The organism is Aromatoleum sp., from assembly GCF_036675785.1.
Classification (GTDB): Bacteria; Pseudomonadota; Gammaproteobacteria; order Burkholderiales; family Rhodocyclaceae; genus Aromatoleum.
Map to the genome: position 1 here is coordinate 1 of NZ_JAKFEF010000074.1, position 56,373 is coordinate 56,373.

General features: G+C 66.8%; 55 protein-coding genes (1 of these 55 only partly in view). 38 read left to right on the top strand and 17 right to left on the bottom strand.

The features are described from left to right. Window positions 1–196, bottom strand: a 196-nt coding sequence (locus V6M37_RS15610; protein ID WP_332674853.1) for a hypothetical protein, incomplete at its 3' end; no start/stop codon positions are given. Between the two features lie 432 nt (window positions 197–628). Between V6M37_RS15610 and V6M37_RS15615 the strand changes: the two genes are divergently transcribed. The 15 genes from V6M37_RS15615 (at window position 629) to V6M37_RS15685 (ending at window position 15,598) form a co-directional block, all read left to right on the top strand. Continuing rightward, complete coding sequence (locus V6M37_RS15615; RefSeq protein ID WP_332674855.1) at window positions 629–1,615, top strand: thiamine pyrophosphate-dependent dehydrogenase E1 component subunit alpha; 987 nt, start codon at window positions 629–631, stop codon at window positions 1,613–1,615. Further along, complete coding sequence (locus V6M37_RS15620; RefSeq protein ID WP_332674856.1) at window positions 1,612–2,607, top strand: alpha-ketoacid dehydrogenase subunit beta; 996 nt, start codon at window positions 1,612–1,614, stop codon at window positions 2,605–2,607. The genes V6M37_RS15615 and V6M37_RS15620 overlap by 4 nt, the downstream gene beginning before the upstream one ends. Window positions 2,608–2,638: 31 nt before the next feature. Then, window positions 2,639–2,869 carry a lipoyl domain-containing protein gene (locus V6M37_RS15625; protein ID WP_312659565.1) on the top strand — a complete coding sequence of 77 codons (231 nt, stop codon included), beginning with the start codon at window positions 2,639–2,641 and terminating at the stop codon, window positions 2,867–2,869. Further along, on the top strand, window positions 2,869–3,633 hold the full coding sequence (locus tag V6M37_RS15630; protein WP_332674859.1) for a 2-oxo acid dehydrogenase subunit E2: 765 nt from the start codon (window positions 2,869–2,871) through the stop codon (window positions 3,631–3,633). The genes V6M37_RS15625 and V6M37_RS15630 overlap by 1 nt, the downstream gene beginning before the upstream one ends. A gap of 18 nt (window positions 3,634–3,651) precedes the next feature. Beyond that, window positions 3,652–4,446 carry an SDR family NAD(P)-dependent oxidoreductase gene (locus V6M37_RS15635; protein WP_332674861.1) on the top strand — a complete coding sequence of 265 codons (795 nt, stop codon included), beginning with the start codon at window positions 3,652–3,654 and terminating at the stop codon, window positions 4,444–4,446. Between the two features lie 170 nt (window positions 4,447–4,616). Continuing rightward, window positions 4,617–5,426 carry a TetR/AcrR family transcriptional regulator gene (locus V6M37_RS15640; protein ID WP_332674862.1) on the top strand — a complete coding sequence of 270 codons (810 nt, stop codon included), beginning with the start codon at window positions 4,617–4,619 and terminating at the stop codon, window positions 5,424–5,426. A gap of 187 nt (window positions 5,427–5,613) precedes the next feature. Continuing rightward, window positions 5,614–6,075, top strand: a complete 462-nt coding sequence (locus V6M37_RS15645; RefSeq protein WP_332674864.1) for a Zn-ribbon domain-containing OB-fold protein — start codon at window positions 5,614–5,616, stop codon at window positions 6,073–6,075. Window positions 6,076–6,088: 13 nt separating this feature from the next. After that, window positions 6,089–7,240, top strand: coding sequence for a thiolase family protein (locus V6M37_RS15650; protein ID WP_332674866.1), 1,152 nt, complete (start codon window positions 6,089–6,091; stop codon window positions 7,238–7,240). 46 nt (window positions 7,241–7,286) lie between these two features. After that, complete coding sequence (locus tag V6M37_RS15655; RefSeq protein WP_332674867.1) at window positions 7,287–8,684, top strand: aromatic ring-hydroxylating oxygenase subunit alpha; 1,398 nt, start codon at window positions 7,287–7,289, stop codon at window positions 8,682–8,684. A 55-nt stretch (window positions 8,685–8,739) separates the two neighbouring features. Then, entirely contained in the window at window positions 8,740–9,948 is a 1,209-nt protein-coding gene (locus tag V6M37_RS15660; RefSeq protein ID WP_332674868.1) for an acyl-CoA dehydrogenase family protein, read from the top strand. Beyond that, window positions 9,945–11,036 carry an acyl-CoA dehydrogenase family protein gene (locus tag V6M37_RS15665; RefSeq protein ID WP_332674870.1) on the top strand — a complete coding sequence of 364 codons (1,092 nt, stop codon included), beginning with the start codon at window positions 9,945–9,947 and terminating at the stop codon, window positions 11,034–11,036. The genes V6M37_RS15660 and V6M37_RS15665 overlap by 4 nt, the downstream gene beginning before the upstream one ends. A gap of 32 nt (window positions 11,037–11,068) precedes the next feature. Further along, a complete protein-coding gene (locus V6M37_RS15670) occupies window positions 11,069–12,730 on the top strand; it encodes an AMP-binding protein (RefSeq protein WP_332674872.1) in 1,662 nt (553 codons plus the stop codon). Window positions 12,731–12,749: 19 nt separating this feature from the next. Beyond that, window positions 12,750–13,709 carry a PDR/VanB family oxidoreductase gene (locus V6M37_RS15675; RefSeq protein ID WP_332674874.1) on the top strand — a complete coding sequence of 320 codons (960 nt, stop codon included), beginning with the start codon at window positions 12,750–12,752 and terminating at the stop codon, window positions 13,707–13,709. A gap of 2 nt (window positions 13,710–13,711) precedes the next feature. Further along, window positions 13,712–14,728: a DMT family transporter gene (locus V6M37_RS15680; protein ID WP_332674876.1), complete on the top strand. Its 1,017-nt coding sequence runs from the start codon at window positions 13,712–13,714 to the stop codon at window positions 14,726–14,728. A 66-nt stretch (window positions 14,729–14,794) separates the two neighbouring features. After that, on the top strand, window positions 14,795–15,598 hold the full coding sequence (locus V6M37_RS15685; protein ID WP_332674878.1) for a S1 family peptidase: 804 nt from the start codon (window positions 14,795–14,797) through the stop codon (window positions 15,596–15,598). Between the two features lie 174 nt (window positions 15,599–15,772). Here the strand turns inward: V6M37_RS15685 and V6M37_RS15690 are convergent, their stop codons facing one another. Both V6M37_RS15690 and V6M37_RS15695 read right to left on the bottom strand, forming a co-directional pair. Further along, the gene (locus V6M37_RS15690; RefSeq protein ID WP_332674880.1) at window positions 15,773–16,693 is read right to left on the bottom strand and encodes a DNA-3-methyladenine glycosylase family protein; all 921 of its coding nucleotides are present in this window, start codon (window positions 16,691–16,693) and stop codon (window positions 15,773–15,775) included. Window positions 16,694–16,804: 111 nt separating this feature from the next. Further along, a complete protein-coding gene (locus tag V6M37_RS15695; protein WP_332674882.1) occupies window positions 16,805–17,503 on the bottom strand; it encodes a methylated-DNA--[protein]-cysteine S-methyltransferase in 699 nt (232 codons plus the stop codon). A gap of 200 nt (window positions 17,504–17,703) precedes the next feature. Here V6M37_RS15695 and V6M37_RS15700 point away from each other — a divergent pair, with 200 nt between their 5' ends. Together V6M37_RS15700 and V6M37_RS15705 are read left to right on the top strand one after the other, a co-directional pair. Then, complete coding sequence (locus V6M37_RS15700) at window positions 17,704–18,183, top strand: YbhB/YbcL family Raf kinase inhibitor-like protein (protein ID WP_332674884.1); 480 nt, start codon at window positions 17,704–17,706, stop codon at window positions 18,181–18,183. Between the two features lie 12 nt (window positions 18,184–18,195). After that, window positions 18,196–18,630: a carboxypeptidase regulatory-like domain-containing protein gene (locus V6M37_RS15705; RefSeq protein ID WP_332674887.1), complete on the top strand. Its 435-nt coding sequence runs from the start codon at window positions 18,196–18,198 to the stop codon at window positions 18,628–18,630. Window positions 18,631–18,753: 123 nt separating this feature from the next. On the opposite strand, the gene V6M37_RS15710 is transcribed toward V6M37_RS15705, so the two are convergent. Further along, the gene (locus tag V6M37_RS15710) at window positions 18,754–19,491 is read right to left on the bottom strand and encodes an S-methyl-5'-thioinosine phosphorylase (protein ID WP_332674888.1); all 738 of its coding nucleotides are present in this window, start codon (window positions 19,489–19,491) and stop codon (window positions 18,754–18,756) included. Window positions 19,492–19,669: 178 nt separating this feature from the next. Between V6M37_RS15710 and typA the strand changes: the two genes are divergently transcribed. Beyond that, on the top strand, window positions 19,670–21,487 hold the full coding sequence (gene typA / locus V6M37_RS15715) for a translational GTPase TypA (RefSeq protein ID WP_332674890.1): 1,818 nt from the start codon (window positions 19,670–19,672) through the stop codon (window positions 21,485–21,487). Window positions 21,488–21,586: 99 nt separating this feature from the next. Here typA and V6M37_RS15720 read toward each other — a convergent pair whose 3' ends face one another. Beyond that, entirely contained in the window at window positions 21,587–22,942 is a 1,356-nt protein-coding gene (locus tag V6M37_RS15720; protein WP_332674892.1) for an undecaprenyl-phosphate glucose phosphotransferase, read from the bottom strand. Window positions 22,943–23,210: 268 nt separating this feature from the next. On the opposite strand from V6M37_RS15720, the gene epsL reads away from it, so the two are divergent. The 14 genes from epsL (at window position 23,211) to V6M37_RS15790 (ending at window position 38,060) form a co-directional block, all read left to right on the top strand. Then, a complete protein-coding gene (epsL, locus tag V6M37_RS15725) occupies window positions 23,211–24,389 on the top strand; it encodes an XrtB/PEP-CTERM-associated polysaccharide biosynthesis outer membrane protein EpsL (RefSeq protein WP_332674894.1) in 1,179 nt (392 codons plus the stop codon). A 543-nt stretch (window positions 24,390–24,932) separates the two neighbouring features. Continuing rightward, entirely contained in the window at window positions 24,933–25,316 is a 384-nt protein-coding gene (locus V6M37_RS15730) for a hypothetical protein (RefSeq protein ID WP_332674895.1), read from the top strand. Between the two features lie 52 nt (window positions 25,317–25,368). Next, a complete protein-coding gene (locus V6M37_RS15735; protein WP_332674897.1) occupies window positions 25,369–26,289 on the top strand; it encodes an EpsD family peptidyl-prolyl cis-trans isomerase in 921 nt (306 codons plus the stop codon). A 29-nt stretch (window positions 26,290–26,318) separates the two neighbouring features. Next, on the top strand, window positions 26,319–27,113 hold the full coding sequence (epsE, locus tag V6M37_RS15740) for a polysaccharide export protein EpsE (RefSeq protein WP_332674899.1): 795 nt from the start codon (window positions 26,319–26,321) through the stop codon (window positions 27,111–27,113). 10 nt (window positions 27,114–27,123) lie between these two features. After that, window positions 27,124–28,485 (top strand): chain length determinant protein EpsF, encoded by a 1,362-nt coding sequence (gene epsF / locus V6M37_RS15745; RefSeq protein ID WP_332674901.1) that lies wholly within the window; start codon window positions 27,124–27,126, stop codon window positions 28,483–28,485. A 39-nt stretch (window positions 28,486–28,524) separates the two neighbouring features. After that, window positions 28,525–29,403: a polysaccharide biosynthesis tyrosine autokinase gene (locus V6M37_RS15750; RefSeq protein ID WP_332674903.1), complete on the top strand. Its 879-nt coding sequence runs from the start codon at window positions 28,525–28,527 to the stop codon at window positions 29,401–29,403. Between the two features lie 54 nt (window positions 29,404–29,457). Then, a complete protein-coding gene (locus V6M37_RS15755) occupies window positions 29,458–30,714 on the top strand; it encodes a hypothetical protein (RefSeq protein ID WP_332674905.1) in 1,257 nt (418 codons plus the stop codon). 61 nt (window positions 30,715–30,775) lie between these two features. Then, window positions 30,776–31,894 carry a glycosyltransferase family 4 protein gene (locus V6M37_RS15760; RefSeq protein WP_332674907.1) on the top strand — a complete coding sequence of 373 codons (1,119 nt, stop codon included), beginning with the start codon at window positions 30,776–30,778 and terminating at the stop codon, window positions 31,892–31,894. Beyond that, window positions 31,891–32,904, top strand: a complete 1,014-nt coding sequence (locus V6M37_RS15765; RefSeq protein ID WP_332674909.1) for a glycoside hydrolase family 5 protein — start codon at window positions 31,891–31,893, stop codon at window positions 32,902–32,904. Before V6M37_RS15760 ends, V6M37_RS15765 begins: the two co-directional genes overlap by 4 nt. Then, window positions 32,901–34,004: a hypothetical protein gene (locus V6M37_RS15770; RefSeq protein ID WP_332674910.1), complete on the top strand. Its 1,104-nt coding sequence runs from the start codon at window positions 32,901–32,903 to the stop codon at window positions 34,002–34,004. The genes V6M37_RS15765 and V6M37_RS15770 overlap by 4 nt, the downstream gene beginning before the upstream one ends. Continuing rightward, complete coding sequence (locus tag V6M37_RS15775; RefSeq protein ID WP_332674912.1) at window positions 34,001–35,302, top strand: flippase; 1,302 nt, start codon at window positions 34,001–34,003, stop codon at window positions 35,300–35,302. The genes V6M37_RS15770 and V6M37_RS15775 overlap by 4 nt, the downstream gene beginning before the upstream one ends. Next, window positions 35,289–36,140 (top strand): polysaccharide pyruvyl transferase family protein, encoded by an 852-nt coding sequence (locus V6M37_RS15780; protein WP_332674913.1) that lies wholly within the window; start codon window positions 35,289–35,291, stop codon window positions 36,138–36,140. Before V6M37_RS15775 ends, V6M37_RS15780 begins: the two co-directional genes overlap by 14 nt. A 10-nt stretch (window positions 36,141–36,150) precedes the next feature. Next, on the top strand, window positions 36,151–37,296 hold the full coding sequence (locus V6M37_RS15785; protein ID WP_332674915.1) for a GumK N-terminal domain-containing glycosyltransferase: 1,146 nt from the start codon (window positions 36,151–36,153) through the stop codon (window positions 37,294–37,296). 2 nt (window positions 37,297–37,298) lie between these two features. Further along, a complete protein-coding gene (locus V6M37_RS15790; protein WP_332674916.1) occupies window positions 37,299–38,060 on the top strand; it encodes a WecB/TagA/CpsF family glycosyltransferase in 762 nt (253 codons plus the stop codon). A gap of 118 nt (window positions 38,061–38,178) precedes the next feature. Here V6M37_RS15790 and galU read toward each other — a convergent pair whose 3' ends face one another. From galU to smc, 4 genes are all read right to left on the bottom strand, one after another. Further along, entirely contained in the window at window positions 38,179–39,051 is an 873-nt protein-coding gene (galU, locus tag V6M37_RS15795; RefSeq protein ID WP_332674917.1) for a UTP--glucose-1-phosphate uridylyltransferase GalU, read from the bottom strand. A 45-nt stretch (window positions 39,052–39,096) separates the two neighbouring features. Then, window positions 39,097–41,133, bottom strand: coding sequence for an NAD-dependent DNA ligase LigA (ligA, locus tag V6M37_RS15800; RefSeq protein WP_332674919.1), 2,037 nt, complete (start codon window positions 41,131–41,133; stop codon window positions 39,097–39,099). Next, window positions 41,133–42,251, bottom strand: coding sequence for a cell division protein ZipA C-terminal FtsZ-binding domain-containing protein (locus V6M37_RS15805; protein ID WP_332674920.1), 1,119 nt, complete (start codon window positions 42,249–42,251; stop codon window positions 41,133–41,135). Before V6M37_RS15805 ends, ligA begins: the two co-directional genes overlap by 1 nt. Before the next feature lie 112 nt (window positions 42,252–42,363). Further along, entirely contained in the window at window positions 42,364–45,891 is a 3,528-nt protein-coding gene (gene smc, locus V6M37_RS15810) for a chromosome segregation protein SMC (RefSeq protein ID WP_332674921.1), read from the bottom strand. 109 nt (window positions 45,892–46,000) lie between these two features. Between smc and dapC the strand changes: the two genes are divergently transcribed. From dapC to V6M37_RS15840, 6 genes are all read left to right on the top strand, one after another. Next, window positions 46,001–47,197 carry a succinyldiaminopimelate transaminase gene (dapC, locus tag V6M37_RS15815; RefSeq protein ID WP_332674922.1) on the top strand — a complete coding sequence of 399 codons (1,197 nt, stop codon included), beginning with the start codon at window positions 46,001–46,003 and terminating at the stop codon, window positions 47,195–47,197. Window positions 47,198–47,209: 12 nt separating this feature from the next. Then, a complete protein-coding gene (gene dapD, locus V6M37_RS15820) occupies window positions 47,210–48,031 on the top strand; it encodes a 2,3,4,5-tetrahydropyridine-2,6-dicarboxylate N-succinyltransferase (RefSeq protein ID WP_332674924.1) in 822 nt (273 codons plus the stop codon). 75 nt (window positions 48,032–48,106) lie between these two features. Beyond that, window positions 48,107–49,288, top strand: a complete 1,182-nt coding sequence (locus tag V6M37_RS15825) for a PilT/PilU family type 4a pilus ATPase (RefSeq protein ID WP_332674926.1) — start codon at window positions 48,107–48,109, stop codon at window positions 49,286–49,288. A 23-nt stretch (window positions 49,289–49,311) separates the two neighbouring features. After that, the gene (dapE, locus tag V6M37_RS15830) at window positions 49,312–50,466 is read left to right on the top strand and encodes a succinyl-diaminopimelate desuccinylase (RefSeq protein WP_332674928.1); all 1,155 of its coding nucleotides are present in this window, start codon (window positions 49,312–49,314) and stop codon (window positions 50,464–50,466) included. A 2-nt stretch (window positions 50,467–50,468) separates the two neighbouring features. Next, on the top strand, window positions 50,469–51,416 hold the full coding sequence (gene prmB / locus V6M37_RS15835) for a 50S ribosomal protein L3 N(5)-glutamine methyltransferase (RefSeq protein WP_332674930.1): 948 nt from the start codon (window positions 50,469–50,471) through the stop codon (window positions 51,414–51,416). A 63-nt stretch (window positions 51,417–51,479) separates the two neighbouring features. Beyond that, window positions 51,480–51,938: a response regulator gene (locus V6M37_RS15840; RefSeq protein WP_332674931.1), complete on the top strand. Its 459-nt coding sequence runs from the start codon at window positions 51,480–51,482 to the stop codon at window positions 51,936–51,938. 94 nt (window positions 51,939–52,032) lie between these two features. Here V6M37_RS15840 and V6M37_RS15845 read toward each other — a convergent pair whose 3' ends face one another. The 8 genes in view from V6M37_RS15845 to V6M37_RS15880 are tightly spaced (at most 24 nt apart) and all read right to left on the bottom strand, a layout consistent with a single transcriptional unit that may run on beyond the window. Next, on the bottom strand, window positions 52,033–52,518 hold the full coding sequence (locus V6M37_RS15845) for a glutathione peroxidase (RefSeq protein WP_332674932.1): 486 nt from the start codon (window positions 52,516–52,518) through the stop codon (window positions 52,033–52,035). Window position 52,519: 1 nt separating this feature from the next. Next, window positions 52,520–52,714, bottom strand: a complete 195-nt coding sequence (gene iscX, locus V6M37_RS15850) for a Fe-S cluster assembly protein IscX (RefSeq protein WP_332674934.1) — start codon at window positions 52,712–52,714, stop codon at window positions 52,520–52,522. Further along, window positions 52,714–53,055 carry an ISC system 2Fe-2S type ferredoxin gene (gene fdx / locus V6M37_RS15855; protein WP_332674936.1) on the bottom strand — a complete coding sequence of 114 codons (342 nt, stop codon included), beginning with the start codon at window positions 53,053–53,055 and terminating at the stop codon, window positions 52,714–52,716. The genes iscX and fdx overlap by 1 nt, the downstream gene beginning before the upstream one ends. Continuing rightward, window positions 53,052–54,920 carry a Fe-S protein assembly chaperone HscA gene (gene hscA, locus V6M37_RS15860; RefSeq protein ID WP_332674937.1) on the bottom strand — a complete coding sequence of 623 codons (1,869 nt, stop codon included), beginning with the start codon at window positions 54,918–54,920 and terminating at the stop codon, window positions 53,052–53,054. The genes fdx and hscA overlap by 4 nt, the downstream gene beginning before the upstream one ends. Further along, a complete protein-coding gene (gene hscB / locus V6M37_RS15865) occupies window positions 54,921–55,454 on the bottom strand; it encodes a Fe-S protein assembly co-chaperone HscB (protein WP_332674939.1) in 534 nt (177 codons plus the stop codon). A 20-nt stretch (window positions 55,455–55,474) separates the two neighbouring features. Further along, the gene (gene iscA / locus V6M37_RS15870; RefSeq protein WP_332674941.1) at window positions 55,475–55,798 is read right to left on the bottom strand and encodes an iron-sulfur cluster assembly protein IscA; all 324 of its coding nucleotides are present in this window, start codon (window positions 55,796–55,798) and stop codon (window positions 55,475–55,477) included. Between the two features lie 17 nt (window positions 55,799–55,815). Next, window positions 55,816–56,199, bottom strand: coding sequence for a Fe-S cluster assembly scaffold IscU (iscU, locus tag V6M37_RS15875; protein WP_312659506.1), 384 nt, complete (start codon window positions 56,197–56,199; stop codon window positions 55,816–55,818). A gap of 24 nt (window positions 56,200–56,223) precedes the next feature. Beyond that, a protein-coding gene (locus V6M37_RS15880) for an IscS subfamily cysteine desulfurase (protein ID WP_332674943.1) crosses the window boundary here: on the bottom strand, window positions 56,224–56,373 show its 3' end. The gene runs 1,062 nt beyond the window's last position; only the last 150 of its 1,212 coding nucleotides appear in the window; its start codon lies off the right edge, out of view; the stop codon is at window positions 56,224–56,226.

Sequence of the window (56,373 nt, forward strand, 5' to 3'; positions counted from 1 at the left end):
TCAGCATCCACAGCAGCGGCCCGACGTGATCGACGAAGAGATATCCCGCGCACACGAGCACGTGCCCGAGCCCGCCGATCAGGATCACCGCGCGCCGCCCGCTCCCACCGTCCATCGCGCGCCCCGCGCTGTGCGGATTGACCTTGTAGCTGTTGTTGAACCAGCAGAACACGACGCTGCAGTCATCGACGGGCACCCGAGACCGCGAGCGGAAAGGGGAGGCCGGGGGAAGGGTGGGGGAGCAGCCCCGGGGCTGACAAAGTCCGCCGGTCCCATGGGCATTCGCCCTGGCTTCGACTGATTGCTGCCCGATCAGGAGGCGCAGTGCCGTCCGCTCGTGAAGAGCGAATCCCTGTCTTCGCCGACCGGCGTCATCACGCTCCTCCTCAACTGCCGGCCGTTGCGAACCCTTGCGATCGTCGAGCGCTCCGCAAAGAACCGGCCGCATAAATAAAGAGAAACCCATCGAAGCCTTCTGGTGCTTGTCATTGCAAAAGGGCGTCGATATACTGCAAAAAAACAAACGGGATTGTTGGTTTTTAAATCGGCCGAAAGGCGGCTGCTGTAGGGAACCGTAGTCCCGTTTGCAACAAGCAAGACTTCATGAACCCGAATCGAGAGGTAGGGAATGAGTGAGACAAACAACCCCGGCAAGCAGGTTCTGCTGGAGATCTACCGGATCGCATCGCTGATCAAGCAAGCCGACGATCGCTTCATCGAACTGATCAAGGCCGGCCAGATCGCGTCGCCGTACTACTCGCCGCGCGGTCAGGAGCTGATCCCGGCCGCGATCTCGGTGAACCTGCGGGCGGACGATACCGTCGTCACGACGTACCGCGGCATCCACGACCAGCTCGCGAAAGGCATTCCGCTGAAGCCCTTCGTCGCGGAGCTGCTCGGTCGCGCGACCGGCACCTGCAAGGGCAAGGGCGGACCGATGCACGTCACCCACGTCGCGTCGGGTCTGCCGGTGACGACCGGCATCGTCGGCGCCGGCCTGCCGATCGCGAACGGCCTCGCCTGGGCGGCACAGCTCGAGGGCACGGACCAGGTCACGGTCGTGAACTTCGGCGACGGCGCCAGCAACATTGGCGCATTCCACGAGGCGCTGAACCTCGCCGCGGTGTGGAAGCTGCCGGTGATCTTCGTCTGCCAGAACAACGGCTACGCCGAGCACACGCGCTACGACCTTGGCACCGGCGCCGCGACGATCGCCGACCGCGCGATCGGGTACGGCATTCCCGGGGTCGAGGTCGACGGCAACGACGCGGTCGCGATGTGGAAGGCCGCGAACGCGGCGGTGGCCCGCGCGCGGGCGGGTGAGGGCCCGACGCTGATCGAGGCCAACACCTTCCGCTTCCGCGGGCATCTGCTCGGTGACGACAGCCATTACATCCCGAAAAGCGAGATGGCCGCGGCCGTCGCCGCCGACCCGCTGCCGCGCTTCCGTGCGTGGCTTATCGAGCAGGGCTTCGCCACCGACGGTCAGCTCGCGGACGTCGAAGCGACGAACGCCGCTGCGTTCGAGGAGGCCGTCCAGTTCGGTCTCGCGAGCCCTTATCCCGATATTTCCGAACTCGAGCGCGACGTCGTCGCCGAGGGAGTCCCAGCATGAGCACCGTGACGCAGAAGAAGATCAATACCGCGCAGGCGATCAACCTCGCGCTTCATGACGCGATGGCGTTCGATTCGTCCGTCGTCGTGCTCGGCGAGGACATCGCCGACGCGCAGGGCGGCGGGGTCTTCAAGTGCACCGCGGGCCTGTCCGAGAAATTCGGCACCGGCCGCGTGAAGTCGACGCCGATCTCGGAGCAGGCGATCGCCGGCGCGGCGGTGGGCGGCGCGCTCGCCGGGCTGCGCCCGGTCGCCGAGATCATGCTGATGAACTTCATGACGGTCGCGATGGACCAGATCGTCAACCACGCAGCGAAGCTGCGCTTCATGACCGGCGGCCAGACGCACGTGCCGCTCGTGATCCGCACGACGACCGGCGCCGGCTTCGGTACCGGCGGTCAGCACGCCGACTATCTCGAGGCGTGGTTCGCGCACACCGCCGGCATCAAGGTCGTCGCCCCCTCGACGCCGGCCGATGCGTACGGCCTGCTGCTGTCGTGCATCTTCGACGACGACCCGTGCATCTTCATCGAGAACCTGCCGCTGTACTTCGTGCCGGGCGAAGCGCCGGAGCCGGGCGTGCGCGTGCCGATCGGCAAGGCGAAGGTCGTGCAGGAAGGCAGCGACATCACCCTCGTGAGCTACAGCCGCACGCTGCACGACGTCATCGCGGTGGCGAAGAAGCTGGCGAAGGAAGGCGTGTCGGCCGAAGTAATCGACCTGCGCACGATCGCGCCGCTCGACATGGAGACCGTGACGGCGTCGGCCCGCAAGACCGGCCGCGTCGTCGTCGCCCACGAAGCGCAGGTGGATTTCGGCGTCGGCGCCGAAATCGCCGCGCGGCTGCACAAGGAGCTCTTCGGCACGCTGAAGGCCCCGGTCGCCCGCGTCGGCGCCGCCCGCTCGCCGGTGCCGTTCTCGAAGCCGCTCGAAACCGAGTTCGTACCGACCCAGAGCCGCATTCTCGCGGCGATCCGCGAAACCCTGAACTGAACCTGACAGAAACCCAAAGGAGGACAACAACATGGCAACCGAAATCATTCTTCCCAAGCTCGGCTTCTCGGTGAACGAGGCGATCCTCACCGAATGGATGGTGCCGGACGGCGCGAGCGTCACGAAGGGCCAACTGCTCTACACGATGGAGAGCGAGAAGTCCGTGCAGGAAGTCGAAGCGCCGGCGGACGGCGTGCTGAAGATCCACAAGGATGCCGGCGAGACTTACGAGGTCGGCACCGTCATCGGCGAGCTCGCGTGATGTCGGCCAACGAAAAGATCCCGCCGCCGGCGTGGCCGGCGACACTGCCGCCGATGCCCACGGTCGACTTCGCCGCGTTCGGCGAGGTCGAGACGGTGCCGCTGCCGCGCCACCAGAAGCTCGTCGCGTCGTTTCTCGCGCGCAACTGGGCGCAGATTCCGCACGTGACGCACCACGACGAGGCCGACGTGCCGACGCTCGACGCGGTGCGACGGCAGATGTCGGAGGCGCTGGGCACGAAGCTCACGCCGGTGCCGTTCATCATCAAGGCGGTGGTGACGGCGCTGAAAGCCTTCCCGCGCTTTAACGCGTCGCTGTCCGCCGACGGCAACGGCCTCGTGCTGAAGCATTACTTCCACATCGGCGTCGCGGTCGAGACGCCGAACGGCCTCGTCGTGCCGGTGATCCGCGACTGCGACAAGAAGTCGATCGCCGAGATCGCCGCCGAACTCGCCGACAAGGCGGAGCGCGCGCGCACGAAGGGGCTGCCGATCACCGAAATGTCGGGCGGCTGCTTCTCGGTGAGCTCGCTCGGCAACCTCGGCGGCACGGGCTTCACACCGATCATCAACGCGCCCGAAGTCGCGATCCTAGGCGTGACGCGGGCGACCGAGCGGCTGAAGCTCGCCGATGGGGAAGTGCGTTCGGTGCCGGTATTGCCGCTGTCGCTCAGCTACGACCACCGCGTCATCAACGGGGCGGATGCAGCCCGCTTCACCCGGTCCATCGCCGACGCGCTCGCCGATCCGGCGGCGCTCGCCTGAGAGCAAAGGGGAAAGACCATGAGTACAGACAACCGTTTGGATCGACTTGGTAAACGTTTCTCGCTCGAAGGCCGCGTCGCGCTCGTGACGGGCGCGGGATCGGGCATCGGCCTCCACGTTTCGCAGGTTCTGGCCGAGGCGGGGGCGAAGGTGGCGTGCGTCGCGCGTCGTACGGAGCGCGTCGAGCAGGTCGCGGCGGAAATCCGCGACGCGGGCGGCCGGGCGTTCGGGTGCCGCATGGACGTCGCGGACAGCGACTCGATCCGCGTCGCGCTCGACCGCGTCGAGGCCGAACTCGGCATCGTGGACATCCTGGTCAATAACGCCGGGCTGTCGAACCCGACGGCCTTTCAGGAGATGTCGAACGAGCAGTGGAACTCGCTCCTCGACGTGAACCTGTCGGGTCCGTTCTACGTCGCCCAGGAGACCGCGCGCCGGCTGATCGCCGCGGACAAGCCAGGCTCGATCATCAACATCGCATCGATCCTCGGCCAGCTCGCGTATCCGGCATTCATCAACTACGGCACGACGAAGGGCGCATTGCTGCACATGACCCGCTACATGGCGCTCGACCTGCTGCAGTACGGGATCCGCGTCAACGCGATCGCACCGGGCTACTTCCCGAGCGAGATGACGAATCCGTTCTACGAGACCGACGCCGGCAAGAAGGAAATCCAGAACCTTCCTGCGAAGCGGCTCGGCAGCCTCGAAGAGCTCGACGGCCCGCTGCTGCTACTGGCGAGCAACGCGTCGTCCTATATGAACGGCTCGGTCGTCACCGTCGACTATGGGCATTCGATTCGTTTGTCGTAGAATGTTTGATACCGACCCGTCTGTTTTTTGAACGCGGCCGTTCCCCCGCTGTCGCATCGGAGTGGGCAATGCGGGACGACCAAGGTGGCGTCCGTGCGGCGCCACTCGGCCGCGCGGCGGAACGACTAAGGCGGCGCCGAATTTTGGAATCACAAAGGTAGCGAAAGATCATGGATAACAGCACGCCCGAATCCCTGCTCGTATCGGCCGACGCGCCGGTACGTCGCGTCGAACGGCCTCGCCGTGATCCGTCGCGCTCCCGTGCGAGCGGCGTCACGTGGCAGGCCGAAAAGAGCCTCGCGACTCGTAACCAGATCCTCGAAGCGACGCTGCAGTGCCTCGTCGAACTCGGTTACACGCAGACTACGACAGAGAAGATCGCGCAGAAGGCGGGCGTCTCCCGCGGCGCGATGACGCATCACTTCAAGTCGCGCGCCGAAGTTTTCAATGCCGCAGCGGAGTACATCATCGATCTGCGGGCTGCGGAGTACGAGGATGCGGTCAAGCGGATCAAGCTGCCGCCCGGTGAAACGCCGACGTACGAATCGATGCTCGACACGCTCGAGGTGCTGCAGAAGTATTACTACGGGCGGCCGACGTTCATCGCGCTGCAGGAGTTGCAGCGCGGCGCGCGCACGGACAAGGAACTGCAAACCGTGCTGCTGCCGCTGGAGGCGACGCTCGACGAACGCAAATCGGCGACGCTGCTGAAGCGCTTTCCGTACTGGGTCGAATACCAGGAAACGAGCGAGGTGCTGCGCGACCTGATGTTCCATTCGCTCAAGGGTGTCGCGACGAACCCGGCGCCCTACATGAAGGGCGATCGGCTGCGAAAGCTGCATGAGTTGCTCGCGAAGGTCGCGATGATGGAAATGGAGAACGCCTACAAGGCGGCCCACGGCGGCGAACTGCCGAAGCCGGTGGCCGCGGCCGAGCCGGCGCCGGTCAAGAAGTCGCGTACCCGCAAGGCCGAGGCCTGAGCGACGGCCGGGAAACTTTCCGGCCGCCGGATGACCCCGCCCGAGGGGCGGGGTTCTCATTGGCTCCGCGATCAGTAGCAACAGCGGAAACGAAGAAGAAATACACGACCGCGGCTTTACGCCGCGGTTAATTCGGGTAATATAACAAACAAGCACGATTGTTTTACAAAAGCGAGGAGACGATGCAATGAAGTGGAATCCGCTTCCGCGGCTCGCCTGTCCGGACGTTGTTCGCCTCGACAGCAATCTTCCGGTTCTGGTCGGGAGCCGCTGCCGACACTGTGGCGAAATCTATTTCCCCGCGAGCCAGGTCTGCACGCGTTGCTGCGCGACGGAGATGGAGTCGCACCCGATCGGCAGCCAAGGGACGCTGTGGTCGTGGACGATCCAGGGCTTCCAGCCGAAGGCGCCGTACAACGGCGGCGAATCCGAGCAGGACTTCGTGCCGTACGGCGTCGGCTACGTCGAGATGCCGGGCGGCGTGAAGGTCGAAAGCCGGCTGACGATCGCCGACCCCGAGCGCCTCGTCATCGGCATGCCGCTCACGCTGACGCTGCTGCCGTACCGCGAGGTCGCGGACGAAGAGCCGGTCTTCACTTACGCCTTCGCCCCGGTCGAGCCAGCGGCCGACGCGGCTCCCAACGCCTGACCCGGAGAACTCCATGGACAACGACGTCGCAATCATCGGCACCGGCCTGCATCCGTTCGGCCGTACCGACGCGCTTTCGGGCCAGCAGCAGGGCGCCTATGCGGTGCGCGAGGCGCTCAAGGATGCGGGCATTGAATGGTCCCGGGTCGGCGTGGCCTATGGCGGCAGCCAGGACGCGGGCAACGCTGACGCGCTCTCCAATCTGCTCGGCCTGACCGGCCTCCCGTTCGTCAACGTCGCCAATGGCTGTGCGACCGGCGGCAGCGCGCTCGCGAGCGTCATCGCGTCAATCCAGGCCGGCGTCGCGGAAATCGGCGTCGCCGTCGGCTTCGACAAGCATCCGCGCGGCGCCTTCAATCCGCGGCCGCGCGACTGGGGTCTCGAGGACTGGTACGGCGAGACCGGGATGATGCTGACGACGCAGTTTTTCGCGCTGAAGACGCGCCGCTACATGCACGAGCACGGCATCACCGAGGACGCGCTCGTCCGCGTCGCGCAGCGTGCGTTCCGCAACGGCGCGCTGACACCGCACGCGTGGCGCCGCCGTGAGCTCGGCTACGACGAGATCGCGCAGTCGATGCCGGTGAACTTGCCGTTGCGCAAATACATGTTCTGCAACCCGGCCGAAGGCGGCGCCGCGCTCGTGCTGTGCAGCGCGAAGCACGCGCGCAAGTACACCGACCGGCCCGTCATCGTGAAGGCGGCGGTGATGCGCACGCGCCACCACGGCTCGTTCGAGGTCTTCAATCCGGGCCTGGCCGCGGAGCAGTCTCCGGCGCCGACCGTGATCGCGTCGCGCGCCGCGTTCGAGCAGGCCGGAGTCGGGCCGAAGGACATCGACGTGATCCAGCTCCAGGACACCGACAGCGGCAGCGAGCTGATCCATATCGCCGAGAACGGCTTCTGCGAGCACGGCGAGCAGGAACACCTGCTGCGCAGCGGGGCGACGGCGGTCGACGGCCGGCTGCCGATCAACACCGACGGCGGCTGCCTCGCGAACGGCGAGCCGGTCGGTGCGTCGGGGCTGCGCCAGGTCATCGAAGTGTGCACGCAATTGCGCGCTCAGGCCGGGCAGCGGCAGGTGCCCGGAGAACCGCGGCTCGGCTACACGCACGTGTACGGCGCTCCCGGCGTCAGCGCAGTGACGATTCTTCAGGCGGCGTGATTCGCGTCGCCCGGGAAAACACGACAACCAATAACGGAGACAAACCATGAACAAGCCCGAGGACAAATTCGTCCTGATGCCGCAGGAAAGTGCCGGCGATCCGCACGTGTTCCAGCGTCTGCTCGCGCAGGAGACGGTGCCGGTGCCCGACTACCTGGCGTCGTCGTTTCCCGGCTTTCGCGACGACGATCTGCCGGTCGAGCGCTACATCTCGCGCGACTTCCATCGCCAGGAAGCCGAAAAGCTGTGGCCGAAGGTCTGGCAGTTCGTCGGGCGCGAGGAGCAGATTCCGAAGGCGGGCGATCACCTTGTCTACGACATCGTCGACGACTCGATCATCGTCATGCGCGGCGACGACGGCGTGATCCGCGGCTTCCACAACTCCTGCCTGCACCGCGGCCGCGCGCTGCGCATGGGCGGCGGCACCGTCAATAGCCTGAAGTGCCCGTACCACGGCTTCACGTGGGACTTGCGGGGCCGGCTCGCGAGCATCCCGTGCGAGTGGGACTTCAAGCACCTCAAGAAGGGCGAGCAGAACCTGCCCGAGGTGCGCGTCGAGAGCTGGAAGGGCTTCCTGTTCATCAACATGGACGCGGACGCGCCGTCGCTCCTCGAGCATCTCGGCGTCCTCCCGGAACACTTCCGCGACTACGCGTTCGAGCGTTCGGTGATCATTGCTCATGTGCAGCGGCGCATACCGTGCAACTGGAAGGTCGCGCAGGAAGCGTTCATGGAGTCGATGCACGCGCATGTCACGCACCCGCAGATCCTGACCTTCACCGGCGACTGCGACAGCCAGTACGACATGTACGGCGACAACATCAGCCGCAGCGTAACGCCGATGGCGGTGCCGAGTTCGCATACGAAGGGCGTCGTCGAGCCGCGGACGCTGCGCGACATCCTCGAGGAGTCGGGCCGCATGGCCGACGCCGACGGCGACGCGCATCGCCTGCCCGAAAACACGACGACGCGTCAGTACATCGGCGAACTCAATCGCCGGATCTTCGGCGACGTCTCGGGCCGCGACCTGTCGCACGTGACGCTCGCGGAGTTGCAGGACGCGATCCTTTATTCGATCTTCCCGAACACCCAGATCTGGGCAGGGTACTGCGGGAACATCCTGTACCGCGCGATTCCGGACGGCGACGACCCCGACAGCTGCGTGTTCGACGTGATGCTGCTGTGGCGGCACAAGGAAGACGAGGTTCCGCCGCCGCCGGCGAAGCTGAACCGTCTGTCGGACGACCAGCCGTTCTCGGAGGCGCCGGAACTCGCGGCGTTGGGACCGGTGTTCGACCAGGACATCCGCAACCTGCTCGCGATGACGAAGGGCATGAAGGCGTCGAAGAAGGGCGCCGTGAGCCTCGCGAGCTACCAGGAAAGCCGCATCCGCCACCATCACGAGACCCTCGACAAGTACCTGGGCATCGGGGGCGAAAAATGACGGTTTCTGTCTCCAAGGCCGCCGCGCACGGTGGCCTTTGCGAAGTGAGGGCGAGATGAGCGAAGCACGCGCGATCGATGCGCTGAGGGAACGCGCCGAGCGACTGCGGCAGGACGTGCGCCGGTTTCAAGCAGACGTGATGCCGGCGGACCTGCGCGACAAGTCGCACCGCCATCAGGTGCTCGACAAGGACGATTACGTCCGCTGGATGCGGCTCCTCGACAAGCAGGGCTGGTCGGTCGCGCACTGGCCGGAGGAGCACGGCGGCAAGGGCTGGTCCCCGCTCGAGCGCTTCGCGTTCGAGGACGAGCTCGCGCGGCTCGGCTGCCCGTGGGTGATCCCGTTCGGCGTCAAGTACGTCGGCCCGGTGATCTACGCGTTCGGCTCTGACGCGCAGAAGCAGCGCTTCCTGCCGGGCATTCAGACGACCGAGGAGTTCTGGGCGCAGGGCTACTCCGAACCCGGTGCGGGCTCGGACCTCGCCGGTCTTCGCACGCTCGCGATCCGCGAGGGCGACCACTACGTCGTCAATGGCCAGAAAGTCTGGACGACCTATGCGCAGTGGGCCGACTGGCTGTTCTGCCTCGTGCGCACCGACCGCGACGACAAGCCGCAGTCCGGCATCTCGTTCCTGCTGATCGACATGAAGAGCCCCGGCGTGACGGTGAAGCCAATCCGCACGATGGACGGCTATGCACATGTCAATGAAGTGTGGCTCGAGGACGTCAAGGTGCCGGCCGAAAACCTGGTCGGCGAGGAAGGCAAGGGCTGGACGTACGCGAAGTTCCTGCTGAAGAACGAGCGTACCGCCGGTGCGATCGTCGGCTGGGCGTGGCACGTGCTGGACCGGCTGAAACGGCATGCGCGCGAGACGGTCGTAGATGGCGTCGCGCTGATCGACCAACCGCTGATGCGCCACCGCATCGGGGAGTTCGAGTTGCGTTTCCTCGCACTCGAGCTCGCCGCGTACAAGGCCGTCGAGGCGATGTGCGACGGCACCGAGAACGGTGGCGAGGCGTCGCTGATCAAGATCCGCGGCACCGAGCTGTACCAGGAGGTCATGGAGACCCTCGTCGAGGCGCTCGGCGCCGCGGGCGTCGCGTATGACTTCGAGGCGCTGCACTCGGCGGGCCTGCCCCCGCTCGGCCCCACTGATGCCGGCGGCATCCTCAAAGACCATTTCTACAACCGCGCCGCGACGATCTTTGGCGGTTCGTCCGAGATCCAGCGGAACATTGTCGCGAAAGGGGTGCTGGGGCTATGAGTACCGATCTCGAAACGATCGCGATGCTGCGCGACACCGCCGCGCGCTACGCGGACGACAACTACAGCTTTCATCAGCGCTGGGCGGTGCTCGATGCGCCCGAAGGCTATAGCCGCATGGCGTGGGACGGCTTCGCCGAATTGGGGCTCCTCGCGCTGCGGCTGCCCGAGGACGACGGCGGGCTCGACGCCGACGCAGGCGCGATCGGCGCCGTGATGGAAATCGCCGGTTCCCGCCTGCTGATGGAGCCGTTCTTCGCCAGCGCGGTTATCGCGACCGGCCTGCTGCTGAAGCAGGGTTCGGCAGCGCAGAAGGCGGCGCTGTTGCCGCAACTCGCCGACGGTTCGCTGATCCTCGCGTTCGCCGACGAGGATGCGGCGTCGGACCGGTGCGTGCTCGATGGCGACCGGCTCACCGGCACCAAGGTCGGCGTGCTGCACGGTGACGTCGCCGGGAAGCTCCTCGTGTCCGCACGTGACCCGGCGAGCGGCGAGCCCGCCGTCGCGCTGGTCGACGCCGACGCGAAGGGCGTGATGCGCCGCGAATACCGGTTGGTCGACGGCCGTGGCGCCGCACTCGTCTCGTTCAACGGCGTAATGGTCGGGCGCCTGCAGCCCGAATCCGGCGTGTCGGCGGCCGCTGCGCTCGCCGACATCCGCGACCAAGCCGCGGTCGCGCTGTGCGCAGAGAGCCTCGGCATCGTCAGGAGCGTAATGACGGTGACAGCCGAGTACCTCAAGGTGCGCAAGCAGTTCGGGCGGCCGATCGGCACGAATCAGGCGCTGCAGCATCGCCTCGTCGATTGCTTCCTGCTGCAGGAGGAAGTGCGGGCGCTGACCGCTGCGGCCCAGCGGGCGCTCGCGGGGCCGGCCGAGGAGCGCACGCGCATCGTCAGCGGCGCGCGAGCCTACGTCATCCACGCGGCGCGCAAGGTCTGCAACGAAGCGGTGCAGATGCACGGCGGCGTGGGTGTCACTGACGAACTGGATGTGAGTCACTATTTTCGGCGCCTGATGGTCAACGCCGCGCTGTTCGGCAATCGCGATGCGCAGTTCGCGCGCTTCGTTGATGCCGCACTCGCGGCCTAAGGGCCGGCGCCCAACGGGGGAAGGAGAACAAAATGCGCAAAGACGCAAGCGGATGGCAGGTGCGCCTCGATGACGCCCTGATCGCGCGCTACACCGCCAGCGGCGACTGGCCCAACAAGACGCTCGCCGACTTCGCGCGCGAACTCGCCGCGCGCGATCCCGAGCGGGTGACGCACGTGTTCGGGAATCAGCGCTGCACGGTCGGCGGGTTGCTCGCAGAGGCCGCGGCGCTCGCGGCGGGCCTACAACAGCGCGGGCTCGCTGCGGGCGACGTCGTCAGCTTTCAGTTGCCGAACTGGCGCGAGGCGGTCGTGATCGATCTGGCGACGACGATCCTCGGTCTCGTCGTCGCGCCGATCGTCCCGATCTACCGCGACGCCGAGGTCGCGTTCATGCTCGGCGACGCCGGCGTGAAGGCGGCGTTCTTCCCGGCGCATTACCGCGGCTTCGACTACGGCACGATGATGCAGCGGCTGGCGCTGCCATTGCCGAAGCTCGAACACCTCTTCACGGTGCGCGCCGGGGACGGCAGCGACGACAGCTACGAGGCGCTGGTCGGGGAGGGCGGCCGTCTCGCGGATGCGCCGAAGGTCGACGCCAACTCGGTGAAGATGATTCTCTACACGTCGGGCACAACGGGCCGGCCGAAAGGGGTGCTGCACAGCCACAACACCGGACCGCTGCGCCTGAAGCGCGCATTCGAACAGTGGTCGCGCGGCTCGCAGGTGGCGGGTTTCGACAACGTCCTGCTGATGGCCTCGCCGGTCACGCACGTCACCGGGCAGAGCGGCATGGAGATCCCCTTCTGCAGCAACACGCGCACCGTGTTCATGGAGCGCTGGAATGCAGACGAGGCGCTCGACCTGATCGACCGCGAGAAAGTCACCGCGAGCGTCGGCGCGACCCCCTTCCTGCACGAACTGCTGACCGCAGCCGAGAACGCCGGCTGCCGCCTGCCGACGCTGCAGGTGTTCGCCTGCGGGGGAGCGGAAGTGCCGCCGGCGCTGATCACGAAGGCGTACTCCGTGCTCGACCAGTGCCGCGCGTTCCGCGTCTATGGATCGAGCGAGGTACCGCTGACGACGCTCGGCTTCGTCGGAGAAGGCGAAATGGAGCTCGCGGCGACGACCGACGGCAAGGTCGCCGATTACGACGTGCGGATCGCCGATGACGACGGCCGCGTGCTGCCGGCGGGCGAGGAGGGCGAGATCCGCGTGCGCGGGCCGTCGATGCTGCTCGCGTACAGCAGCCCCGAAGCGACTGCCGAGTGCTTCGACGCCGACGGCTATTTCGCGACCGGCGACTTGGGCCGGCTGACTGCGGAGGGCGCGGTCGTCGTCACCGGGCGCAAGAAGGATCTGATCAACCGCGGCGGCGAGAAGGTCAGCGCGAAGGAGGTCGAGGACATCCTGCATCGCATGCCCGCCGTGCGCGAGGCGGCGGTCGTCTCGATGCCGCATCCGCGGCTCGGCGAGACGCTGTGCGCCTACGTGATCGCGCAGGACAGCGTGGGGATCGGGCTTGGAGACGTGCTCGCGTTCGTCGAACGCGCGGGCGTCGCGAAGCAGAAGTATCCCGAGCACCTCGTCGTCGTGGAGGATTTTCCGCGCACGGCGTCAGGAAAGATTCGCAAGGACCGGCTGCGCGTCGACATCCGCGAGCGTCTGCAGGCCGCCGCCGTGACCCCGGCATGACTTTTTCGAGACTGACATCATGGAAACCCAACTGAAAGTCCGCATCGTCCGCAAGACCGTCGAAGCGCTCGACATCGTTTCGCTCGAACTCGCGCCGGTCGACGGCGAGCATCTGCCCGCGTTCAGCGCCGGCTCCCATATCGATGTCGAGATCCGTCCCGGTGTCGTCCGCCAGTATTCGCTGTGCAACGACCCCACCGAGACGCACCGCTACCAGATCGGCGTGCTGCGCGACCCGGCGTCCCGCGGCGGCTCGGTGGCGGTTCACGACGAGCTTGCCGAAGGGCAGGTGATCACGATCAGCGCGCCGCGCAACCACTTTCCGCTCGTTCATGCGAAGCGCTCGCTTCTGCTCGCCGGCGGCATCGGCGTCACACCGATCCTGTGCATGGCCGAGCGCCTCGCGCAGACCGGCGCCGATTTCGAGATGCACTACTGCGCACGCTCGCAGGACCGCGCCGCGTTCGTCGAGCGCGTCCAACAGGCGGGCTTCGCGGAGCGCGTCCATATGCACTATGACGACGGCGACGACGGCCAGAAGCTCGACCTCGCCGCGGTGCTCGATGCGGCCGGCGCAGACGCGCACCTTTATGTCTGCGGGCCGGGCGGCTTCATCGAGTTTGTGACGAAGGGCGCGCAGGGGCGCGGCTGGGATGCCGACCGGATCCACTTCGAGTACTTCGCGGGGCAGAAGGTCGATACCTCGTGCGACCAGGCGTTCGACGTCAAGCTCGCGAGCAGCGGGCGCATCGTTAACGTGCCGGCGGCGAAGACCGTCGTCGCCGCGCTGCGCGACGCCGGCGTCGAGGTCGAAGTGTCCTGCGAGCAGGGCATCTGCGGCACCTGCCTGACACGCGTGCTCGACGGCGAACCCGATCACCGCGACAACTACTTCACCGACGAGGAAAAGGCCGCGAACGACCAGTTCCTGCCGTGCTGCTCGCGGGCGAAGAGCCGGTTGCTGGTTCTCGATCTCTGACGATGGCGCGTCCCGCCGCCAGCGCGACCGGCGCCATACCGGCCGCGTATCTCGCGGTCGCGCTGCTGTGGTCGACGACGCCGCTCGCGATCAACTGGAGCCTCGACGGCGGCGGGATGGCCTTCGCGCTGTTCGCCCGCACGGTCGTCGCCGTCGTCTGCGCGGTGGGGCTGCTGCTCGTCACTCGCGTCGGCTTTCCGCTGACGCGGGCAGCCTGGCCGGCGTACATCGTCGGAGGGACCGGCTTATTCGGCACGCTGCTGTGCGTCTACTGGGGCGCGCAGTTCATCCACTCCGGGCTGATCTCGGTGGTGTTCGGCCTGTCGCCGTTCGTCACCAGCGTGCTCGCCGCGCTCTGGCTCGGTGAGCACGCGCTGACGCCGGCGAAGCTCGCCGGCATGGCGCTCGCGCTCGGCGGTCTCGTGATCGTCTTCGGCGCGGGCGGCGACCTCGGCGGGGCGAAGGCGGGGGCAGGACTAGCCGTCGTACTGCTGGCGGTGCTGATCAACGCGGCCGGCCTCGTCGGCATGAAGCGGGTGAACGGAAACACGCCGCCGCTCGCGATCACCGCGGGAATCATGCTCGTGTCGCTACCGCTCTTCGGTCTCGCGTGGCTCCTCGGCGACGCCCCGTGGCCGACGGCGCTCTCGCTGCGCAGTTCGCTCGCGATCGTCTACCTCGGCGTGTTCGGCTCGGTGCTCGGCTTCGCGCTCTACTACTATCTGATGAAGCATTTGTCGGCCGGATCGCTCGCGATGATCACGGTGTTTACGCCGCTGCTCGCGCTTTTCCTCGGCCACCTGCTCAATGACGAAGCGCTGCCGCCGCAAGTATGGAGCGGTGCGACGGCGATCACGCTCGGCCTGTACCTCAATCTGCGCGCGGAGAACGCGTGTCGCACGTCGAAGAGGACAACGACGTGCGAAGCCGACTCTCGGTCTCGCGCGGAAGATTCAGCGATCGGGGCGGGAGGAGCAGGACGGCATGCCGCTCCGGGAGACACTGCCGGGGCTTCGTGATCGCCCCCGTCTGCGCCGCGGACGGGCCCGCTGCATCAGTTCAGAGCGAACCTCGCGCACGCGTCGATGTCACGATCGAACCACCGCAGAGAACCCGGACTGGGGCGGCAAACAGGGCGGCCGAATCTTCGGCGCGGCGGACCATCCATCCTGGAGGGAGCGATGAAACGTCAGAGTCGAACGCTTACCGGATCCACTGCAACCTTCGCGGCGGCGGGATTCATCACGCTTGCCGGCGGACCGGTCGCAGCCGAAGACTTCGACGTCACGGCCCGATCGATCGTAGGAGTGAGATACGAGCGCTCGTCCGACGACGTCAGCGAAGGCATGGGCGTCTACGTCGGCGAGGGCCGCGTCCTGACCGTCGCCCACATTTTCGCCGACGCCGCACCCGACGCGCGCGTGACCCTCATCGCAGCTGACGGTAACAGTTACTACACGATTCACCTCGACGCGGCGATCGAGTCGCTGGTTCCCGAGTCCGACGCCGCGACCCTCCGTGTCGCCGAGCCCGGCGGGCTTTTGCCGCTTCCGGCGTGCAGGGAGCCAAAACCGGGTGATCAGGTAAGCGTCACGCGCCTGAGCAAGCTGGAATTCTTCGCGCCGAGCAGCGACCCTCTATACAAACTTGAAATCGACGACCGCGCGTTCTCGATGCTTCGCGGAGGCAGGCAACCCGTGATTCCCGGCACCGTCGAGAACGGTTTTTCCGGCAGCCCGGCTCTCGACGCCGACGGGCGCTGCTTCTACGGCATCGTCTCGGGCAGCCTCACGATGACGTCGACTCGCAAGGACACGGTCCGACGACTCGACCAAGTCGTCCTGATCCCGCCATCGGTCTTCGCACGCAATCGTTCCGACGGTCGCTGACGGGGGGAGAAGGCGTTTCGCGGCCAACGTGGGTGTCCGGCGTACGCGTCAGCCGGAGTTTCAACACCGGAGTCGTCGACCTCTTCATTATCTACGTTTACATAATACCGATTATCGCGCTTTCGTTTTTCCCCCTCGCGACCCTGATGATCGCGCCGGAAGCCGCCGTGCGCTTCAATAAATATCCGAAGACTTCAGCGCCCACAGGTGCGCCCCGATGAGCGCGCGCCAAGGCGAAAATTGTGCGAGCCAGCGCTTCGCGTTGTCTTCGGTAATCTTTTCCGGTGCGCCGAGCAGCAGCTGCAGGTTGCGGCGGACCGCGACGTCCCCGTGCAGCGATCCGTCGAGCCAGCCGAAGCCGCGCAGCAGCGTGTAGTCGATCGTCCAGGGCCCGATGCCGCGTACGTTCAGCAACCGCTTGCGGATTTCGTCGACCGCCAGATCATCGACCCAGGCGTCCAACGGGATCTCGCCGCTCCTGACTGCCGTGCCGAGTCCGATCAGGGTCAGCGCCTTGGTCCGGGAGAAGCCGGCGGCGCGGAAATCGGCTTCGCCGAGGGCTCCGAGGCGCATGGCGTCCGGGTAGCACACGAGACCTTCCGAATGCGTCAGCCCGGCTGCCTGGATCATCTTTCGCCGCAGGGAAAGCGCGGCTTTCACGGTGATCTGTTGGCCGGTGATCGCCCAGGTCAGCGCCTCGAACGGGGTCGGCGAGACCGGAACGCGCAGCCAAGGCCGGGCCGCGATGAGCCGCCCGATTTCGGGATGCGAGCGATAGGCGCGCTCGAAATCCGCGACCGGTTGCGTGAGCCCGAGCATCCGCCGCAGCATCCGGTCGAACGTCTCCCGCGGATCGTCGACAGGCTCGCCATCGATCGCGAGGCGCGCTTCGGCATGGTCGGAGTGGAAGCGGATCGTCAGGCACGCCGCCCTTCCCTCCCACGCGAGGCCCTTCTGCAAGATCCCGGCGTCGACCCGCTCCGCTACACCGGAGGCGTCGCGACCGTGAAACGCGAGGATCGCATCGGGGCTGAAATCGGCCGGCAATTCGACCGGGTGCGTCAGCGAGAAAGGCGTATCGGTAGCGGTGGACATGCTCCGCATTATCCCGACTTGCCCGGAGACGGTGGGCAGGCCGGAGCGATCGGTCGCCAATGGGACTCCGGGCCTTTGTCGAGCGGCGCCCCGCCCTCGCTCATCGCTGGCTCATCTCTTCCCTTCGCGCTCGAGCAGCGCCCGCTTGCGCTCGACGCCCCAGCGGTAGCCGGACAGGCCGCCATCGCTGCGCACTGCGCGATGACAGGGAATCGCGACGGCGATCGCGTTCGCGGCGCAGGCGCTACCGACCGCGCGAATCGCCGTCGGGGCGCCGATGCGGCGGGCGAGTTCGCTGTAGCTCGCGGCCTGGCCGATCGGAACGTCACGCAACGCCTGCCACACCCGCTGCTGGAACGCGGTACCCCGCAGATCGAGCGGCAGGTCGAGACCGAGGTGCGGCGCTTCCACGAAGGCGACGATGCGGGCGACGGTCTGTTCGAATCCCGCGCCGCCGCGAATGAGCTGCGCGCGCGGAAAGCGGTCCTGGAGGTCGCGGGTCAGCGCGTCCGGGTCGTCGCCGATGAGAATCGCGCAGATGCCCCGCTCGCTCTGCGCGACGAGAACGGCGCCGAGCGAGCACTCGCCGACCGCGAAGCGGATTTCGGTGTCGGTCGTTCCGGCGCGAGGGCGGGTCGCTGGCATACCGTGTAGGTGACCGGCATCCGCGTTGAAGCGCCGGTCGGAGTTGCCGCCGGTCTTGCGGGTCGTGGGGCTTGCCGGCGATCCGTCACGTCGCCGCACCGGGGCCGGTTGGGGATTCGCTGCCGTCGTAGCTGAAAGCCGCCCGTTCTTCGTCGCCGTACTCATGATCGCTCTCTCCGGTCTGCCGTCGTCCGTGAAATCTCCAGTGTAGACAGCGAGCACCGGAAAGACGCTCAGCAGCCTGTTTTCCTCGCCCGGCGAACGCGAGCGATCCCGCGTGGTCAAGACGACACCCGGACGCCGGGGCCCGAACCAGCGGGAGGCGGCATTTTTGCCCCGCCGCCGGATACACAGGAGAGCACGACATGGCTTTCAAGCTGATTTCCGAAGCATTCGGCGACAACGGCCCGATCCCTGCTGCTTACACATGCGACGACCGCGACGTGTCGCCGCCGCTCGGCTGGACCGGCCTGCCGGCCGGAACGCGCAGCCTCGCGCTGATCGTCGACGACCCGGACGCCCCCGATCCGGCGGCGCCGCAGCGGACCTGGGTGCATTGGGTGCTGTACAACCTGTCCCCGGCCTCACCCGGCCTGCTCGCCGCGATCAGCGACACCGAGCTGCCGCCCGGGACGCGGCAAGGCAAGAACGACTGGGATCGCACTGGTTACGGCGGCCCCTGCCCGCCGATCGGCCGGCATCGTTACTTCCACAAACTGTATGCGCTCGATGCCGTTCTACCCGACCTTGGCGAGCCGACGAAGGCAGTGCTCGAAGCGGCGATGAAGGGGCACGTCCTCGCCGAGGCGCAACTCGTCGGAACCTACGAACGCCGCAACAAATAGAGGGACCACGTCATGAAAAGGCACGTCCTCGTGGCCGGCCTCGTGGCCGTCGCGGCGCTGATTTCGGACGGTACGGCGTTCGCGCAATCCGCCATGCCCCCGTCAACCGACGTTCCGGCTCCGGCCGTGCGGGAATTCGAGGGGGTACGCTACGTGACCGGCGGGGTCGGCGAAGACGAGCGCGCGGCGCTCCGCGGGATCGCCCGCGACTTCAATCTCAAGCTGACTTTCGCCGAAAAATCGGGTGATTACCTGTCGGGTGTGAAGATCGTGATCACACGGCGCGACGGGCGGAAAGTGCTCGAACTCGACTCCGAGGGGCCGCTTGTGCTCGCGAAGCTGCCTCCCGGCGGATACCGCATCTCCGCGACCGCGAACGGACGCGAGCAAACGCGCCATGCGAATGTCGCCGGGACAGGCCAGCGGTCGCTGAGTTTTTACTGGTGAGCCGGGCGGTTCGAGATGCGCTCTCACGGTGCGAAGCGCTGTCCGGTCCGGTTCGGCCGCCTCGCGCCGGTTGCCGCTGAACCCGCTCGTTGCCCGGCGATTGCTAGCCGCCGCGGGCGGCGGTCACCCCTTGCAGACTTCCTCAAGTACGCGGCGCACGCGGACCATCGCCTCGTGCAGCACCGCTTCGATATTGTCGAACTGGATGCCGGTTTCGCTCGATGCGCGACCGGCCGCGTAATTGGCGACGACGTTGATCGCCGCGTAAGGCAGGCCGAGTTCGCGGGCGAGCGCGGCTTCGGGCATCCCGGTCATCCCGACAAGGTCGGCGCCGTCGCCTTCCATGCGGTTGATCTCGGCCGCGGTTTCGAGGCGCGGGCCTTGCGTCGCCGCGTAGACCCCGCCGTCGAAGATCGCTTCGCCCGCCGCTGCGGCCGCCGAGAGAATGCGCTGGCGCAGGGGTTCGTCGTACGGGTGGGTGAAATCGATGTGGCGGACGGCCTCTTCGCCGCCCTCGAAGTACGTGCTCTTGCGACCCCAGGTGTAGTCGATGATCTGCGTTGGCGCGACGAGCGTGCCGGGAGCGAAATCCGCACGGATGCCGCCGACCGATGCGACCGAAACGACGGCCGTGGCCTTGACGTGCTTCAGCGCCCAGAGGTTCGCGCGGTAATTGACCTGATGGGGCGGAATCGTGTGCCCGTAACCGTGGCGGGCGAGGAACGCGACCTCGCGATCGGCCAGCCTGCCGAACGTGACGGCGCCCGACGGCTCGCCGTACGGGGTTCGCACGACTTCGCGACGGGTGATTTCGAGCGTCGAAAGCTGCGTGAGTCCGCTGCCGCCGATGATTGCGAGCATGAAGCCTGTCTCCTGATGAAAAGCGGCGGCGATTCTAGCATGCGTCGAAAACGTCCCGATCGCGCCAGTCGCCGCCCGATTCGGGCGATCGGGCGCAGCTAATTTACCGAAAAGCGCCTGCTGCGATGCGGCATCCGCGTGCTAAAATCAAAAACTTTTCAAAGACTTCTGGACCCACATGTCCCGCTCCATCCGCAACATCGCCATCATCGCGCACGTCGACCACGGGAAGACGACCCTCGTCGACCAACTCCTGCGTCAATCCGGCACCTTCCGCGAGAACCAGCAGGTCTCCGAACGGGTGATGGACTCTAATGACCTGGAGAAGGAGCGCGGCATCACGATCCTCGCGAAGAACTGCGCGGTCGAGTACGGCGACACCCACATCAACATCATCGACACGCCGGGCCACGCCGACTTCGGCGGTGAAGTCGAGCGCGTGCTGTCGATGGTCGACGGCGTGCTGCTGCTCGTCGACGCGGTCGAAGGACCGATGCCGCAGACGCGCTTCGTCACGCGCAAGGCGCTCGCGCTGGGCCTGAAGCCGATCGTCGTCATCAACAAGATCGACCGCCCGGGCGCGCGTCCCGACTGGGTCATCAACCATACGTTCGATCTCTTCGACAAGCTCGGCGCGACCGACGAGCAGCTCGACTTCCCGGTCGTCTACGCGTCCGCGCTGAACGGTTTCGCGATGCTCGACGCGAGCAAGCCCGGTACCGACATGAAGCCGCTGTACGAGGCGATCCTGGAGCACGTTCCCCAGCCCGAGGTCGACGCCGGGGGCCCGCTGCAACTGCAGGTCTGCTCGCTGGACTACTCGACCTACATCGGCCAGCTCGGCATCGGCCGCATCAAGCGCGGCAGCATCCGCCCGAACCAGGAAGTCGTCGTGATGTACGGCGACGAGAACCGCGGCAAGGCCAAGATCGGCCAGATCCTGACCTTCAAGGGCCTCGAGCGCAGCCAGGCCGACTACGCGGAAGCCGGCGACATCGTCCTCGTTTCGGGTATCGACCAGGTCAACATCGGTGTCACGATCTGCCACCCGGACAGTCCCGAAGGCATGAAGCCGATCGCCGTCGATGAACCGACGCTGACGATGAACTTCATGGTCAACTCCTCGCCCCTCGCCGGCCGCGAAGGGAAGTTCGTGACCAGCCGTCAGATCCGCGAGCGCCTCGAGAAGGAACTGCTGAAGAACGTTGCGCTGCGCGTCGAATACACCAACGACTCGGACGTGTTCCTCGTCTCCGGCCGTGGCGAACTGCACCTGACGATCCTGCTCGAAAACATGCGCCGCGAAGGCTTCGAACTCGCCGTCGGTCGGCCGCGTGTCGTGTTCCGCGACATCGAGGGCGTCAAGTGCGAGCCATACGAAATGCTGACCGTCGACGTCGAGGAAGAGCACCAGGGCGGCGTGATGGAAGAGCTCGGCCGCCGCCGGGGCGAATTGCAGGACATGCAATCCGACGGCAAGGGCCGCACGCGGCTCGAATACCGCATCCCGGCGCGCGGCCTGATCGGCTTCCAGGGCGAATTTTTGACCCTCACGCGCGGCACCGGCCTTGCGAGCCACGTGTTCGACGACTACGGCCCGATGGCCGGCGCGATGAGCGAGCGGCGCAACGGCGTGCTGATCTCGCAGGACGATGGCCAAGCTGTCGCGTACGCGCTGTGGAAGCTGCAGGACCGCGGCCGGATGTTCGTCACGCACAACGACCCGGTGTACGAAGGCATGATCATCGGCATCCACTCGCGCGACAACGACCTCGTTGTCAACCCGATCAAGGGCAAGCAGCTGACGAACGTTCGTGCCTCGGGCACCGACGAAGCGGTGCGCCTGATCCCGCCGATCGCGCTGACGCTGGAATCCGCGATCGAATTCATCGCCGACGACGAGCTCGTCGAGATCACGCCGAAGTCGATTCGCCTGCGCAAGCGCCACCTCACCGAGAACGAGCGCAAGCGCGCCGCGAAGGCCGAGAACGCCTGACCGCGGACCGCTTCAACGAAAAGGGGCGTCCATTCGTGGGCGCCCTTTTTGTTTTTCGACGTCCGATTTTTCGCAACCCGACCGTTTTTCGAAGTCCTCTCAATACGCCTGCGCATCCCGCGCGACGAGGCGGATCGTCGCCAGGATGATCCTGAGGTCGAGCGCGAGCGACCAGTTACGCAAGTAGTCGAGGTCGTATTCGATCCGGCGCGCCATCTTCTCGATGGTTTCGGTCTCCCCGCGGCAGCCGTTCACCTGCGCCCAGCCGGTGATTCCCGGCTTGACCTTGTGCCGGACCATGTAACCCTTGATGAGCTGGCGATAGGTCTCGTTGTGCGCGATCGCGTGCGGCCGCGGGCCGACGACGCTCATGCGCCCCTGCAGCACATTGAGGAATTGCGGCAACTCGTCGAGCGAGGTGCGGCGAAGGAACGCGCCGAACCGCGTGACGCGCGCGTCTGCACGGGTCACTTGTACGACCTGCGCCCCGTCCTCGCACACGGTCATCGAGCGGAACTTGTAGACCAGGATCCGTCGCCCGTCGAGGCCGTAGCGATTCTGCTTGAAGATCACCGGCCCCGGCGAACTCAGCTTCACGCCGAGCGCGACGATCAACATTACCGGGGCGATCATAACGAGGATCGCGGTGGCGAGGATGATGTCGGAGAGGCGCTTGATCAGACTGTTCACACCGGTAAACGGCGTCTCGCACACCGCGACGACCGGCACCCCAGCGACTTGGTCGACGCGGCCCTGGATCAGGTCGGTGACGAACATGTCCGGCACGAAATAGATCGACGCCGTCGTGTCCTTCAGGTCGTCGAGGATCTGCAGGATCCGCGGTTGGTTGACCATCGGCAGCGCGATGTAGATGTGATCGACCGGCTCCCTTTTCGCGTACCCGCCGAGATCGCGCAGCGCACCGAGTCGCTCGCCCGACACTTCGTCGGCGACCGCGCTTGCCACGCGTTCAGGCGCGCGGTCATCGAAGAAGCCGAGCAGCCGGACGCCGAGGAAGGAGTTCTCGTCGATCCGTCGGGCAAGTTGCGCGGCGACATCGTTTCCGCCGACGATCACCGCCCGGCGCTGCGTGGCCGACATCGACATCAGATGCGGCAGCGCGAAGCGGGAAATCGCATGCGCGGCGACGAGCGCGACCGGCGTTCCCGCAAGCCAGACCAGCAGCACCGGTGCGGAGAAGTAATGGACGTAGCCTGTTACATAGCCGACCGCGAGCAATGCGAACGCGATCAGCGTCCAGTTCAATATTGTCCTGCGCATCATCGTCGTGACATCTTCGCGGAGATGGCTGTCGCCCGGAAAGGTCAGCGAGAAGGTCAGCAGCGCGAGGATCACGTAGTGGCCGTCGGCGACTACGCGAAACGAATGGGCAGCAGCAAAAAGCATTCCGATGGCAACGACCGGGTCCAGCACCGATTCGACTATGCTTGCCATCGAAAAGCTGCCGTAGAAGAAACCGTTGTTGGTCGCTGCTGCGTGAATCGGTACGTGGGTAGAAGGCAGAATCGTCGAATTCGGCACGGGGAACTCCTGCGACAGAATAATTAGCGTCGGCGGGTCGGGGCGCAGTGAGTGACCTATTCATAGCACGCTCGCGAACAGAGGGAGGCCCGAGTTCATGGCAGATGTAACAGCGATTGTCGGCACTCTCGCACCTGGCACGGCGTTGTCCGTAGCACCGGAAACCGCGCAGCGCCCTCTCGTGTCATTGCTGACCCTCGCGCTCGCGCTCGGTTCGCTGCCGGCGGTGGGGGCGGAGCTGCAGACCGAGCGGGAGGAAGGCTTCGGCGTCCGCCTTTCGCAGTCCGTTCGCTGGGACGACAACGTGTTCCGCCTGCCGGACGGTGAGCGTCCGCCCGATGGGGGGTCGAAGAGCGACCGCATCAGCCGCAGCGCGCTCGGCCTCACTTTCGAACACATATACAGCCTGCAGCGGCTGGTCGCATCGTTTGACGTTGTGCGCCGCAGTTATGACGAACACGACGAACTCGACAGCACGACGAGGAGCGGCCTCGCGCGCTGGGACTGGGCGACCGGCAAGCAATGGACGGGGACCGCGGCATTGCTGCAGCGGGAGGCGCCGCGAAGCTTCGACGACGTGGACCGCCGGGTGCTCAGCATCAACACGCTGCAGCGCGCGGTCTTCAACGCCGACTACTGGCTGCACCCGGACTGGTCCGTCCTCGCAGGTGTGGAAAGCACGCGCAGCCGGTACTCCGACGACCGTTCCGCGTCGTCCGAATACGACGAGACCGCGTTCGAGGCCGGCGTCGGCTTCCGCCCCAAGTCCGGGAGCCGCCTTTCTCTCGTTCTTCGGCAGGCCGATGGCGAATACCCGAATCGCACGGCGACGGCGACACGCGATCCCGAATACACCCAGCGGGACCTTCGGCTGCGGGGCGACTGGGTACTGTCAGGCATCAGCAAGCTGTCCGGTTACATCGGCTACACGGACCGGGAATATTCGACGATCAGCAGCCTCGACTTCTCGGGGCCGAGTGGGCGCGTCGTGTTCGACTGGCAGCCGACCGGAAAACTCGGGTTCCAAGTCGTCGCCCGCCGGGAGATCGGCTCGGAGTACGAGGTGCTCGACAACTACGTGCTGACCCGGGGGATCGGTGTGGAAGCCGCCTGGGCAGCGACGTCCAAGGTCACGCTGATCGCGCGCGCCGACCGCCTTCGTCGCGACCATGGCGATACCACCCTGTCGTCGCTCGGCGAGGACCGGCTGCGCACCTACGGCCTGATCGTCGACTACCGTCCGCTCGACACCGTCACGCTGAGCGCGTCCGCGGTACGGACGAAGCATGACGCGGACGACGCCTCCGGCTTCGATTACGACGCAAACGTCTACGGCGTGGATCTGAAACTGGAATTCTAGGTACGGCGCGGGAAGCGCCGCTGCGACTGTCCCCGCCCTACTCGTTCGCCGGCAGGGCCTTCGGCCGACGCTACCAGCGCGAGCGACCGCGCCGGGACCATCCGAAAAGTCGTGGCGTGCGACATTCGAGCGCCCGACCGGGGGCGTTCTGTTGTCCGCGTCCCCTCCCCCTCATGCAGATGGATTCACCGTCGGATTTCCGCTGCGGCGGCTGATCTTGGCGCGCTTCGCGGGCAGCCGCCGCGGCGCGCCACGCGCGGTGGGCCCGCTGCTGCATCGCTTTCGCGCGACCGTGACGATGGCGTTTTCGCGCTCCTGAAATCAGCAATCCCCGTTCCCGTAACTGAATGACATTTCGTTGAACGGCTCCTGCTGCAGTGCAGCAGGAGCATGCCGGAAGCGATTCCATCGGGTACGCGCAGGTTATTGATTTTTACGCGTCTTACTTTTTTTCACGATCTCGATGTAGGTGATCTGCATTGCATCAATCTACTCTGATCCAGTGAGGTAGCCCAGATGGTAAAGCCTTGTTCGCTTCTCCCGATGCTGATCGGAGCAGGTGTACTCCCGCTCTGTGCACACGCGCTCGACATGGTCGAGTTGAACGCCCCGGACGGCCGCCCGATGCTCGTTTCGGAAACCTCCGCACCGTCACCCCAACCGGAATTTCTGGCGTCCCCGTTCGAGGGAGCGGTTCTCGACGACACCTTCGGCCGGCTGAAACCGGGGCCGGTTTTTCGGTTCGCGGTGACGGAGCGCCAGAGCGACCCGGTCGGATTCACGGCCTCCGAAGTGACGAGTGTGCTCGAAGAGATCCGGCTCACGGCACCCCGCGGGCGCACGCCTGCTCCCGGGCCGGCAGCCCAGTTCGCCGCTGCGCTCGCGATCGTCGCCTTGGTTGCGAGACGGCGTCTCGCCGGGCATTGAGGTGTCGAATGGCGGCGTCGGCGATCGTGTTCGCCGCCGGGGCGCGGCGGTCGTGAAGGTTGTGAAGGCCGCGAAGTGGCGGCGTCGGGCCGGCCATCTGGTTGTCGTCGCGACCCTCGCGGCATGTTCGCCGCTCGAGCAGGACAAGGTCGCGGCGCGCGTGAACGGCGAGAAGATCCTCGCCGAGGAAGTCGATCTCGCGCTGCAATACAAGGGCGTCGCGACGCACGACCCGAGCGCCCGCCAACGCCTGATCGAAAAGCTCGTGATCGAGGAACTGCTTGCGCAGCAGTTCCTGCGCGGGACGCCGGGCAGCGCGGTCGTCGAGAAGTCCGTGGTGAGCGCCGCGCGCCGCGAAATTCTCGCGCGCAGCTATATCGAGATCGTGATCGACGGCGTGAAGCGCCCGAACGCCGACCAGATGAGCGCGTACTACCGCGATAACCCCGACATGTTCGCGCGCCGACGGATCTTCACCTTGCGCCAAGTCGATGTTTCGGCGCCCCCCGCTCGGCACGCGGAGTTGCGGCGGCGCGTCGCTGCGGCCGAATCGCTCGAAGCGCTGACCGACTGGCTGCGGCGGGAGAACATCGGCTTCGTCAGGACCGACCTCGAACACGGTTCCGACGAACTCGACGCGAACGTCCTGGCGCAACTGGACGGGCTGAAAAAAGGCGAAGTCGGGTTGGTCGACACGAGCGCCGGCCTGCGCGTGATCCAACTCCTGCGCACGCTCGCCGCGCCGATCGACGAAAGGGCCGCGTGGCCGAGCATCGAGCAGCGGCTGTGGCGGGAGATGCGCGTCGCCGCAGTGGAGGCGGAAGTCCGCCGCCTGAGCGCCCTGGCGGCGATTTCGATTCCCGAGGGCGCGCCGCGCGGCGCGATGCAGGCGCTGGTCCCGGGCCCCGACCCGCCGCTCGTCCGCCAATTCACCGGCGGTCCGCCTGCGAGCGTGAAGGCCCCGGGCGGATGAACCCGAACCACGAGACGGAGGAGAGAAAAATGAAGCATCCGGGCGTAACGATCGCCGTCTGCGCGGCCGCCTTCGCGGCAACCGGCCCTGTCGCGGCACAGGGGGAATACCTGCTCGCGCCGGGCGATGTGATCCGCATCACCGTGTTCGAAAACCCCGATCTGACGACCGAGGCGCGGGTGTCGGAGTCGGGCCAGATCACTTTCCCGCTCGTTGGCGGCGCGGCGGTCGGCGGCAAGAGCCTGTCGGTGGCGGAAAAACTGATCGCCAAGGGGCTCAAGGACGGGGGCTACGTCCTCGACCCGCAGGTGCTGATCTTTCCGATGGAAATCCGCGGCAATCAGGTTTCGGTCCTCGGTCGCGTCAATCGGGCCGGCCGTTACCCGCTCGAAACCGCGAACATGCGCGTCGCCGACCTCCTCGCAATGGCGGGCGGCGTGGCTCCCGACGGGGCCGACATGCTGGTTCTGACCGGCGTGCGCAACGGCGAACCGATCCGGCAGGAAATCCCGCTGAGCGAACTCTTCGCCCGCGCGCCGGACGCGAACGTCGAGCTCTCCGGCGGCGACATCCTCTTCATCGACCGCGCACCGATCTTCTACGTCTACGGCGAGGTGCAGAAACCCGGCGCCTACCGCGTCGAACGGGGGATGACGCTGATGCAGGGCCTCGCGACGGGCGGCGGACTGACGAACCGCGGCACCGAGCGTGGCATGCAGGTCCACCGCCGCAACGGCTCCGGCGCCGTCGAGGTCCTCGCGCTCGATCGCAACGAAACCCTGAAGGCGGACGACGTCATCTACGTGAAGCAAAGCCTTTTCTGAGGAGCAGCCGATGACGATCCAGCAAGTTTTCCGCATCCTGCGCGCCCGCGTGCGGCTGATCCTCGCGCTGTTCGTCGCGATCGCTGCGCTGGGTGTCCTTGCCGCCCTCGTCATCCCACGCAGCTATACCGCGAGCACGGCACTCGTCATCGACGCGAAGTCGGCGAACGCCCTGCTCGGCGGACTGCTGCCGCCGCAGATGCTCAACAGCTACATGGCGACGCAGGTCGACGTGATCACGAGTCGCCGCGTGCTCGAGCGCGCCGCGAACGATCCGTCGATCGCGGGCGACGCCGCGCTGCGCGAGAAGTGGCGCTCCGACAGCGGCGAGCAGGTCGCGTTTCCGGTCTGGCTGGCGAACCGGCTCGAAAGCGGCCTCGAAGTCGATCCGGCACACGACAGCAACGTCGTGACGATCTCCTACGATTGCGCGGTCGCCGAACAATGTGCGCGGATCGCGAACGCGGTCGCGAACGCCTACATCGTCACCAACCTCGAAATGAAGGTCGAGCCCGCGCGGCAGTACGCGCAGTGGTTCGACGCGCGCAACCGGGGCATGCGCGACAAGCTCGACGCCGCGCGCCACAAGGTGTCGGAGTACCAGCGTCAGCACGGCATCGTTGCGGCCGACGAGCGACTCGACGTCGAAACGGCCCGGCTCGACGAGCTGTCGCGCCAGCTCGTGACGGTGCAGGCCGAGCGCAACGCGACCCGCTCCCGCAGCGGCCAGTCGGCCAACGCGCAGACCTTGCCGGAGGTCATCCAGAGCCCGCTTCTCGGCGGCCTGAAGAGCGAGATCGCGCGGCTCGAAGCGCAGCGCGAGCAGGCGATGGCGCGACTCGGCCGAAACCATCCGGAAATCGTCAGGACCGGGCGGGAGATCGATTCGCTGCAGCGCAGGTTGAACGTGGAAACCGCGCGCATCGTCGGCTCGCTCGAAACCGCCGACCGCGTCAACGTCGCGCGCGAGGAGGACATGCGCGCGGCGGTCGACCGGCAAAAGGCGAAAGTGCTCGAACTGAAGGCCCGGCGCGACGAGATGGCGGGCCTCGAGCAGGAGGTGCAGACCGCGCAGCAGGCCTACGACCTCGTGACGGGCCGTTTCGCCGAAACCAATCTCGAGAGCCAGGCGCAACAGACCAACGTTTTCGTGCTCTCGGCCGCCACGGCGCCGCTCGAACCGTCGGCGCCCCGCCGCTTCGTGATCGTCGCGATGTCGGCGCTGCTCGGGCTGCTCGTCGGCATCGGCGTCGCGCTCGCGCTCGAAATGGCGCGCCGGCGGGTCCGCTCCGAATCCGACATCGTCGAAGTCCTCGGCATCCCCGTCCTCGGCGCGCTGCCGGGAACACGTCTTGCACCGCCGACGCGCTGAGCGCTGCGGCCTTGTCCCCGAACTGATACGGGAGTTGCGATGGATGCGATACAACACGACTTGATTGGTATGCTGCCCGGCAACGAGGAGCAGTCGATCGGCGCGATCCTCGTCGAAACCGGACGCCTGACGGCCGCCGACGCGCAGGTCGTCGCGCGCGAACAGAAGGCCAGCGGCGTTCCGTTCGGCGCCGCCGCGGTGCAATTGGGGCTGGTTTCGCAGGGCGACATCGATTTCGCGCTCGCGCGGCAGTACGACTACCCGTACGTCCCGGCGCGCAGCGGCATCGTCGCCCCCGCGGTCGTCGCCGCGTACCAGCCGTTCGGCGCGCTCGCGGAGCATCTCCGGCTGCTGCGCAGCCAGGTGACGTTGCGCTGGAGCAACACACGGGTCGGCGCCAAGGCGCTGGCGATTGCGGGCGTGAGTCGCGGCGAGGGCCGCAGCTTCGTTGCCGCGAACCTCGCGGTTGTCTTCGCCCAGACCGGTGCGCGCACGCTGCTGATCGATGCCGACCTGCGCAACCCGTCGCAGCACGCGCTGTTCCACGTCGACAACCGCTACGGCCTGTCGAGCGTGCTCGCGGGCCGCGTCGGCAGCGAAGCGATCGTGCGGATCGCCGCGTTGCGCAATCTCTACGTGCTGCCGGCGGGCCCGCTGCCGCCGAACCCGCAGGAACTCCTCGCCCGCTCGACCTTCGGCATGCGGCTGCGCTCGCTCGAAGAGCTGTTCGAAGTGATCGTCGTCGACACGACGGCCGCCGGGAACGCGGCCGACAGCCAGATCGTCGCGGCGGTCAGCGGCGCGACGCTGCTGGTCGTGCGCAAGGACAACACACCGATGAAGGAGCTGTGCGCGCTGCAATCGGCGCTCGAATCCGCCGGCAGCCGCATTATCGGAGCAGTCGTCAATGAACAATGAGCGGCGCGCGGGCCGCGTCGCCCGTGCTTCGCCGCCGAGCCGGAGCCGCACCCCGTGCTGACCGCGCTCTATCCGGGCAAGGGATTCGGTGATCGGGCGTCGAGCGGCAGCGCGGTCGATGCAGCCGACCCCGGCCCCTATCTCACGGCGCTGGTCCTGCTCGCAATCAGTCATCCGATCTGGCTCGTCCTGCTCCACACGCAGGTCGGCGTCGGCGGATCCGGCGCGGTGATCCTCACCGAAGTCCTGCTGCTCGCAGCCTGCGTGCCGCTGCTGCTGAAGCGTCTGCCCCTCGGGTTCTATCTCGCCGGGGTGCTGCTCCTGATCAACGCGGTCGCGTTGGGACTGCTGCGCGATTCGACCGATCCCAAGCCGGTGCGCGATCTGCTCGTGCCGCTCGTGTTCCTCGGCGTCGGCGCGTCGATCGCGAGCGAGGCGGTCGCCGACCGCGTGCTGAAAACGGCCGTGTGGCTGGTCCTCGGCGTCGGGCTTTTCGAGTTTCTCGCACTCGACGCGTTCATGCGGCTGTTCGACATCCAGTCGTACTTCCTCGCGCGCGGTGTCGGCGACCCGGACATCGGCCTTTACCGCCAGGACAAGCTCGTTGCGAGTGCGCTGCGACCCGAGGGCATCGGCCGCACGATCCTGCCGTTTCTGGGTCCGCACCGCGTTTCGTCGGTGTTCGTCGAACCGGTTTCGTTGGGAAATTTCGCGGTGATCTGCGCGGCGTGGGGACTCGCGAAAGGGCGTGAAGCGTGGCGCAGCGGCGCCTTTTTCGTCATCGCCGCGCTCGTGATACTCGTGCTGTGCGACTCGCGCTTCGGTCTCCTGTCGATCGCGGTGCTCTTGCTGCTGAGACTGCTCGTCGTGCGCGGCGCCGAGCCGATCGGCATCGCGTTCCCGTTCGGCTGCGCCGCGATTCTGATCGGCATCGCCGCGTTCATGGGTCTCGAGTACACCGACTCGGTGATCGGGCGGCTCACGCTGACCGGCGAGACGCTGCTGACGATGGCCGGCGGAGAAATCTTCGGCATCGCGGCGCCCGCACGGCACTACTACGACATGGGCTATCCGTACGCGCTCGCGAACTTCGGTGTGGTCGCGTGCCTATTGATCTGGGCGGCGTTCTGGCTGTTGCCGCGCGAGTTTCCGGTCGCGCAGCGATTTCATCTGTACGTCGCACTGTATCTCGCACTGATCCTGTGCGTCAGCGGTAATTCGGCGTTCGCGTTCAAGACCTCCGCGGTGCTGTGGTTCCTGCTCGGCATGCTTACGGGAGACAAGGCGTCGGCGGTGCGCGCGCCCGCGTGACGGCGACAGCGGCAGGTCGGGACGGTGACTGTGCGGCCCGATTGACAAGGAGTAACTACCGATGCGGATTGCCCACGTCGTGCGCCAGTACCACCCGTCGGTCGGCGGCATGGAGGACGTCGTCCGCAACATCGCACGCCACCAGTTGGAGTCCGGACACTCCCCGACCGTCGTCACGCTCGACCGCGTCTTCCGCGACGACGACAGGGCGTTGCCGCCCGACGAGGAAGTCGACGGCGTTCCCGTGCGCCGCCTGTCGTTTCGCGGCCCGTCCCGTTATCCCCTGTGCCCGCAGGTGCTCGGCGCACTCGACGGAACCGACCTGATCCATGTCCACGGCGTCGATTTCTTCTTCGATTACCTCGCGGCGACGCGCTGGTTTCACCGCCGTCCGATGATCGCGTCGACGCACGGCGGCTTTTTCCATACGCGGTACGCGGAGCAGCTGAAGCGCGTCTTCTTCCATACCGTCACGCGCAGCAGCGTCCGCGCCTACGACCGCATCATCGCCACCAGCGACAACGACGGGCGCATGTTCGGGGCGATCGTCGGGCACGGGCGGCTGGAAGTCATCGAAAACGGCGTCAACGTGCGCAAGTTCCGCGGGCGGGCGGCGACGCGGGCCGCCCCGGTGATGATCTACTTCGGCCGCTGGTCCGAGAACAAGGGAATCCCGCAGGCGATCGAGCTGCTCGGGCGGCTGCGTGCGCGCGAACCCGACTGGCGCCTGATCGTCGCCGGGCGCGAATTCGATCTCGACCTCGCCGAGCTTCGCGCGATCGTCGCAGCGCACGGACTCGACGGCGCGGTCGAGCTCGTCGCGAACCCCGGCGACGCAGAACTCGCCGAGCTGATCGGTCGCGCGAGCTACTTCGTCTGCCTGTCGCGCCACGAGGGGTTCGGCCTCGCCGCGATCGAAGCGCTGAGCGCGGGGTTGATCCCGGTCGTGAGCGACATCCCGCCGTTTCGTTCGCTCGTCGTCCGCTCGGGACTCGGCGTGCTCGCCGGTGCGGGTGCGGAGGACACCGTGTCGGCGTGGTTTTTCGCGTCGCGGCAGGGCGACGCCGCAACGTGGTCGGCGAACCGCGAGCGGGCGATCCGTTTCGCCGACAGCTACGACTGGCAGCGGGTCGCGGGTCGCTATCTGCAGGTGTACGACGAGTTGGAGAACCGGCAATGACCGTCGGGTGGATTCGCAGCGGCGTGCTCGCCTGCTGCCTCGCCACGGCGGGTGCGGCCGCGGCCGGGTGCCTCGACGGCCCGCTCGTCGGAGTCAACATGGCCGGCGCCGAGTTCAATTCGAAGAAACTGCCGGGGGTCATGAACAAGGACTACGTGTATCCCCCAGCCGACGATCTCGCCTATTTCGCGCAGAACGGCGCGACCGCGATCCGCCTGCCCTTCCGCTGGGAACGCGCGCAGCGGACGTTGATGGGCGAGCTCGATACCGCCGAAATGTCCGCGATCGCGAAGACGGTCGCGGCCGCGTCGCAGCACGGCCTGTGCGTAATCCTCGATGCGCACAACTATGCGACCTACCGCGGAAAGCCGATCGGATCCGCGGAGGTGCCCGACGCCGCGTACTTCGATTTCTGGACGCGGATGGGACGCCGTTTCCCGGACGCCGCCCAGGTCGCGTTCGGGCTGATGAACGAGCCGAAGGAGTTGCTGGTCGCGCAATGGGCCGAGCTCGCGCAGGCGACCGTGCTCAATGTGCGCAGCGCCGGCGTGCAAAACCTGCTGATGGTGTCCGGCGGACGCTGGAGCGGGGTGCACGAGTGGAGCAAGACTTTTTCGGGAACGTCGAATGCGATGGCGTTCGCCGGACTCACGGATCCGCTCGGGCGCACCGTGATCGAGGTTCACCAGTACGCGGACACGTATTTCTCGGGGACCGGCAGCGAATGCCATCCGCCGTCCCGCTTCGACAACATGTTCGCGCTGATCGCGGACTGGGCGCGGACCAACGACAAGCAGCTCTTTCTCGGCGAGTTCGGAACCCCCGCGACCGAGCCCTGCCTCGCGACGCTCGACCATCTCCTGTCGCTGTCGTCGGATCGCAACGTCTGGCGCGGCTGGACCTACTGGGCAGCCGGCCGCTGGTGGGGCAATTACGCGCTGAGCATCCAGCCGAAGGCCGGCGTCGACGCGCCGCAGATGGGCGTCGTTTCAAAGTACCTGGGCCGATGATGGTGACAGGTGCGGCCCGTTCGCTGCGCACGCGCGATCCGGAAAGCGGCCGCAGCTCGCGGGCGACCCCCTGCGGGGCGGCAGAAAACGTGCGCTGGCGGCTGCGCATCGGCTACATGCCGTACGGCGGAACCACGAACAAGTACGCCGAGCGGATGATCGAGATTCTCGGCGCGTTCGGCAACGTGTCCGATCTGCCCCGCCCGAAAAGCCTGCTACGACGCCCGGCGCAGCTGCGACGCGAGTTCGACGCGGCGATTCTGAATTGGGTCGAGTTCGATCTGGTGCGCCAGCGCGACAGGGCGTTCTCGCTTTTCGGGTTCGCGAAAGTGCTCGCGCGCGTGCTGCTGGCACGCTGCGTCGCGCGGCGGGTCATCTTCGTCAGACACAACCACTACCCGCACGGCACGCGCGAACGCGATGTCGAACGGGCGCGGCGCGCGCTCGATCTTCTCGAACGACTGTTCGACGTCGTGCTGGTCCACTCGGGCCACGACCTCGGCGCACGCCGCCACTACGTGCCGCATCCGCTCTACCGCATCGACGGCACACCGCTGACCGCGGACGAGGAGCGGCTGCTCGCGGGGCTGCCGGGCGACTGTTACGCGGTGTTCGGCCGGATCGAGCGCTACAAGCGGATCGAGAGGCTGCTCGCCGCCTTTCCCGCGTCGCGCAATCTCCTCGTCTTCGGCGCCACCGAGGATCCGGGGTACGTCGAGGAATTGCGCGCGCTCGCGGGGAGCAACGTCCGCATCCTCGCGGGCTACGTGTCGGACGCGTTCGCGCAGGCGGCGCTCCGGCGCTCCCGCGGACTCGTGCTGGCGCATGTGGAGCGCGAAATGATCGTCAGCGGCAGCCTGTTCTACGGCCTGTCGATCGGGTCGCCCGTGTTCGCGCTCGACTCTCCGGCGCTTTCATGGATCCGGGAGCGGATCGGCGGCGAGGCGATTCATGTCGCGGACGACATTCCCGGCTTGTGTGCGGCCATTGCCGCCGACCGGGCGCCGGCTGTGTCCGTGCCGGAGCGACAGTCCGTGATCGACGCCGAGTTCGGCGACGGCCGCATCGAAGCGGTATTCCGGAGAGTCCTGCAGCCGTGAAAAGCGCGGTCATGAAGAACCTCGTCTGGCTTTTCGGCGAACGCGTCGCGCTGACGCTGCTCGTGTTCCTGTCCAACGTCTACGTGATCCGCTATCTCGGCGCAGAGCGCTTCGGCGAGTTGGCGCTGTTCCAGGTCTACTTCGCGTTGACGCTGGTCGCAACCGAGTTCGGGCTGCGCCGCGTGTTTCTCGCGCTCGGGCGATCTCGGGCGATCCGCCTCGTGCTGTCGGCGACGGTGACGATCAAGGCCTTCCTCGGAGCCGGTCTCGCGGTTGTCCTGCTCACCGCGATCGTGTATCTGCACGCGCCCGCGGAGTACTACCTGCTCGTCGGCGTCGTGCTGCTCGCACCGCTCGAAGCCTACGTCTACCACTTCGAGGCCCGGCTGCAGAACGACCTTCTCGCCCGTATCCGGATCGGCCTCGCGATCGTTTTCGCGACCGGGCGGGTCGGGCTTTGCCTCGCCGGCGCCGGCGTGGCCACGATCGCCGCGACCTACGTCCTGCCGGCAATGCTGCTCGGGCTTACTTGCCGCGTCCTCGTGCGCCGCCACGCGCTGCCCGCGCTCGCCGCCACGGCGTCCGCCCGCGGAGCGGCCGTCAGGGCGCATGTGCTGCGGCGTTCGTCCTACCTCTTCGGCTCGGCGCTCATCCTGCAGTTGCACGCGCGCGCCGACCAGTTGCTGCTCCATGCGTTCGCCGGCACCGGCGAGCTCGGCCTTTACGCGGGCGCGTACAAGTTTCTCGAACAACTGCTGATGATTCCGGTGATCCTCAATGGCGTCCTGCTTCCGGCGATGAGCCGCTGGGACGAGGGTCGCGCGGCCGAAGGACTCGAGCAGACCTACTTCGCGACTTTCCTGATCGCACTCGGCCTCGCCGGCGTCGTCGGGCTCGGCGCCGGGCCGATCATCGGTTTCGTGCTCGGTCCCGGGTTCGAGGCGTCGGCCCGCATTCTCGAAGTCCTCGCGCTGGGAATTCCGGGCCTCTTCCTCGCGAACGTCAGCGGTCTCTATTACAGCCTGCACGGTCTCGAACACCTCGGATTCATCCGCAATCTCGCCGGCGTTGTCACCGGCGTCGCGCTCGGCCTGATCCTCATTCCACGCTACGGCGCGATCGGCGCCGCATGGTCGATGGTCGCGAGCTACACCTTCACGGCGTTCGGCATCGAATGGGTGTCGAGCCGTTTCCGCCGCAATGTGCAGCTGAAAGCGCGCGCGTTCGCGGCGATGTTTTCGATCCGCAGTTACGGGGCGCTAATCGCGCTGGTGGGACGGCAGGGTGGACCTCAATAGACTCGTGACGAACTGGCAGGAGCGTCGCTGCCTGTACTGGTGGGAACCGAAAGGCGGCGAGCCGAACGTCGGCGACTATCTCGCGCGCGTCCTCGTCGCCGCGATCCTGCGACTCGCCGACCGCGAGATCGTCGACAAGCGCAGCAAACGCACCCGCCTGTTTTCGATTGGCTCGGTGCTGCATTTTGCGCGGGACGGCGAAACCGTCTGGGGAACGGGCGTGAACGGGAAGATCGCAGCGGAGGCGCATCGCTTCCGCGCGCTGGACGTGCGCGCCGTTCGCGGACCGCTGACCCGCGCGTTCCTGTTGAAGCACGGCATCGACTGCCCGGCGGTGTTCGGCGACCCGGCGCTGCTCGCGCCCCAATTCTTCCCCGCGGCCCTCGTCGCCGAGCGCACCGCGAGGACCGATTTCCTCGTCGTGCCGCACCTCAACGATCCGCCCGAACCCTATCTGCGCTACGGCGACCGGCTCTGCAGTCCGCGCCAGTTTCCGGCCGCGTTCATCCGCCGGCTGCTGCACGGGCGGCGGATCGTCGCCGCGTCGCTGCACGGCGTGATCCTCGCCGAAGCCTACGGAATTCCGGCGGTGCTGCTCGACGCCGGTGGCACCGAGGCGCGCTTCAAGTACGACGACTACTACGCGGGTAGCGGGCGTGCGCACTACCCGGTTGCGCGGTCGATCGAGGAGGCGCTCGCGATCGAACCGGTCGGGCTGCCGGACGTCGATGCGATCGCCACCCGGTTGCTGCGCGCGTTCCCGTTCGATCTCTGGGACGCGAACCCGCCGAGCGAGGACGTGCGCGAGCGGGTCGGCAACGAGACGGCGCGGGCCTGAAGGAGCGAACATGGGGGAACCGATGGACCACCCGCAATTGCGCGTACCGGGGCAGAACTTCCTGGTCATCTCCGCGCACGATTACCGTTCCCCGCGCAAGGCGAACATCCACTTCATCTGTGAAGAGCTCGCGCAACGCGGCACGGCGCGCTTCTTTTCGCTGCGTTACAGCCATTTGTCGCGCTACACGGCCGACCCGCGCCTGCCGATCGACGAGCGGGCGAACCGCGTCGAGCAACACCGCGGCGTCGAATGCTTCCTGTGGAAGACGCCGCTGCACCCGTTCAACACGCGCCGCCCGCTGCTGCGGCCGGTCGAGACGCTGATGTTCCGCTGGTACGTACGCGCGGCGAGCCCGGTGCTGTTGCGCTGGATCGAGGACGCCGACGTGATCCTGTTCGAGAGCGGCACCGCCCCGGTGTTCTTTGAACTCGCGCGCGAGCTCAATCCGGCGGCGAAGACGGTGTATATCGCGTCCGACGATCTCGACACGATCAACTCGGCCGAATACGTGAAGCACACCTTCCGTCGCATCGCGCCGTCGATCGACGTCATCCGGCTACCGTCACGCGCGCTCGCGGCGAAGATTCCGAGCACCGACAATCTCTTTTTCATCCCGCACGGCATCGACCACGGGTTGGCGGAACTCGGCGAACCGTCGCCGTATGGCTCCGGCACGCAGGCGGTGGCCGTCGGCTCGATGCTGTTCGATCCCGATTTCTTCATCAGCGCCGCCGGGCATTTTCCCGCGATCACCTTCCACGTGATCGGTTCCGGCCACCCGCGCCATCCGGACTACCCGGAAAACGTCATCGTCCACGACGAGATGCCGCATGCCGAGACCGTCCGCTACATCAAGCACGCCGCGTTCGGGATCGCCCCCTATCGCGCGGCCGAGCTGCCGGACTATCTCGCGGACACGTCGATGAAACTGATCCAGTACGATTTCCTCGGCCTGCCGGCGGTCTGTCCGTGGGCGGTCGTCGGTGACTACGACTCGCGCTTCGGCTACTCGTCGAACGACGAGAGCTCGATCGTTGCCGCGATCGTCGCCGCCCTTCACGCGCCGCGCCGGCCGTCGCGCCGTCATCCGACCTGGGCCGAGGTCGCCGACCGGGTGCTGTATCCGACCCGCTTCGCCGACACGCGGATGTAAGCATGAACGCCGTCGCAGGCGAGACCGAAACCCTCCCGATCGCCGGCTTCCCGGTGCTTCGGACCACGGCCGGCGCGCTCTCGCAGCGTGTCCTCGACATGCTGCAACGCGGCGAGCAAGTCGTGATGTTCTTCGCGAACACGAATTTCATCGTCCAGTGCACGCCGCTGCGCGCGCGCATCGTCGCCGGGCGGAACATCGTGATCGCGAACGACGGCATCGGGCTCGACATCGGCGCATGGCTCGTCCATCGCCGCCGCTTCGTCGAAAACCTCAACGGCACCGATTTCATCCCGGCGTTGCTCGCACGGGCGAACCGTCCGGTATTCCTCGTCGGTGCGCGGCCCGGCGTCGCGGCGAGAGCGGCGGACGCACTGCGCGCGTCCTGCGCGCTGACGGTCGCCGGCAGCTGCGACGGTTTCGAAGGCACGTCACACCCGGACCGGCTCGTCGCGGCAATCAATGCCTCCGGCGCCGAGGTCGTCCTCGTCGCGCTCGGCAATCCGGCGCAGGAGCAATGGATTCTCGATCACGCCGATTGTCTCGACGCGAAACTGCTGATCGGCGTCGGCGCACTGTTCGATTTTCTCGCCGGTGACAAGCCGCGCGCGCCGGCCTTCGTGCGGCGCCTGCATCTTGAGTGGCTGTATCGGCTCCGTCTGGAACCGAAGCGTCTCCTCCGCCGCTACACACTCGACATCGGACGCTTTTTGTTGCTGTGCCTCGTCGACAGGAAAACCGTGGATTCGTCGGCGAATGCCTGAACTCCTCGCCGCCGACCCCCGAGCTTCTGAAATTCCTGCCGCCCCGAATCCGCGCGGCCGCGCGCGTTCGCGTCTGTCTCCGGGGCCGGTGCCGTTGCGGCCCCGGCCCGGCCGGACTTTAGCCTCGGCTGGCGAGATAAGCGGAGAACTCCTCGCCGACTTCCGGGTGGCGCAGCGCCAGCTCGACGGTGGCCTTCAGGTAGCCGAGTTTCGAGCCGCAGTCGTAGCGCACGCCCTTGAACTGGTATGACAGCACCGCTTCGTCCTTGAGCAGCGCGGCGATCGCGTCGGTCAGCTGGTATTCGCCGCCGGCGCCCGGTTTCAACGCGCGGATGTGGTCGAAGATGCGCGGCGTCAGGATGTAGCGGCCGACGACCGCCTGCGTCGTCGGCGCTTCCTCCGGCTTCGGCTTCTCGACGATGCCGGTCACGCGCTGGACGTCGCCGTTCTGGTTCTCGGTGCTGACGATGCCGTACTGGCGCGTTTCCTCGCGCGGCACGCTCATCGTGCCGAGCACCGAGCAGCGGTTGTAGTTATAGACGCCGACCATCTGCTCCATGATCGGCGCCGCGCCGTGGTTGTCGAGCAGGTCGTCGGCGAGCAGCACCGCGAACGCTTCATCCCCGACCACCGGCGCGGCGCACATCACCGCGTGGCCGAGGCCGAGCGCTTCCGACTGCCGGATGTAGATGCAGTTGACGCCCTTCGGCACCGTGCGCTGCACGAGTGCGAGCAGCTCCTTCTTGCCGCGGGCTTCGAGTTCGGTCTCGAGTTCGTACGCCTTGTCGAAATGATCCTCGATCGAGCGCTTCGTGCGGCCGGTGATGAAGATCATCTCCGTGATCCCGGCGGCGACCGCTTCCTCGACCGCATACTGGATCAGCGGCTTGTCGACGATCGGGAGCATCTCCTTCGGGCTCGCCTTCGTCGCCGGCAGGAAGCGCGTACCCATGCCCGCGACGGGGAACACCGCCTTCGTGACCTTCTTCATGTGCTGCCTCTCCTTGCTTTGCTGAGTTCTTCGTTGCTGAACGCTTCACGCGCCATTTTGGAGGACGCGCCGCAGGCCGTCCTCGTCGAGAATCGCCAACCCGAGCGCCTCGGCCTTCGCGAGCTTCGAGCCGGCATCGGCGCCCGCCACGACGTAATCGGTCTTCTTCGACACGGAGCCGCTGACCTTGCCGCCGTGGGATTCGATCAGCTCCTTCGCGTCGTCGCGGCCCAGGGTCGGCAGCGTGCCGGTGAGCACGAAGGTCTTTCCGCTCGCCGCACCCGACGCCGGCACCGCGGGGGCGCCCTCTTCCCACGTCACGCCGGCCGCACGCAACTGCTCGATGACTTCGCGGTTGTGCGCCTCGGCGAAAAAGCCGGCGATGCTCTGCGCGACGATCGGGCCGACATCGGGTACCTGCTGTAGGCGCTCGACATCGGCGTCCATCAGCGTGTCGAGCGAGCCGAAATAACGCGCGAGGTCCTTCGCGGTCGCCTCACCGACGTTGCGGATGCCGAGCGCGAAAATGAAGCGCGCGAGCGTCGTGTGGCGGCTCTTCTCGATCGCCGCGAGCAAGTTCGCCGCCGACTTGTCCGCCATCCGCGGCAGGTTCGCGAGCTTCACGAGGCCGAGCTTGTAGACGTCGGCCGGCGTACGGACGATGCCGCCTTCGACGAGCTGGTCGACGAGCTTGTCGCCGAGGCCCTCGATGTCCATCGCGCGGCGCCCGGCGAAATGCAGCAGCGCCTGCTTGCGCTGCGCCGGGCAGAAGAGGCCGCCGGTACAGCGCGTGACCGCTTCGTCCGACTGTTTTTGCGCATGCGACCCGCAGATCGGACACGTGCCCGGCATCACGAACGGACGCTCGCCGCCGGTGCGCCGCTCGACGACCGGGCCGACCACTTCGGGAATCACGTCGCCGGCACGCCGCACGATGACCTGATCGCAGATCAGCACGCCCTTGCGCGCGATCTCGTCCTCGTTGTGGAGCGTCGCGTTCGTCACCGTCACGCCGCCGACGAACACCGGCTTCAGGCGCGCGATCGGCGTCAGCGCACCGGTGCGGCCGACCGAGATCCAGATATCGAGCAGCTGCGTGATTTCTTCCTGCGCCGGGTACTTGTGCGCGACGGCCCAACGCGGCTCCCGGGTAACGAAGCCGAGGCGGCGCTGCAGGTCGAAGCGGTTCACCTTGTAGACGACGCCGTCGATGTCGTACGGCAGGCTGTCGCGCATATCCGCGATGCGGTCGTGGAACGCAACCAGCGCACCCGGGCCGAGCGCGACGACGCGGTGTTCGCACACCGGAATGCCGAAGCGCGCGAGCGCATCGAGCATTTCGCCCTGCGTCGCGGGCAAGTCCCAGCCCGCCGTTTCGCCGAACCCGTACGCGAAGAACGACAGCGGACGCTTCGCCGCGATCCGGGGGTCGAGCTGGCGCACCGCGCCGGCCGCGGCGTTGCGCGGGTTCACGAACACCTTCTCGCCGGCGTCGAGCTGGCGCGCATTGAGCTGCTCGAACGCGTCGCGCCGCATGTAGATTTCGCCGCGCACTTCGATCAGTGGTGGGGCTTTACCGTGCAGCTTCAGCGGGATCTGCCGGATCGTGCGGACGTTGTGCGTGACATCCTCGCCGGTCTCGCCGTCGCCACGGGTCGCGGCCCGCACGAGGACGCCGTTTTCGTAGCGCAGGCTGATCGCGAGCCCGTCGAACTTCAATTCACCGAGATACTCGACCGGCGCCCCATCGGGACCGAGTTCCAGCGCGTTGCGCACGCGCGTGTCGAACGCGGCCACGCCGCCGCTGGTCGTGTCGGTCTCGGTGCGAATCGACAGCATCGGGACTGCATGCCGCACCGGGACGAGGCCGGGCATCGCTTTTCCGCCGACACGCTGCGTCGGCGAATCGGAGCTCAGCAGTTCGGGGCGCGTGCGTTCGAGCGCTTCCAGTTCGCGGAACAGGCGATCGTATTCCGCGTCCGGAACCGTCGGCGCGTCCAGAACGTAATACGCGTGGTCGTGGCCTTCGAGCTCGCGGCGCAGCTGCGCCGCGCGCTCGATGTCAGCGGGTGAAGCGACCATCAGACGGAGAACAGCCGCTTCGCGAGCGGGCTGCCCGCGGGCACGTCCAGCCCGGCCATCTGCGCCTGGAAGTGCTGGATCTGCGAGCGGATCACCGCGGCGGCGTCGGGGCCGAACGGCGCGCGGTTGTCGTCGACGACCGTGCCCTGCAGGGCGTCCGCGATCTGCGTGGCCTGTTGCATCATCCGCTCGAACACCGGCACGCCGTTCGCGACGCGCGGGACGTCGATGACGAGCGTCAGACCGCTGGTATGGAGCTGGCGCATCTCTTCGGGCGCGAACAGCGCGGGCTCCATGTTGCTCAATGAATACAGCGTGTTGCCGTTTTCGTCGCGCGCGTGGAACGCGCCGTCGTCGCCGATCGTCATGCCGTGCGCTTCGGCGAGCGCGCGCACTTTCGTGCCGGCGAAAGGCTGGTGCGTCGCGACGACGTTGATGCCGATCTGCACATCCACGCTCGCGCAGAATTCGTCGAGGTCGGTCGCCTTGCGCAGCGTTTCGACCCGCGTCGGCAGGTCGGCCGGCACGGCGAAAAACTGGTCGGCGATACGCTGGACGCCGCCCGAGAAATGCATGAAGTCGTTCTCGCCGATCGCGCCGCGGCGGTCGACGAGCTGCATCGCGACGCAGTACCAGTGGAAGGCGCCGGCCGTGTTAGGCGTCAGCATCCGCCAGACGTTGTCGGCGTCGTCGAACGCGAACCAGCGCACCGCCTTCGAGATGCCCTCGAGTTCCTGATGCTGCGCGGCCCACAGTCGCGGCGCGTCGAGCATTTCGATCGATTCGATGCGGATCACGCAGTCGATGCGCGGGTCCACGACATCGGGCAGACCGGGCGTGACGCGGCGGATCGGATTGTCCTTCGTCTGCCACTGCGTTGCGGCGGGAGCGGCGGGCTCCGGATTCCCGGTCGACGATTCGTCCCACGACGGCTCGATCCGCTCGCCGGAAGGCTGCGCGCCGTCGCGCGGTTCGAGCAGCACATCGCGGTGGTCGGACCGGAACGCCTCCTCCGCCTGCCGGCGGTGCTTGCGTTCCTGCCACTTGTTGTACGCGATGATGCCTGCGACTACGGCCACGCCGAGCGCGGCCAATCCGATCTGCAATTCGCTATCCATCTTCCTTCCTGTTGCGGGTCGCGCCGCGCGGGCGCACTCGTCACCAATTTCGATATGAATACAAAAAACTGCTCCGCATCCCACGGCGCGGGATGCGGTCGGACTCCGTTACTCAGGCTGCTGCAGGCTCGGCGAGGCGCAAAGCCGCTTCGATATCCACTTCCACGACGCGGGACACGCCCTGCTCCTGCATCGTCACACCGACCAGTTGCTGGGCGATCTCCATCGTAATCTTGCTGTGGCTGATGAAAACGAACTGCGTCTGCGACGACATGCGCTTGACCATCTGGCAGTAGCGTTCGGTGTTCGTGTCGTCAAGCGGGGCATCGACCTCATCGAGCATGCAGAACGGCGCGGGGTTGAGCTGGAACATCGAGAACACCAGCGCGATCGCGGTGAGCGCCTTCTCGCCGCCCGACAGCAGGTGAATCGAGCTGTTCTTCTTGCCCGGCGGCTGGGCGACGATCTGGACGCCGGCATCGAGAATCTCGTCCCCGGTCAATACCAGCCTTGCCTGCCCGCCGCCGAACAACTGCGGGAACAGCGTGCTGAAGTGCTGCGTGACCGTATTGTAGGTTTCCTGCAACTGCTCGCGGGTTTCGCGATCGATGCGGCGGATCGCGTCTTCGAGCGTGCCGATCGCTTCGGTCAGGTCCTCGGACTGCGCGTCCAGATAGCCCTTGCGCTCCTGCGCGCTGCGCAGTTCGTCGAGCGCGGCGAGGTTCACCGGGCCGAGCTCGGCGATCTCGCGGGCGAACCGCGCGACTTCGCGGACGAGCGAAGTTTCGCGCAGGTCGGCGCTCAGCAGCAGCGCCAGAGCGGCTTCGTCGGCCTGCGCTTCGGTGAGTCGCTCGTGGAATTGCGCGACGGCGAGCTCCGCGGCCTGCACCGCGAGGCGTAGTTCGGCGACCCGGCCGCGGGCGGGACCGGCTTCGTGCTCGGCGCGCAGCCGCATCTCGTCGGTCTGCTTCAGCAGCGCCGCGGCCTGCTCCAGCGCGTCGCGCCGTCCCGCGAGTGCAGATTCGCGGCTTTGACGAAGGGTCAGGGCCTCCTGGAGCGCGTCGCGGCTGCGCGCGTTGTCGGTCGCGTCAAGTTCCTGGCGACGCGCATCGATTTCGGCGGTCACGCGCTCGATCTGCTCGGCCGCGAGCTGGAGGTTGCGGGCGATGTCGTCGAGCTTGCCGGCGCATTCGCGCTCGGAGAAACGCGCTTCCTGCAATTCGCGCGCGGTCGCCTGTTCGAGCGCCCGCGTCTCGCGCAGCACGTTGTCGCGCTCGGCGAGGACCTCCATCGCGGCGTCCAGCCGTTCCCGCTGCAGTTCCGCGAGCTCGGTGCAGCGCGCCTGCTCCATGTCCACGCGCGTGAGATGCTCGCGCTCGGTCGCTTCGAGGCGTACGAGATCGTCGAGGTCGCGCGCGAGCTGGGTCCGCCGTTCCTCCGCGCGCTGGCGGGCCTGCGTGAGCTTCAGCAGTTCGACCTGTTCGCCATGGATCTGCTGTTGCGTCCTCTGCCCGTCGCGCCGCAGCGCGGCGGCGCGCTCCTGCAGGTCCGCGGCGACCGCTTCGGCTTCGAGCAGCGCGTCGTGCGCGGCCTGCGCGTCGCTTTCGAGCTCCTGCTGCGCGAGCGCGAGCGCATCGATTTCGCGCTGGCGTTCCATGACGCCGTGGGTGCGGCTGTCGGGCGCGTAATGCACGAGCGCGTGGCGGGTCAGGATCTGACCGCGCGGCCCGACGAGGCTCACGCCGGGCGCGAGTTCATGATGGCGTTCGATCCACGGTTCGAGCGCATCGACCGTAAAGCATCCATCCAGCCAGTCGGCGAGCACCGGCCGCAGCGATGGCGTCGCGACGTCGATCCGCTCGATCAGCGGCACGCCGCCCGCATGCACTGCCGGCCTGCTTCGACGGTCGCTGCCATCGACGAACGCAACCGCGAGCGAGCCCGGCGGCGCGTCGTCGACCATCGCCTGCGCCGCGCCGTGCACGTCGCCGGTCAGCGCAGCGAGGCGTTCGCGCAGGACGGCTTCGACCGCGGCCTCCCAGCCCGGCTCGACGCGAAGCTCGCGCCAGACCGGTGGCAATTCGGCGAGCTTGTGGCGTTTCAGCCAGTCGCCGAGCTGCCCCTGCGACTGGACTTTCGCCTGCAACTGCGCGAGCGCATCGCGCCGCGCGCGCAGTTCGGTCAACCGCCGCTGCAGTTGGCGTTCGTGGTCGAGCGCAGCCTTCAGCGCCGCCTGCGCTTCCGGGGCGCGAGCCTGCAGCGCGGTGGATTCCTGCTGGCGCGCGTCGTGCTCGTCGCGGAGCGCGTCGAGCCGGGCTTCCTGCCGCGCGATCGCCGATTCGTCGGGTCCCTCGATCGCCGCGCCGTCGCCAGCGAGCCGTGTGCGGCGCTGGTCGAGCGCATCGAGCGCCCGGAGCGCGCTCGCGCGATTCGCTTCCTCAACCCGCAACTGCTGCTCGGTCTGCCCGAGCTCGCGCCGCGCCGCGGCCGCCGTGGTGTCGGCGGCCTGCCGCGCCGACTCCGCTTCGGGCAGCCGATCGGCGATCTCGAGATGGCGCGCTTCGGCCTGCTCGGCGCGCATCGCGGCGTTGTCGAGCAAGCCGCTCCAGCGCTCGCGGTCGGCGCCCAGCGCTTCCTGCCGCTCGCGCCAGTGCGCCTCGTCGGTCGCGAGTTGCACGAGGCGCGCTTCGAGCCGCTTGCGCGCATCGTCCAGATGGCGCAGTTCGGCTTCGAGCCGCGTGACTTCGGCCGACGCGGTGAAGAGGTCGGCCTGTGCCGCGTGCATGGACTCGGACGCGGCGAAATGCTCGTCGCGCGCGGATTCCACCGCCGCTTCGAGTTCCTGCAGCCGCGCGCTGTCGGACTCCATCTTTGCCGACAGCTGGTTGAGTTCGGTTTCGAGCCGCGTCTGCCCGGCGCGCGCCTCGTTGCGCTTGAAGAGCCACAAAAGCTGCTGGCGTTCGGTATGCGCGGCGGTCAGCTCGCGGTACCGGGCGGCAATGGCCGCCTGGCCTTCGAGGTGCCCGATGCGCTCGCCGAGTTCCATCCGGATGTCTTCGAGGCGCGCAAGGTTGTCGCGCGCGTCCGACAGCCGGCCTTCGGTCTCGCGGCGCCGCTCGCGGTACTTCGTGACGCCCGCGGCTTCTTCGAGGAAGCCGCGCACCTCTTCCGGCCGCGCCTCGATGATGCGCGAGATCATGCCCTGCTCGATGATCGCGTACGCGCGCGGGCCGAGACCGGTGCCGAGGAAGAGATCGATGACGTCCTTGCGCCGGACCTGGACGTTGTTGATGTAGTACGTAGACTCGCCGCTGCGGTCGAGCACGCGCTTGACGGCGACTTCGGCGTAGCGCGACCACTGGCCGGCGGCGCGCCCTTCGCCGTTGTCGAACACGAGCTCGACGCTCGCGCGCGACACCGCTTTGCGCGTCGTCGAGCCGTTGAAGATCACGTCCTGCATCGACTCGCCGCGCAGCGCGCTCGCGCGCGTCTCGCCCAGCACCCAGCGCACCGCGTCGATGATGTTCGACTTGCCGCAGCCGTTCGGCCCGACGACGCCGACGAGACTGCCCGGCGTCAGCACCGTGGTCGGATCGACGAAGGTCTTGAAACCGGCAAGTTTGAGCTTGGACAGACGCACGTCGGAACGGGGGGGCGCTAGGGTCGGGGCTGGCGAAAGCCCGTCATGATACCATCGCCGCCGTATGGGCCTCGCGGCCCGCGCCACGAAATATGCCGGCACAATCAAAGTGAATCCGAACCTCGACCGACTGCAGCCCTACCCGTTCGAAAAACTGCGCGCGCTGTTCCATGGCGTCACGCCACCGGCCAATCGGAGACCGATCCGCCTGTCGATCGGCGAACCGCAGCACGCGACGCCGCCGTTCATCCGGCAGACGTTGATCGAGAATCTCGACGGCCTCGCGAACTACCCGAGCACGCAGGGCAGCGATATGTTGCGCGGGGCGATCGCGGCTTGGCTCCAACGCCGCTTCGGGCTGCCGGGGGTCGACGCGGCGACCCAGGTGCTGCCGGTCAACGGTTCGCGCGAAGCCTTGTTCGCGTTCGCGCAGGCGGTTATCGATCCGCAGCGGCCGAACCCGAAGGTCGTCTGCCCGAACCCGTTCTACCAGATCTACGAGGGCGCGGCGCTGCTCGCCGGGGCCGAGCCGATCTTCCTGAACAACCTGCCCGAAAACCGCTTCGGTTCGGATTTCGATTCGCTGCCCGAGTTGGTCTGGCGCGACGTCCAGCTCGTGTATGTCTGCTCGCCGGGCAACCCGACCGGGCGGATGCTGAGCGAGGATGAATGGGCGCGGCTTTTCGAACTCTCGGACCGTTTCGGCTTCGTCATCGCGGCCGACGAGTGCTACTCGGAGATCTACTCCGACGAGGACGCGCCCCCGGTCGGCGCGATGCAGGCCGCGCACCGCCTCGGTCGCACCGATTTCCGCAATCTCGTGATGTTCTCGAGCCTGTCGAAGCGCTCGAACGTCCCCGGTATGCGCTCGGGCTTCGTCGCCGGCGACGCGAAAGTCCTCCAGCACTTCCTGCGCTATCGCACCTACCACGGCTGCGCGATGAACCCGGCCGTGCAGGCCGCATCCGTCGCGGCGTGGAACGACGAGCAACACGTGATCGAGAACCGCCGCCTCTACCGCGAGAAGTTCGACCTCGTCACGCCGGTCCTCGCGCGCCATCTCGACGTCGGTCTGCCGGACGCGGGATTCTACCTGTGGGCGCGGACGCCGATCGCCGACACCGACTTCGCCCGCCGTCTGCACGCTGAATATAATGTCACGGTTCTGCCGGGCAGCTTTCTTGCCCGCGAAGCGAACGGCGTCAATCCGGGCGCCGGCTTCGTGCGCATCGCCCTCGTCGCCGGCACCGCCGAATGCGTCGAGGCGGCCGAGCGCATCGCAGTCTTCTGCCAAACCTTCCCATAACGGAACCCCCCCATGCAAGAACTGCAAAAGATCATCGACGAGGCGTTCGAAAACCGCGCGAGCCTGTCCCCGTCGTCGGCGCCCGCGACCGTCCGCGACGCCGTCGCTACGGTCATCGACGGGCTCGACTCGGGCCGGCTGCGCGTCGCGGAGAAGATCGACGGCACTTGGACCGTCAACCAGTGGATCAAGAAGGCGGTGCTGATCTCGTTCCGCCTCGCCGACAACGAGGTGATGCCGGCCGGGGCGACGCAGTATTTCGACAAGGTGCCGACGAAGTTCGGCGACTACACGCCCGAGCAGTTCCGTGAAGGCGGCTTCCGCGTCGTGCCGCCGGCAGTCGCGCGCAAGGGCAGCTTCATCGGCCGCAACGTCGTGCTGATGCCGTCCTACGTCAACATCGGCGCCTACGTCGATGAAGGCTCGATGGTCGACACCTGGGCGACCGTCGGCTCGTGCGCGCAGATCGGCAAGAACGTGCACCTGTCGGGCGGCGTCGGTATCGGCGGCGTGCTTGAGCCGGTGCAGGCGGGGCCGGTGATCATCGAGGACAACGTTTTCGTGGGCGCGCGCTCGGAAGTCGTCGAAGGCGTGATCATCGAGGAGAACGCAGTGCTGTCGATGGGCGTCTATATCGGCCAGAGCACGAAAATCTACGACCGCGAGACCGGCGAGGTCTTCTACGGCCGCGTGCCCTCGGGCGCGGTTGTCGTGCCGGGGAGCCTGCCGTCGGCCGACGGCAAGTACAGCCTGTACTGCGCCGTCATCGTCAAGCGCGTCGATGCGCAGACGCGCGCGAAGACGGGCATCAACGAACTGCTGCGCGGCGCCTGAGTTCCGTTCCGCGCGCCCCGCCCGGCGGGAGCGCGGACTCGCTTCGACACTTTTCTTCCCATCGAGACCGTCGCGATGATTTTCGACAAACTGTTCCAGTTGATGGCCGAAAAGCTCGCCTCGGACATCTTCATCTCGGCGGGTGCTCCGATCAACATCAAGATCCAGGGCATCACGATGCCGATCAACCAGCAGGTCATGGAGCCGTCCATGATCAAGCGGATGATCTACGAGATGATGACGCCGGAGCAGATCGAAACCTTCGAGCACGACAAGGAGCTGAACCTCTCGTTCGGCCTGCGCGAACTCGGCAATTTCCGCGTCAACGTGTTCTGGCAGCGGCACAGCATCGGCGTCGTCGTCCGCTTCATCCAGGGCGAGATTCCGACGCTGGAGTCGCTCGGGCTGCCGCCGGTGCTCGCCGAAGTCGTCACCGAAAAGCGCGGCCTCGTGCTCGTCGTAGGCGCCACCGGTTCCGGCAAGTCGACGACGCTCGCGTCGATGATCGACCACCGCAACAGGAACCGCTCGGGGCATATCCTCACGATCGAGGATCCGATCGAATATCTCTTCAAGCACGGCAAGTCGATCATCAACCAGCGCGAAGTCGGGATCGACACGCACAGCTGGCACGATGCGCTGCGCAACGCGATGCGCCAGGCCCCCGACTGCATCCTGATCGGCGAGATCCGCGACCGCGAGACGATGCAGGCGGCGCTCGCGTACTCGCAGACCGGCCATCTGTGCCTCGCGACGCTGCACGCGAACAACGCGTACCACGCGCTGAACCGCATCGTAAACTTCTTCCCGCTCGAAAACCGCTCGCTGCTGTACCTCGACCTCGCGGTCGCGCTGAAGTGCATCATCTCGCAGCGCCTGATCCGCAATCCGGACGGCATGCGCCTTCCGGCGGTCGAGATCCTGATGAATACGCGCCACGTCGCCGAGCTGGTCGAGCGCGGCGAACTCGGCGAGGTCAAGGAAGCGATGCAGCAGAGCCTTGCACCGGGATCGCAGACTTTCGAACAGGACCTCCACCGCCTGTACCGCGAAGGCGTCGTCACCTTCGAAGATGCGTTGGCAAACGCCGACTCGCCGACGAACCTCGCCTGGCTGATCAACAACGCGCAGGTCGGCACGCCAGTCGGCGACGGCGCGAACGACAATGCGCCGGCCGTCGACCTTCCGGCGACGAAACCGGGGGTCGCGTCGTTCAGCGACTTCGCGCTGCACCTCGACGACACGCCGGCGCAGTAATCACGGCAGAAAACCGGATCAGAATGAATCAGGAAACACGAAGGGCCACGTTCGACCTGGCCTGCGAACTCATTTCGCGCCCGTCCGTGACGCCCGACGACCGGGGCTGTCTCGATCTCATCGCGGCCCGGCTCGCACCGCTCGGTTTCCGCTTCGAACGGATCGACGTCGCAGGCGTCTGCAACCTCTGGGCGCGGCGCGGCGACGGCGCGCCGGTGCTCGTGTTCGCCGGTCATACGGACGTCGTTCCGCCCGGCCCGCTCGACGCGTGGGACTCGCCGCCGTTCGAGCCGACGGTGCGCGGCGACCAGCTTTTCGGACGCGGCGCTGCCGACATGAAGACTTCGCTCGCCGCCTTCGTCACCGCGATCGAACGTTTCGTCGCCACGCATCCGGACCACGGCGGCTCGATCGCGCTGCTGCTCACGTCCGATGAGGAAGGCGTCGCGACGCACGGCACGGTCAAGGTCGTCGAGGCGCTCGGGGCGCGCGGCGAGCGCCTCGATTACTGCATCGTCGGCGAGCCGACGTCGGTCGGCATGCTCGGCGACACGATCAAGAACGGCCGCCGCGGCTCCTTGTCCGGCACGCTGCGCGTCAAGGGTATCCAGGGGCACGTCGCCTACCCGCAGCTCGCGCGCAATCCGATTCACGACCTCGCGCCGGCGCTCGCCGAACTCACCACGATCCGCTGGGACGACGGCAACGAATTCTTTCCGCCAACGACCTGGCAGGTGTCGAACATCCATGCGGGCGCAGGCGCGAACAACGTCATCCCGGGCCTGTGCGAAGTGCTGTTCAACTTCCGCTTCGCCTCGGTGAGCAGCGCCGACGACCTGAAGCGGCGCACGCACGAAGTGCTCGACCGCCACGGGCTCGACTACGAACTCGACTGGCACCTGTCGGGCAAACCCTTCCTCACCGGCCGGGGCAAGCTCGTCGCGGCGCTCTCGGACGCGATCCGCGACACCGTCGGCGTCGACACCGAGCTGTCGACGTCCGGCGGCACCTCCGACGGGCGCTTCATCGCCGATATCTGCACCGAAGTCGTCGAATTCGGCCCGGTCAATGCAACGATCCACAAGGTCAACGAATGCGTCGCCCTCGACGCGATCGAACCGCTCTCCGTCATTTACGAGCGCGCGCTCGCCGCGCTGCTATCCCCTAGCCGAGATTGAACATGTCTGACATCCAGCATCATCACGACGATGAACACGAGCACGAACACGAACACGGGCCGCTCGCCGAGCTCGTCACGCTGCGAGACTGGCTGCGCTACGCCGTGACCCGCTTCAACCGAGCGGGGCTGTTCTTCGGCCACGGTTGCAGCGACGCGTACGACGAAGCCGTATGGCTGCTGCTGCATACGCTGGCGCTGCCGCTCGACCGGCTCGAGCCTTTCCTCGACGCGTGCATCACCGGCGAAGAACGCGAAGTGCTGCTCGCGGTGATCGAGCGCCGCACCGAAGAACGCGTGCCGGCCGCGTACATCACCGGCGAAGCCTGGCTCGGCGACTTCCGGTTCCATGTCGATGAGCGCGTCATCGTGCCGCGCTCGTTCTTTGCCGAGCTGCTCGAGGACGGCTTCGCGCCGTGGATCGAAGAGCCGGATGCGGTCGGCGACGTCCTCGACCTGTGCACGGGGTCCGGCTGCCTCGCGATCCTGATGGCACACGCCTTCCCGAATGCGGAAGTCGTCGGCGCCGATCTGTCCGACGACGCCCTCGACGTCGCGCGCCGGAACGTCTCGGACTACCATCTCGAAGATCGCATCGATCTCGTAAAGAGTGACGTGTTCAGCGGACTCGGTGGGCGGACGTTCGACCTGATCATCAGCAACCCGCCCTATGTCACTGACGAAGCGATGGCGGCGCTCCCGGCCGAATACCTGCACGAACCGCGGATGGCGCTTGCTGCCGGTGAAGACGGACTCGACGTCGTCCGGCGGCTTCTTGCCGAGGCGAAGCGCTTTCTCAACCCAGGCGGCATTCTGGCCGTCGAAGTCGGGCATAATCGTTCGCTCGTGGAACAGGCTTTCCCGGACCTTCCGATGGTGTGGCTGTCTGCGCGCGGCGGCGACGACATGGTCTTCGTGCTGCGCGCCGAAGAGTTGCACGGAGCGCACTGACCGCCTGCGGGCGGCAGGCCGACGGAGGCGCCGGTTTCGCCGTTACTCACAGGAAGCAAGCCGATGCCCCTCGAACATTCGATTCTGCTCGTCGAGGACAACCCGGACGACGAGGCGCTCACCTTGCGCGCCTTCGCCAAGAACAAGATCAGGAATCCCGTCGTGGTCGCCCGCGACGGCGTCGAGGCGATCGAGTACTTGCTGGGAACGGGTGCGCAGGCAGGGCGCGACAAATCCATGATGCCCGCGCTCGTGCTGCTCGACCTGAAATTGCCGCGCATGGACGGGCTCGAAGTGTTGCGGCGCGTGCGCGCGGACGAGTACACCGCGCTGCTACCGGTCGTCGTGCTGACGACGTCGCGCGAAACCCAGGACATCCAGGAAGCGTACCGGCTTGGCGCGAACAGCTATATCCGCAAGCCGGTCAATTTCGACGCGTTCATCAAGGCCGTCGAGCAGATCGGCGCGTACTGGCTGTCGCTGAACGAGCCGTCGGACGGGCACGGGATCCCGTCTTACTGAAGCGCCTGTCGCAGATCTCCGTCGGCGACCGGATCGATTCCGCCTCCCGCGTGACCGGGCTGGTGGCGGGATCATCGACGGTCTGAGACGCAGCTTACAGCCGCGCTTCGATGTCCTTCGCGATGCTTTCGGGTTTCGTCGCAGGCGCGTAGCGGCCGACTACCTTTCCTTCCCGATCGATCAGAAACTTCGTGAAATTCCACTTGATCGCCTCGGTTCCGAGGAACCCCGGTGCGCTCGACGTCAGATGGCGATACAGCGGGTGCGCATCTTTACCTTTCACGTCGATCTTCTCGCCGAGCGGGAAGGTCACGCCGTAATTGCGCTCGCAGAAGCTCGCGATCCCCGCCGCGTCGCCCGGCTCCTGGCCGTGGAACTGGTTGCACGGGAAGCCAATCACCGAGAACCCCCTGTCCGCGTACGCTTCGTGGAGCTTTTGCAGCGCGGCGTATTGCGGCGTGAAGCCGCACTCGCTCGCGGTATTGACGATCAGCAGCACCTTGCCGCGGTAGTCCGCGAGCGGCATCGGGCCGCCGTCGAGCCGTCGTGCATCGAAGTCGAACACGCTCGCGGCGGGCATCTCACTCGACCTCGTCGATCCACGTCTGCTGGATCGCCTCGAGCACGCGCTCGCCGCAATGCTTCGGGTCGTCGTCGAACCCGGGCAGCGCCATCACCCAGTTCATCAGGTCGACGAAGTTGATCTTCGTCGGATCGACATCGGGATGGCGTTCGGAGAGCTGAATCGCGATCTCCTGGACCTCGGTCCATTTCATCAGTGCTTGCCCTCCCGGGCCATGTTGATCGTATAGCGCGGAATCTCGACGACGAGCGGCGTCTCGCCGACGACCGCCTGACAGGACAGCCGCGACTGCGGCTCCAGCCCCCAGGCCATGTCGAGCAGGTCCTCCTCGGTTTCCTCGGCTTCGGGAAGACTGTCGAAGCCCTCGCGGACGATGATGTGACAGGTCGTGCACGCGCACGATTTTTCGCACGCGTGCTCGATCTCGACACCGTTTTCGAGGAGGCTGTCGCAGATCGACTTGCCGGGCTCCGCTTCGATCACGGTGCCGTCCGGGCAGAGTTCGACATGGGGCAAAACGATAATCTGTGTCATACCTGGATCTCATCAACCTTGTGGCCGGTCAGCGCCGAGCGGACGCTGCGGTCCATGCGCCGGGCCGCGAATTCGTCGGTGGCGCGGGCGAGCGCGTCGATGCCCTGCTTGATCGCGCGGGGATCATCGCCAGCGGCGAGGCGCTTCAGCTCGGCGACGGCGGCGTCGATCGTCGCGCCCTCGTCGGCGGACAGCAGCGCGCCGTCCTGCTCGAGCGCATGGACCGTCGCTTCGATGACCCGCTCGGCTTCGACCTGCTGCTCGCGTAGCGAGCGCGCGTTCATGTCGTCGCCGGCGTGATCGACGCCCTCGCGCAGCATCCCCGCGATCTCGTCGTCGGTGAGCCCGTACGAGGGTTTCACCAGGACGCTGGCTTCGACGCCCGACGACATTTCGCGTGCCGAGACCGACAGCAGGCCGTCGGCGTCGACCTGGAACGCGACGCGGATCCGCGCCGCGCCGGCCGCCATCGGCGGAATGCCGCGCAGTTCGAAGCGGGCGAGCGACCGACAGTCCTTGACAAGCTCGCGCTCGCCCTGGACCACGTGGAACGCCATCGCGGTCTGGCCGTCCTTGAACGTCGTGAATTCCTGCGCCCGCGCGATCGGCAGCGTCGAGTTGCGCGGCACGACCTTCTCGGTCAGGCCGCCCATCGTCTCGAGACCGAGCGACAGCGGGATCACATCGAGCAGCAGCCAGTCGTCGTCCGACTGCCGGTTGCCGGCGAGCACGTTCGCCTGAATCGCCGCGCCGAGCGCGACGACCTTGTCTGGATCGAGGTTCGTCAGCGGCTCCTGGCCGAAAAAGTCGGCGACCGCGCGCTGGATGTGCGGCATCCGCGTCGCACCCCCGACCATCACGACGCCCTTGACGTCCTCGGGCGCGAGGCCCGCGTCGCGCAGCGCTTTTCGCATCGGCACGACGGTTTTCAGCACGAGGTGCTGCGTGATCTTCGCGAACTCTTCGCGCATGATGACGAGATTCACCTCTTCGCCGCTCGACAGTCGCGCCCTGATCGTCGCCTCATCGCTCGCGGTGAGGTATTCCTTCGCTTCGCGCGCCTTCATCAGCAGGCGCCGCGCGTCCTCGCTCGACGGCGGCTCGATCGCGGCCTGGTCGAGCACCCAGCAGAACAGCCGGTGATCGAAGTCGTCGCCCCCGAGCGCCGCGTCGCCGTTCGTCGCCAGCACTTCGAAAATCCCGCGCGACAGCTTCAGGATCGAGAGGTCGAACGTGCCGCCGCCGAGGTCGTAGATCGCATAGACGCCCTCGGCCGCGTTGTCGAGCCCGTACGCGACGGCCGCCGCGGTCGGCTCGTTGAGCAGACGCAGCACGTTGAGGCCGGCAAGCTTCGCGGCGTCCTTCGTCGCCTGGCGCTGCGCGTCGTCGAAATAGGCGGGCACGGTGATCACGACGCCGGTCAGCGCGCCGCCGAGGCTCGCTTCCGCGCGCGCGCCGAGCACCTTCAGGATCTCGGCCGAGACTTCGACCGGCGTCTTGACGCCCTGCACCGTGCGCAGGCGCACCATCCCCTCGCTGTCGAGGAAGTCGTACGGCGACGACTCGACGTGGGAAACGTCCTTGAGCCCGCGGCCCATGAAGCGTTTCACCGACATGATCGTGTTCTTCGGGTCGGTCGCGTGGGCCGCGACGACCGTGTGTCCGACTTCGATGCGACCGTCGGCGTGATAGCGGACAACCGACGGCAGCATCGAGCGCCCCGCTTCGTCGGCGAGGCATACCGCGATGCCGTTGCGGACGGTCGCGACGAGCGAATTGGTCGTACCCAGATCGATTCCGGCAGCGAGTCGGTGCTTGTGCGGCTCGGTCGACTGGCCGGGTTCAGCGATTTGCAGAAGGGCCATTCAGGTTTCCAGTGCCTCGAGGGCGTCGTCGATCTCGTGTTGGATCTTTTCCATGAACATCAGGCGGCGCACGATTTCGGCCCCCGCATTGAAGTCCTGGCGTTCGTCGATCGCATGTTCGAGTTCATCGAACACCTCGCGCGAATGGTGACGCAGACGTTGATGCAGCTGTGTCAGTTCCTCGCTCTCGCCGGCGGCGCGTGCCTCCTCGACCGCTTCGCGCCACTCCATCTGCTCCATCAGGAACGCGGACGACATCGCGGTGTTGGTGTGCAGGCCGACGTCGATGCCGGCGAGTTCGAGAAGATATTGCGCGCGCGGTAGCGGCTTGCGCAGCGTGCGAAACCCCTCATTGACGCGCGTCGCCCACTGCATCGACAGGCGCTTCTCGACATCCGGAAGACTCGCATAGCGGTCCGGATGCACCTGCCCCTGCAGGTCATGGTAGGCCAGTTCCAGCGCCGCCTGGTCGATGCGGAAGCGGCGCGGAAGGCCGAAGAGCGCGAAGAAGTCCTGCTGAAGATCGATGCTCATGGGGGAAACGCGCCGCTTTTTCAGACGTTGAAGCTTTCGCCGCAGCCGCAGGAATCCTTCACGTTCGGGTTGTTGAACTTGAAGCCTTCGTTCAACCCTTCGCGGACGAAATCCAGTTCGGTGCCGTCGAGGTAGGCGAGGCTCTTCGGGTCGACGACGACCTTCACGCCGTGGCTTTCGAAGATCATGTCTTCGTCATGGGTTTCATCGACGAACTCTAGGCGGTAGGCCATGCCCGAACAGCCCGACGTCTTCACGCCGAGGCGGATGCCGACGCCCTTACCGCGCTTGGCCATGAAGTCCGAAACGTGCTTGGCCGCGTTGGTGCTCAATGTGACGCTCATGACTCAGTCTCCCGAAATCAGCCGACCTGCTTCTTCTTGTAGTCCGCCACTGCCGCCTTGATCGCGTCTTCGGCAAGGATCGAGCAGTGGATCTTGACCGGCGGTAGCGCGAGTTCCTCGGCGATCTGCGTGTTCTTGATCTCAAGCGCCTGATCGACGGTTTTGCCCTTGACCCACTCGGTGACCAGCGAACTCGACGCGATCGCGGAGCCGCAGCCGTAGGTCTTGAACTTTGCGTCCTCGATAACCCCGTCCTTGCCAACCTTGATTTGCAGCTTCATCACGTCGCCGCAGGCCGGCGCCCCGACCATCCCGGTCCCGACGCCTTCGTCTTCCTTGCCGAACGCGCCGACGTTACGGGGATTTTCGTAGTGATCCAACACTTTTTCGCTGTATGCCATGTCTTTCTCCTCTTCTCTTCTCTGTCAGTGGGCGGCCCACTGCACCGTATCGAGATCCACGCCGTCCTGGTACATCTCCCACAACGGCGACAACTCGCGCAGCTTGCCGATCTTCTTGTGCAACAGCTCGACCGTGTAATCGACTTCCTCTTCGGTCGTGAAGCGGCCGATCGT

Coding starts and splice junctions, on each gene's coding strand:
- V6M37_RS15615 (WP_332674855.1), top strand. CDS start 629: ATGAGTGAGACAAACAACCCCGGCAAGCAGGTTCTGCTGGAGATCTAC.
- V6M37_RS15620 (WP_332674856.1), top strand. CDS start 1,612: ATGAGCACCGTGACGCAGAAGAAGATCAATACCGCGCAGGCGATCAAC.
- V6M37_RS15625 (WP_312659565.1), top strand. CDS start 2,639: ATGGCAACCGAAATCATTCTTCCCAAGCTCGGCTTCTCGGTGAACGAG.
- V6M37_RS15630 (WP_332674859.1), top strand. CDS start 2,869: ATGTCGGCCAACGAAAAGATCCCGCCGCCGGCGTGGCCGGCGACACTG.
- V6M37_RS15635 (WP_332674861.1), top strand. CDS start 3,652: ATGAGTACAGACAACCGTTTGGATCGACTTGGTAAACGTTTCTCGCTC.
- V6M37_RS15640 (WP_332674862.1), top strand. CDS start 4,617: ATGGATAACAGCACGCCCGAATCCCTGCTCGTATCGGCCGACGCGCCG.
- V6M37_RS15645 (WP_332674864.1), top strand. CDS start 5,614: ATGAAGTGGAATCCGCTTCCGCGGCTCGCCTGTCCGGACGTTGTTCGC.
- V6M37_RS15650 (WP_332674866.1), top strand. CDS start 6,089: ATGGACAACGACGTCGCAATCATCGGCACCGGCCTGCATCCGTTCGGC.
- V6M37_RS15655 (WP_332674867.1), top strand. CDS start 7,287: ATGAACAAGCCCGAGGACAAATTCGTCCTGATGCCGCAGGAAAGTGCC.
- V6M37_RS15660 (WP_332674868.1), top strand. CDS start 8,740: ATGAGCGAAGCACGCGCGATCGATGCGCTGAGGGAACGCGCCGAGCGA.
- V6M37_RS15665 (WP_332674870.1), top strand. CDS start 9,945: ATGAGTACCGATCTCGAAACGATCGCGATGCTGCGCGACACCGCCGCG.
- V6M37_RS15670 (WP_332674872.1), top strand. CDS start 11,069: ATGCGCAAAGACGCAAGCGGATGGCAGGTGCGCCTCGATGACGCCCTG.
- V6M37_RS15675 (WP_332674874.1), top strand. CDS start 12,750: ATGGAAACCCAACTGAAAGTCCGCATCGTCCGCAAGACCGTCGAAGCG.
- V6M37_RS15680 (WP_332674876.1), top strand. CDS start 13,712: ATGGCGCGTCCCGCCGCCAGCGCGACCGGCGCCATACCGGCCGCGTAT.
- V6M37_RS15685 (WP_332674878.1), top strand. CDS start 14,795: ATGTCACGATCGAACCACCGCAGAGAACCCGGACTGGGGCGGCAAACA.
- V6M37_RS15690 (WP_332674880.1), bottom strand. CDS start 16,693: ATGTCCACCGCTACCGATACGCCTTTCTCGCTGACGCACCCGGTCGAA.
- V6M37_RS15695 (WP_332674882.1), bottom strand. CDS start 17,503: ATGAGTACGGCGACGAAGAACGGGCGGCTTTCAGCTACGACGGCAGCG.
- V6M37_RS15700 (WP_332674884.1), top strand. CDS start 17,704: ATGGCTTTCAAGCTGATTTCCGAAGCATTCGGCGACAACGGCCCGATC.
- V6M37_RS15705 (WP_332674887.1), top strand. CDS start 18,196: ATGAAAAGGCACGTCCTCGTGGCCGGCCTCGTGGCCGTCGCGGCGCTG.
- V6M37_RS15710 (WP_332674888.1), bottom strand. CDS start 19,491: ATGCTCGCAATCATCGGCGGCAGCGGACTCACGCAGCTTTCGACGCTC.
- typA (WP_332674890.1), top strand. CDS start 19,670: ATGTCCCGCTCCATCCGCAACATCGCCATCATCGCGCACGTCGACCAC.
- V6M37_RS15720 (WP_332674892.1), bottom strand. CDS start 22,942: ATGGCAAGCATAGTCGAATCGGTGCTGGACCCGGTCGTTGCCATCGGA.
- V6M37_RS15730 (WP_332674895.1), top strand. CDS start 24,933: ATGCTGATCGGAGCAGGTGTACTCCCGCTCTGTGCACACGCGCTCGAC.
- epsE (WP_332674899.1), top strand. CDS start 26,319: ATGAAGCATCCGGGCGTAACGATCGCCGTCTGCGCGGCCGCCTTCGCG.
- epsF (WP_332674901.1), top strand. CDS start 27,124: ATGACGATCCAGCAAGTTTTCCGCATCCTGCGCGCCCGCGTGCGGCTG.
- V6M37_RS15750 (WP_332674903.1), top strand. CDS start 28,525: ATGGATGCGATACAACACGACTTGATTGGTATGCTGCCCGGCAACGAG.
- V6M37_RS15760 (WP_332674907.1), top strand. CDS start 30,776: ATGCGGATTGCCCACGTCGTGCGCCAGTACCACCCGTCGGTCGGCGGC.
- V6M37_RS15765 (WP_332674909.1), top strand. CDS start 31,891: ATGACCGTCGGGTGGATTCGCAGCGGCGTGCTCGCCTGCTGCCTCGCC.
- V6M37_RS15770 (WP_332674910.1), top strand. CDS start 32,901: ATGATGGTGACAGGTGCGGCCCGTTCGCTGCGCACGCGCGATCCGGAA.
- V6M37_RS15785 (WP_332674915.1), top strand. CDS start 36,151: ATGGGGGAACCGATGGACCACCCGCAATTGCGCGTACCGGGGCAGAAC.
- V6M37_RS15790 (WP_332674916.1), top strand. CDS start 37,299: ATGAACGCCGTCGCAGGCGAGACCGAAACCCTCCCGATCGCCGGCTTC.
- galU (WP_332674917.1), bottom strand. CDS start 39,051: ATGAAGAAGGTCACGAAGGCGGTGTTCCCCGTCGCGGGCATGGGTACG.
- ligA (WP_332674919.1), bottom strand. CDS start 41,133: ATGGTCGCTTCACCCGCTGACATCGAGCGCGCGGCGCAGCTGCGCCGC.
- V6M37_RS15805 (WP_332674920.1), bottom strand. CDS start 42,251: ATGGATAGCGAATTGCAGATCGGATTGGCCGCGCTCGGCGTGGCCGTA.
- dapD (WP_332674924.1), top strand. CDS start 47,210: ATGCAAGAACTGCAAAAGATCATCGACGAGGCGTTCGAAAACCGCGCG.
- V6M37_RS15825 (WP_332674926.1), top strand. CDS start 48,107: ATGATTTTCGACAAACTGTTCCAGTTGATGGCCGAAAAGCTCGCCTCG.
- dapE (WP_332674928.1), top strand. CDS start 49,312: ATGAATCAGGAAACACGAAGGGCCACGTTCGACCTGGCCTGCGAACTC.
- prmB (WP_332674930.1), top strand. CDS start 50,469: ATGTCTGACATCCAGCATCATCACGACGATGAACACGAGCACGAACAC.
- V6M37_RS15840 (WP_332674931.1), top strand. CDS start 51,480: ATGCCCCTCGAACATTCGATTCTGCTCGTCGAGGACAACCCGGACGAC.
- V6M37_RS15845 (WP_332674932.1), bottom strand. CDS start 52,518: ATGCCCGCCGCGAGCGTGTTCGACTTCGATGCACGACGGCTCGACGGC.
- iscX (WP_332674934.1), bottom strand. CDS start 52,714: ATGAAATGGACCGAGGTCCAGGAGATCGCGATTCAGCTCTCCGAACGC.
- fdx (WP_332674936.1), bottom strand. CDS start 53,055: ATGACACAGATTATCGTTTTGCCCCATGTCGAACTCTGCCCGGACGGC.
- hscA (WP_332674937.1), bottom strand. CDS start 54,920: ATGGCCCTTCTGCAAATCGCTGAACCCGGCCAGTCGACCGAGCCGCAC.
- hscB (WP_332674939.1), bottom strand. CDS start 55,454: ATGAGCATCGATCTTCAGCAGGACTTCTTCGCGCTCTTCGGCCTTCCG.
- iscA (WP_332674941.1), bottom strand. CDS start 55,798: ATGAGCGTCACATTGAGCACCAACGCGGCCAAGCACGTTTCGGACTTC.
- iscU (WP_312659506.1), bottom strand. CDS start 56,199: ATGGCATACAGCGAAAAAGTGTTGGATCACTACGAAAATCCCCGTAAC.